45 protein-coding genes and 1 pseudogene (1 of these 46 cut by a window edge) are annotated in these 47,481 nt (G+C 35.8%); 38 read left to right on the top strand and 8 right to left on the bottom strand.

Annotation, left to right across the window (positions count from 1 at the left end):
• Positions 1 to 9 precede the first annotated feature (9 nt).
• The 7 genes from AC6HVZ_RS02820 (at position 10) to spo0A (ending at position 8,080) form a co-directional block, all read left to right on the top strand.
• On the top strand, positions 10 to 834 hold the full coding sequence (locus AC6HVZ_RS02820) for a polyprenyl synthetase family protein (RefSeq protein ID WP_497556616.1): 825 nt from the start codon (positions 10 to 12) through the stop codon (positions 832 to 834).
• Positions 835 to 1,535: 701 nt separating this feature from the next.
• Positions 1,536 to 2,111, top strand: a complete 576-nt coding sequence (locus AC6HVZ_RS02815; RefSeq protein ID WP_497556606.1) for a hypothetical protein — start codon at positions 1,536 to 1,538, stop codon at positions 2,109 to 2,111.
• 22 nt (positions 2,112 to 2,133) lie between these two features.
• Positions 2,134 to 2,958, top strand: a complete 825-nt coding sequence (locus tag AC6HVZ_RS02810) for a TlyA family RNA methyltransferase (RefSeq protein ID WP_497556605.1) — start codon at positions 2,134 to 2,136, stop codon at positions 2,956 to 2,958.
• 76 nt (positions 2,959 to 3,034) lie between these two features.
• Positions 3,035 to 3,484: a transcriptional regulator AhrC/ArgR gene (ahrC, locus tag AC6HVZ_RS02805; RefSeq protein WP_497556604.1), complete on the top strand. Its 450-nt coding sequence runs from the start codon at positions 3,035 to 3,037 to the stop codon at positions 3,482 to 3,484.
• A gap of 23 nt (positions 3,485 to 3,507) precedes the next feature.
• A complete protein-coding gene (gene recN / locus AC6HVZ_RS02800) occupies positions 3,508 to 5,214 on the top strand; it encodes a DNA repair protein RecN (RefSeq protein WP_497556603.1) in 1,707 nt (568 codons plus the stop codon).
• A 559-nt stretch (positions 5,215 to 5,773) separates the two neighbouring features.
• A complete protein-coding gene (gene spoIVB / locus AC6HVZ_RS02795) occupies positions 5,774 to 7,030 on the top strand; it encodes a SpoIVB peptidase (protein ID WP_497556615.1) in 1,257 nt (418 codons plus the stop codon).
• 273 nt (positions 7,031 to 7,303) lie between these two features.
• On the top strand, positions 7,304 to 8,080 hold the full coding sequence (gene spo0A, locus AC6HVZ_RS02790) for a sporulation transcription factor Spo0A (protein ID WP_497556602.1): 777 nt from the start codon (positions 7,304 to 7,306) through the stop codon (positions 8,078 to 8,080).
• Between the two features lie 63 nt (positions 8,081 to 8,143).
• Here spo0A and AC6HVZ_RS02785 read toward each other — a convergent pair whose 3' ends face one another.
• Together AC6HVZ_RS02785 and AC6HVZ_RS02780 are read right to left on the bottom strand one after the other, a co-directional pair.
• Positions 8,144 to 9,490: an aspartate kinase gene (locus AC6HVZ_RS02785; protein ID WP_497556601.1), complete on the bottom strand. Its 1,347-nt coding sequence runs from the start codon at positions 9,488 to 9,490 to the stop codon at positions 8,144 to 8,146.
• Between the two features lie 105 nt (positions 9,491 to 9,595).
• Complete coding sequence (locus AC6HVZ_RS02780; RefSeq protein WP_497556600.1) at positions 9,596 to 9,835, bottom strand: DUF2627 family protein; 240 nt, start codon at positions 9,833 to 9,835, stop codon at positions 9,596 to 9,598.
• 343 nt (positions 9,836 to 10,178) lie between these two features.
• Between AC6HVZ_RS02780 and AC6HVZ_RS02775 the strand changes: the two genes are divergently transcribed.
• The 10 genes from AC6HVZ_RS02775 (at position 10,179) to AC6HVZ_RS02730 (ending at position 21,852) form a co-directional block, all read left to right on the top strand.
• Positions 10,179 to 12,230 (top strand): sigma 54-interacting transcriptional regulator, encoded by a 2,052-nt coding sequence (locus AC6HVZ_RS02775; protein ID WP_497556599.1) that lies wholly within the window; start codon positions 10,179 to 10,181, stop codon positions 12,228 to 12,230.
• Between the two features lie 87 nt (positions 12,231 to 12,317).
• Positions 12,318 to 13,271: a phosphate butyryltransferase gene (gene yqiS, locus AC6HVZ_RS02770; protein WP_497556598.1), complete on the top strand. Its 954-nt coding sequence runs from the start codon at positions 12,318 to 12,320 to the stop codon at positions 13,269 to 13,271.
• A gap of 11 nt (positions 13,272 to 13,282) precedes the next feature.
• Positions 13,283 to 14,374 (top strand): branched-chain amino acid dehydrogenase, encoded by a 1,092-nt coding sequence (gene bcd, locus AC6HVZ_RS02765; RefSeq protein ID WP_497556597.1) that lies wholly within the window; start codon positions 13,283 to 13,285, stop codon positions 14,372 to 14,374.
• 31 nt (positions 14,375 to 14,405) lie between these two features.
• Positions 14,406 to 15,482, top strand: coding sequence for a butyrate kinase (gene buk / locus AC6HVZ_RS02760; protein ID WP_497556596.1), 1,077 nt, complete (start codon positions 14,406 to 14,408; stop codon positions 15,480 to 15,482).
• A gap of 26 nt (positions 15,483 to 15,508) precedes the next feature.
• Entirely contained in the window at positions 15,509 to 16,930 is a 1,422-nt protein-coding gene (gene lpdA / locus AC6HVZ_RS02755) for a dihydrolipoyl dehydrogenase (protein WP_497556595.1), read from the top strand.
• A 20-nt stretch (positions 16,931 to 16,950) separates the two neighbouring features.
• Entirely contained in the window at positions 16,951 to 17,943 is a 993-nt protein-coding gene (locus AC6HVZ_RS02750) for a thiamine pyrophosphate-dependent dehydrogenase E1 component subunit alpha (RefSeq protein WP_497556594.1), read from the top strand.
• Between the two features lie 15 nt (positions 17,944 to 17,958).
• Positions 17,959 to 18,942, top strand: coding sequence for an alpha-ketoacid dehydrogenase subunit beta (locus tag AC6HVZ_RS02745; protein ID WP_497556593.1), 984 nt, complete (start codon positions 17,959 to 17,961; stop codon positions 18,940 to 18,942).
• Between the two features lie 20 nt (positions 18,943 to 18,962).
• Positions 18,963 to 20,240, top strand: coding sequence for a dihydrolipoamide acetyltransferase family protein (locus AC6HVZ_RS02740; RefSeq protein ID WP_497556592.1), 1,278 nt, complete (start codon positions 18,963 to 18,965; stop codon positions 20,238 to 20,240).
• Between the two features lie 104 nt (positions 20,241 to 20,344).
• Positions 20,345 to 20,776 (top strand): BrxA/BrxB family bacilliredoxin, encoded by a 432-nt coding sequence (locus tag AC6HVZ_RS02735; RefSeq protein ID WP_497556591.1) that lies wholly within the window; start codon positions 20,345 to 20,347, stop codon positions 20,774 to 20,776.
• A 104-nt stretch (positions 20,777 to 20,880) separates the two neighbouring features.
• Positions 20,881 to 21,852: an aromatic acid exporter family protein gene (locus AC6HVZ_RS02730; RefSeq protein WP_497556590.1), complete on the top strand. Its 972-nt coding sequence runs from the start codon at positions 20,881 to 20,883 to the stop codon at positions 21,850 to 21,852.
• A 65-nt stretch (positions 21,853 to 21,917) separates the two neighbouring features.
• Here the strand turns inward: AC6HVZ_RS02730 and prli42 are convergent, their stop codons facing one another.
• Complete coding sequence (gene prli42 / locus AC6HVZ_RS02725) at positions 21,918 to 22,055, bottom strand: stressosome-associated protein Prli42 (protein ID WP_497556589.1); 138 nt, start codon at positions 22,053 to 22,055, stop codon at positions 21,918 to 21,920.
• 136 nt (positions 22,056 to 22,191) lie between these two features.
• Here prli42 and AC6HVZ_RS02720 point away from each other — a divergent pair, with 136 nt between their 5' ends.
• From AC6HVZ_RS02720 to AC6HVZ_RS02700, 5 genes are all read left to right on the top strand, one after another.
• Positions 22,192 to 23,838: an acyl-CoA mutase large subunit family protein gene (locus tag AC6HVZ_RS02720; protein ID WP_497556588.1), complete on the top strand. Its 1,647-nt coding sequence runs from the start codon at positions 22,192 to 22,194 to the stop codon at positions 23,836 to 23,838.
• 12 nt (positions 23,839 to 23,850) lie between these two features.
• The gene (gene mce, locus AC6HVZ_RS02715) at positions 23,851 to 24,675 is read left to right on the top strand and encodes a methylmalonyl-CoA epimerase (protein ID WP_497556587.1); all 825 of its coding nucleotides are present in this window, start codon (positions 23,851 to 23,853) and stop codon (positions 24,673 to 24,675) included.
• Positions 24,675 to 26,222, top strand: a complete 1,548-nt coding sequence (locus tag AC6HVZ_RS02710; RefSeq protein WP_497556586.1) for an acyl-CoA carboxylase subunit beta — start codon at positions 24,675 to 24,677, stop codon at positions 26,220 to 26,222. The genes mce and AC6HVZ_RS02710 overlap by 1 nt, the downstream gene beginning before the upstream one ends.
• Positions 26,223 to 26,263: 41 nt before the next feature.
• On the top strand, positions 26,264 to 27,388 hold the full coding sequence (locus AC6HVZ_RS02705) for a M20/M25/M40 family metallo-hydrolase (protein WP_497556614.1): 1,125 nt from the start codon (positions 26,264 to 26,266) through the stop codon (positions 27,386 to 27,388).
• A gap of 93 nt (positions 27,389 to 27,481) precedes the next feature.
• Positions 27,482 to 28,732 carry a DNA polymerase IV gene (locus AC6HVZ_RS02700; RefSeq protein WP_497556613.1) on the top strand — a complete coding sequence of 417 codons (1,251 nt, stop codon included), beginning with the start codon at positions 27,482 to 27,484 and terminating at the stop codon, positions 28,730 to 28,732.
• Positions 28,733 to 28,770: 38 nt separating this feature from the next.
• Here AC6HVZ_RS02700 and AC6HVZ_RS02695 read toward each other — a convergent pair whose 3' ends face one another.
• The 4 genes and pseudogenes from AC6HVZ_RS02695 to AC6HVZ_RS02680 form a co-directional block, all read right to left on the bottom strand.
• The gene (locus AC6HVZ_RS02695; protein WP_497556585.1) at positions 28,771 to 30,141 is read right to left on the bottom strand and encodes an aldehyde dehydrogenase; all 1,371 of its coding nucleotides are present in this window, start codon (positions 30,139 to 30,141) and stop codon (positions 28,771 to 28,773) included.
• A gap of 16 nt (positions 30,142 to 30,157) precedes the next feature.
• On the bottom strand, positions 30,158 to 31,081 hold the full coding sequence (gene rnz / locus AC6HVZ_RS02690; protein ID WP_497556584.1) for a ribonuclease Z: 924 nt from the start codon (positions 31,079 to 31,081) through the stop codon (positions 30,158 to 30,160).
• 173 nt (positions 31,082 to 31,254) lie between these two features.
• Positions 31,255 to 31,374, bottom strand: a pseudogene (locus AC6HVZ_RS02685) (NADPH dehydrogenase); the annotation flags it as partial.
• Positions 31,375 to 31,435: 61 nt separating this feature from the next.
• On the bottom strand, positions 31,436 to 32,170 hold the full coding sequence (locus AC6HVZ_RS02680; protein WP_497556583.1) for a glycerophosphodiester phosphodiesterase: 735 nt from the start codon (positions 32,168 to 32,170) through the stop codon (positions 31,436 to 31,438).
• Positions 32,171 to 32,238: 68 nt separating this feature from the next.
• Between AC6HVZ_RS02680 and AC6HVZ_RS02675 the strand changes: the two genes are divergently transcribed.
• The 4 genes from AC6HVZ_RS02675 to AC6HVZ_RS02660 all read left to right on the top strand — a co-directional run bounded on the left by AC6HVZ_RS02675 (position 32,239) and on the right by AC6HVZ_RS02660 (position 36,119).
• Positions 32,239 to 33,879, top strand: a complete 1,641-nt coding sequence (locus tag AC6HVZ_RS02675) for a M20/M25/M40 family metallo-hydrolase (protein ID WP_497556582.1) — start codon at positions 32,239 to 32,241, stop codon at positions 33,877 to 33,879.
• A 103-nt stretch (positions 33,880 to 33,982) separates the two neighbouring features.
• A complete protein-coding gene (locus tag AC6HVZ_RS02670; protein WP_497556581.1) occupies positions 33,983 to 34,945 on the top strand; it encodes an MBL fold metallo-hydrolase in 963 nt (320 codons plus the stop codon).
• On the top strand, positions 34,935 to 35,729 hold the full coding sequence (locus AC6HVZ_RS02665) for an SDR family NAD(P)-dependent oxidoreductase (protein ID WP_497556580.1): 795 nt from the start codon (positions 34,935 to 34,937) through the stop codon (positions 35,727 to 35,729). Before AC6HVZ_RS02670 ends, AC6HVZ_RS02665 begins: the two co-directional genes overlap by 11 nt.
• Positions 35,730 to 35,795: 66 nt before the next feature.
• Positions 35,796 to 36,119, top strand: coding sequence for an iron-sulfur cluster biosynthesis family protein (locus AC6HVZ_RS02660; protein WP_497556579.1), 324 nt, complete (start codon positions 35,796 to 35,798; stop codon positions 36,117 to 36,119).
• Between the two features lie 41 nt (positions 36,120 to 36,160).
• On the opposite strand, the gene AC6HVZ_RS02655 is transcribed toward AC6HVZ_RS02660, so the two are convergent.
• Positions 36,161 to 37,084, bottom strand: coding sequence for an aldo/keto reductase (locus AC6HVZ_RS02655; RefSeq protein ID WP_497556578.1), 924 nt, complete (start codon positions 37,082 to 37,084; stop codon positions 36,161 to 36,163).
• Positions 37,085 to 37,218: 134 nt separating this feature from the next.
• On the opposite strand from AC6HVZ_RS02655, the gene AC6HVZ_RS02650 reads away from it, so the two are divergent.
• The 12 genes from AC6HVZ_RS02650 to spoIIAB all read left to right on the top strand — a co-directional run.
• A complete protein-coding gene (locus AC6HVZ_RS02650; protein ID WP_497556577.1) occupies positions 37,219 to 37,761 on the top strand; it encodes an NUDIX hydrolase in 543 nt (180 codons plus the stop codon).
• Between the two features lie 4 nt (positions 37,762 to 37,765).
• Entirely contained in the window at positions 37,766 to 38,935 is a 1,170-nt protein-coding gene (locus AC6HVZ_RS02645; RefSeq protein WP_497556576.1) for an endonuclease Q family protein, read from the top strand.
• A 97-nt stretch (positions 38,936 to 39,032) separates the two neighbouring features.
• Entirely contained in the window at positions 39,033 to 39,671 is a 639-nt protein-coding gene (gene spoIIM / locus AC6HVZ_RS02640; protein WP_497556575.1) for a stage II sporulation protein M, read from the top strand.
• A 108-nt stretch (positions 39,672 to 39,779) separates the two neighbouring features.
• The gene (fur, locus tag AC6HVZ_RS02635; RefSeq protein WP_497556574.1) at positions 39,780 to 40,238 is read left to right on the top strand and encodes a ferric iron uptake transcriptional regulator; all 459 of its coding nucleotides are present in this window, start codon (positions 39,780 to 39,782) and stop codon (positions 40,236 to 40,238) included.
• A gap of 247 nt (positions 40,239 to 40,485) precedes the next feature.
• Entirely contained in the window at positions 40,486 to 40,692 is a 207-nt protein-coding gene (locus tag AC6HVZ_RS02630; protein WP_497556573.1) for a YqzK family protein, read from the top strand.
• Positions 40,693 to 40,697: 5 nt separating this feature from the next.
• Positions 40,698 to 41,591: a site-specific tyrosine recombinase XerD gene (gene xerD, locus AC6HVZ_RS02625; RefSeq protein ID WP_497556572.1), complete on the top strand. Its 894-nt coding sequence runs from the start codon at positions 40,698 to 40,700 to the stop codon at positions 41,589 to 41,591.
• A gap of 94 nt (positions 41,592 to 41,685) precedes the next feature.
• Positions 41,686 to 42,873, top strand: coding sequence for a phosphopentomutase (gene deoB / locus AC6HVZ_RS02620; protein ID WP_497556571.1), 1,188 nt, complete (start codon positions 41,686 to 41,688; stop codon positions 42,871 to 42,873).
• 6 nt (positions 42,874 to 42,879) lie between these two features.
• Positions 42,880 to 43,701: a purine-nucleoside phosphorylase gene (locus AC6HVZ_RS02615; protein WP_497556570.1), complete on the top strand. Its 822-nt coding sequence runs from the start codon at positions 42,880 to 42,882 to the stop codon at positions 43,699 to 43,701.
• A 22-nt stretch (positions 43,702 to 43,723) separates the two neighbouring features.
• Entirely contained in the window at positions 43,724 to 45,028 is a 1,305-nt protein-coding gene (locus AC6HVZ_RS02610) for a pyrimidine-nucleoside phosphorylase (protein ID WP_497556569.1), read from the top strand.
• A 552-nt stretch (positions 45,029 to 45,580) separates the two neighbouring features.
• On the top strand, positions 45,581 to 46,765 hold the full coding sequence (locus AC6HVZ_RS02605) for a D-alanyl-D-alanine carboxypeptidase family protein (protein WP_497556568.1): 1,185 nt from the start codon (positions 45,581 to 45,583) through the stop codon (positions 46,763 to 46,765).
• Between the two features lie 104 nt (positions 46,766 to 46,869).
• The gene (gene spoIIAA, locus AC6HVZ_RS02600; protein ID WP_497556567.1) at positions 46,870 to 47,223 is read left to right on the top strand and encodes an anti-sigma F factor antagonist; all 354 of its coding nucleotides are present in this window, start codon (positions 46,870 to 46,872) and stop codon (positions 47,221 to 47,223) included.
• Positions 47,220 to 47,481, top strand: partial view of an anti-sigma F factor gene (gene spoIIAB, locus AC6HVZ_RS02595; RefSeq protein WP_497556566.1) — the 5' portion only. 179 nt of this gene lie beyond the right edge of the window; the window shows 262 of its 441 coding nt (coding positions 1-262); its start codon is at positions 47,220 to 47,222; the stop codon falls past the right edge of the window. The genes spoIIAA and spoIIAB overlap by 4 nt, the downstream gene beginning before the upstream one ends.

Below are 47,481 nucleotides of genomic sequence, written 5' to 3'. Positions count from 1 at the left end.
GAAAATAAAATTTGCCTTGTCCTTAACACCTTGGGACACTTGCACTTTGAGACTTCGCAATTAGCTCCTATAGAAGCAGGTGGAAAGCGACTTCGACCAATTTTAATGTTCGCAAGCTGCCAAGCTTATGGAGGAGATCTTTCCAAAGTATTATCAACAGCAGTTGCACTGGAAATGATTCATACGTATTCTCTTATACATGATGATTTACCCGCAATGGACAACGATGATTTTCGCAGGGGAAAACCTACTAATCACAAAGTCTTTGATGAAGCAACAGCAATACTGGCTGGTGATGCTCTATTAACATATAGCTTTGAAATTATTGCAGATGATACGTACTTAGACGATAATCAAAAAGTGAAGCTAATGAAAATGCTATCAAATGTTAGTGGACCAAGTGGGATGGTTGGTGGACAAATTTTAGATATGCAAGCAGAATTAAAACCAGTTTCTCTAGATGAATTGGAAAATATTCATGCACTTAAAACGGGAGAACTATTAAGCTTTGCCATTTATGTAGGAGCATATTTAGGAAATGCATCAAAGGAAAGTCTGGAAGCATTAAGCGACTTTGCTTATTACTTGGGCTTGATTTTTCAAGTACAGGATGACATTTTGGATGTGACTGGAGATTCAGCAAAAACAGGGAAAATGATTGGCAGTGATGAGCATAATCATAAGAGCACATTTCCAAAGCTTTTAGGAATCGATGGAGCAATTGAGCAAAAGAAACAGTATGTTAACCTGGCAAAAAATGCGTTAAAACAAGCAGGTGCTGAGCATTCATATTTAATGATGCTGACAGATTATTTTAGTCAAAGAGACCATTAACAAGAAATAGAATATTTTTATATACTATGTTATAATTAGAATATAAAAGGGATGGTGCAGTATTCTAGTCAGTCCTCCGTTCCTGAAGGCGGGCCTAAAAATCTGCCAAAGGGCATATCGATGAAGTTCCTTGTGTAGGCTTGAGGCGCCCAGCCTTGGGTCTATGCTGGGAGTTAAGGATTTTGGGCGATCCACAAAGGCATGTGGGCGTTGACCCGATTTCCGCGGAGGCCCATCTCTGTAGAGGCGGCTAAGCCTAGTTGCCTTTATGGAATGGGGTATGAACCTGCACAAGTGGTAAGGGACACCTTAAATGCAGCGTAGCCTGCCTTGAGTGGTGTATGAGGGGATTAGAGTCTAAATAATAATATTAGGTGGCCACTAATTTATTATTTATTTTCACTTCTATGAAATCATCACTGCAAAAGAGGCTAGGGAACGGTTAAAGACTGTCAGAGGAAATCTCCTAGACTGTTCGAAGACTTTTAAAAGGGATTATAGTGTGGACTAAGTGGTAATCCAGTCTAGCTTTTGGTGACAAAGTTAAGGTGGATTTAAAGGGGAACCGCCTTTATGGCAACATAGGGTATCCATCTGGGAAAACCTACTGGACCTAAGCCGCAGTTTTTACCTTTTAAATGACCATTCCTTATTCCTTGTACATAAGATTTAATTCTAATATTATTATTTTGAGGTATCAGATGAAATCACAAATTAAACGTTCGATTAAATTTAGTTTAACAATTGCCGTTATCACTTTTGTGTTAGCGGCTATTTTTTCAGTTATTTCCTCTTCTATACTTAGTGGGGTTATATGGTTACTCGGCTTATTGATTGTCTTATTGATTGTGTTAGTTGGAGTGTTTTTTGATATGCTTGGAATAGCATCAACAGCAGCAAAAGAAGCCCCTTTCCATGCTATGGCTGCAGAAAAAGTTACTGGAGCTAGAGAAGCGGTTATTATTATTCGAAATGCGGATAAATTTGCAAGCTTTTGCAATGATGTGATTGGTGATATTTCCGGGATTGTCAGTGGTACTGCTTCAGCTATTGTTGTGTTGCAAATCGCCAACCTACTCGGGCAAGGTGAGGGCTCATCCATACAAATTACTTTATCTGTTTTATTGACAAGTATTGTAGCTGCAATTACAGTTGGTGGTAAGGCAATGGGGAAATACTTTGCTATAAATGCATCTACTAATATTATTTTTTTTGCAGGAAAAGTTATATCTATAATTGAAAATAATTTAAAAATAAACGTGCTTCCTAAGAAATAACTAATGAAAAGGAATTACAATAATGAGCAAAAAACGTTTAGATATCCTTCTAGTTGAAAGAAATTTAATTGAAACCAGAGAAAAAGCAAAACGGATGATTATGGCTGGTCTTGTGTTCTCTGAACAAATGCGGTTAGATAAACCTGGAATGAAGATGGATGAGGAAATTCCATTAACTGTAAAAGGAAAAGTCATTCCTTATGTAGGTCGTGGTGGGTTAAAACTTGAAAAGGCGCTGGATTATTTTTCGATCTCGGCAAATGATAAAATTATGGTTGATGTTGGATCCTCAACAGGAGGATTTACGGACTGCGCACTTAAAAATGGTGTAAAACTAAGTTATGCAATTGATGTTGGGTATAATCAGTTAGCTTGGAAACTGAGAAATGATGATCGTGTCATTGTTATGGAGCGAACTAATTTTCGCTATGTTACACCTGAAATGTTACAACATGGCACGCCCGATTTAGCATCAATTGACGTTTCTTTTATTTCTTTAAAATTAATCCTTCCCGTACTTAAACAGCTTATTGCTTCTGAAAGCGACGTTATCGCCTTAATAAAACCGCAATTTGAAGCAGGCAAAGAACAAGTTGGTAAAAAGGGAATTGTACGGGATAAAAAAGTACATCAAAGTGTTTTAGAGAAAATTATTACATTTGCTGAGAAGGAAGAATATAAGTTATTCAATCTTACACACTCTCCAATCACTGGTGGAGATGGAAATATAGAATTTTTGGCTCATTTCGGCTGGAAAAAGGAAAATAAAAGGAAAACGATCACATCGATCGAAATAGAACAAGCAGTCGAAAATGCACATCATGAATTAAAATCAAAAAATAGTTAATTTGGACTACAAAGGCTTGTAGTCCTTTCAAATATATATGACTTGTGTAATAATTTGTACTAAATGGGAGATGAACATGAGTAAAATAAAGCGCCATATTAAAATACGTGAATTAATTACCGAAAATGAAATAGAAACACAGGATGAGCTAGTAGCTCGTTTAAAAAGCCTGGGATATAACGTAACACAAGCAACTGTTTCCAGGGATATTAAAGATCTGCATCTCGTAAAGATTCCCTCAACCATTGGTAAATACAAGTACAGTTTACCTGCAGATCAGAGGTTCAATCCACAGGATAAGCTAAAAAGATTAATTATGGATGCTTTCGTAAAAATAGATCATGCAAGTCATTTTATTATCTTAAAAACACTGCCAGGTAATGCGCAAGCTGTCGGTGCTCTGATCGATAATCTGGTTTGGGAAGAAATTATGGGTACTATTTGCGGAGATGATACTTGTTTGATTATTTGTCGTACAGAAACAGACTCAAAAATAATTAAAGATCGATTGATAGAAATGCTATAGAGACTGGTGAGGTGAATGGGGACATGCTAACTGAATTGTCAATACGTGACTTTGCAATTATTGATAATATTTCTATAACATTCAATGAGGGACTTACAGTGTTAACTGGGGAAACAGGTGCGGGAAAATCGATTATCATTGATGCAATCCAGCTACTTGCAGGAGGTCGAGGCTCTGTAGAATATGTTAGATATGAAACGAAAAAAGCTGAAATTGAAGGATTATTTTCAATTGACAATAAGAATCATCCCATTTATGAAAAGGGCGAACAATTTGGGATTGAAATTCAAGATGATCAAGTGGTACTGCAACGTACCATTACTTCAAACGGAAAAAGTATATGCCGTGTAAACAGTAAATTAGTTACATTGGCAATTTTAAGGGAATTTGGAAAGACACTGATAGATATTCATAGTCAACATGAAACACAGTCTCTAATGGATCCGGAAAATCATATAGAATTATTGGATTTATATGATACTAAGCGGATTACCCAGGCTAAAGAAGAATATAAAATACTTTATGATAAACTTTCTACATTAAAAAAAAGTTATAAAAACTTAAGTGAAAATGAACAGGAAATGGCTCACCGACTTGATTTGCTTGAGTTTCAAATGAAGGAGCTTGAACAGGCGGATTTAAGTCCCGATGAAGACAAAGCACTTGAAGAGGAAAGAAATTCCTTGGTTAATTTTGAAAGAATTTATACAGCATTACTCGATGCCTATAATGCACTGTACGGTGAGCAAAAGGGGTTAGAATGGTTAAATAAAGCACAGGTGGCATTACAGGAAAATAGTACATATGATAATTTTATTGCCCAAAAAGCTGAGGAAATATCAAATAATTATTTTACCCTGGAAGAATTAACATATGATCTAAGCAATCATATTGAAACATTGCAATATAATCCAGAGCGTCTACATGAAATTGAAGCAAGACTAAGTGAAATCAACAGACTGAAAAAGAAATATGGATCAACCGTAAATGACATTCTCGAGTATATGGCAAAAATCGAAGAGGAAATGGAAGAAATAACGAATAAGGATTCGCATTTAAGTAAATTATCTGATCAAATAAATGAAATTGCAAAAGATGCTTATTTAGAAGCAATTCAACTTCACGATTTGCGTAAAAAAGCTTCAGAATTGTTAGTTAAGGATATTTATAGGGAATTAAAAGGATTATATCTGGAAAAAGCTTCATTTTCAGTTCATTTCAATACATCTGGTGATGAAAATGATAACGAAATGAATCTCCATAAAAACGGAATAGATCATATTTATTTTATGATATCAACAAATCCGGGAGAGCCATTAAAAGAATTGAGTAAAGTGGCATCTGGTGGTGAGCTTTCGCGAATAATGCTTGTCTTAAAAAAAATATTTGCAACCCATCAACCTGTTACGAGTGTAATATTTGACGAGGTGGATACAGGTGTAAGTGGTCGTGTAGCACAAGCAATTGCTGAAAAAATATATCAATTTTCAATAAATTCACAAGTGTTATGTATCACACATTTACCACAAGTGGCATCAATGGCAGATACGCATAAATTTATTGAGAAACAGGAAAAAAACAATCGTACTGCAACAATGGTTACTGAATTAAATGCAGATCAGCAGATTGAAGAACTTAGCAGAATGATTACAGGAACAAAATTAACTGAGACTGCTAAGGAACATGCAAAAGAAATACTTGACTTGGCATCTGCATATAAATCAAAATAAAAGCGGATAATTTTTCTCAAAAAGTCAGAAAATAAGTTGTCTGGCTTTTTTTATTGATTGGAAAGTTATTTTTTTGCAAAAGTCTGTATCAGTGAAGGATTTGTGCTTTTACTGATAAAGCTTGTATTCCAAGGGGTTCTAAGAAAGTAAAATATTCTTTGTAGAATTCCTTTACGGACAAATAAATCAATATCAGTACATAACTAATACTTCGAAGTATTAGCATCGCATTTAACAAGTGTTTTTTGCCTGAACTAAGGCTTTCTCCATGAAGCTTTGATGGCAAGCAGTTAATTCTAACCTTCAAAGTTAATCCCTTAATTAGTAAAATACGTCAGTTAATTATTATATATTACCTTTGTAACGCTTCTTATACACTATTTTTAAATTCCTAAAAGGAAATGTTACACATTTTTCTTATGTTTCACCAGTTTAAAACAGACTATGATAGGTCAAATTAAAAGTACAGAAAGAACAAAAATAAATAAGATAGAAATGGTATGGGTTAGGAACGAGGAGAGTGAAGTGATTGAAATTGAAACAGTCAAATAATAATCGAATGTGGATAGGTTTCCTGCTTCTTATCGCTTTGTTGTCAATTCCTTTTTTCACCCCATTACAACAATACCTTGCCATTCCAAATGAGATTGTTACCTTTAAAAATCAATCCCCAATTGAGGTTCCAGCTTTAGGGGATGGTATTCATATAAAAACATCGAATAAAAATGTTGAGGCAATTGACGCTTCAGCCTTTTATGCAAACGCTCCTGGTAATAGCAATCTGATTTATGAAATGGCAGGATTTCCAATTAAAAAAGTTAACTTATCAGTGCTGGATAATATTCAAGTAATTCCAGGTGGGCAATCTATTGGTGTTCAACTCCACACGCTGGGTGTACTTGTTGTTGGTCATCATATTGTGAATGGGACTGAAGGAGAAATGTCTCCAGGTGAGGAAGCAAAAATTCAGGTCGGCGATGTTATATTGGAAATAAATGAAGAACCGATAAAAGAAATGGAAGAAGTAAAACCATTTGTAAAAGAAGCTGGTAAAGATGGGAAATCGTTAAATATTACTTTAAAAAGAGATAATAAAACAATTAATACAACACTCAAGCCTGTACTGGATAAAAAAGAGAATGAATATAAAATTGGATTATATATTAGGGATTCAGCCGCAGGTATTGGAACGATGACATTTTATGAACCAAAGTCAAAAAAATACGGTGCTCTCGGACATGTTATTTCTGATATGGATACAAAAAAGCCAATCGAAATTCATAATGGAACAATTGTAAGGTCATCGGTAACATCGATTGAGAAAGGCAATAACGGTGTTCCGGGAGAAAAACAAGCCAAATTCTCAGTAAAGGATAATACAATAGGATCTATTACTAAAAACAGTCCATTTGGGATCTTTGGCAAATTAGATGATCCGATTGTAAATGATAAGCATGATAAACCTCTCCCTATTGCGCTATCACATGAAGTAAAAGAAGGACCTGCAAAAATCCTAACTGTCGTAAAAGAAGAAAAAGTAGAAGAATTTGATGTTGAAATAGTGAGTAGCGTTCCACAGAAGTTTCCTGCTACAAAAGGGATGGTTATACAAATAACCGATCCAGAACTTCTTAAGCAAACTGGTGGAATTGTTCAAGGTATGAGCGGAAGTCCAATTATTCAAGATGGGAAAATTGTCGGTGCTGTTACTCATGTATTCGTTAATGATCCGACCTCAGGATATGGTGTTCATATTGAATGGATGCTTCAGGATGCAGGTATAAATATTTACAGAGATGAGAAAAAAGCTAGTTAAGCAAATGACTTGTAATGGTATCCATTGCAAGTCATTTTTTAATTCAAAATTATTCGTATTATCAGGAGACCTCTGTTATAATAAGTATAATATTTTTCGACAATTATTGTAGAATAATATCGAAATATATCGTTATTTGAAGTAATTATTAGTAAATCAAAGTAAAATTAAAAAAAACCAAAGTTTTTTAAATAAAAAGAGGATATTTAATGATTTTGTAGAATATGTAAAAGAGATCAAAGTTTGAACTACATAAAAAGGAGGAGCAAATAGGTGGAAAAAATTTCAGTGTGTTTAGCGGATGATAATAAAGAATTAGTTCAGTTAATGGGGGAGTATTTTGAGGAACAGGCGGATATTGAAGTTATTGGGGCAGCCTACAATGGAAGAGATTGTGTTTCAATGGTGGAAGAACTGGAACCGGATGTGTTGGTGTTAGATATCATTATGCCACATGTTGATGGATTGGCTGTGTTAAATTCGCTAAAGGGTACTAATTTTCAAAAAAGGCCTAATATAATTATGTTAACGGCATTTGGACAAGAAGAAGTAATGAAAAAGGCAGTGGATTTAGGTGCATCCTATTTCATATTAAAACCATTTGACTTAGATAATTTAGCTGATCAAATTCGTCAGGTGAAAGGTAGTGGGAGTGTATTCTCATCGAGTAAAGCAACCAAGAAGGAGAGGAAAAAGCAGGATCTGGAGGCAAGTATTACTAATATAATTCACGAAATTGGAGTGCCTGCCCATATAAAAGGATATATGTATTTGCGTGAAGCAATTACAATGGTATACAACGATATTGAACTTCTAGGTTCGATAACAAAGGTGCTTTATCCCGAGATTGCGAAGAAGTTTAATACCACTGCATCAAGAGTGGAAAGGGCAATTCGACATGCAATTGAGGTTGCCTGGAGCAGAGGTAATATTGATTCTATATCTGCACTCTTCGGTTATACGATTAGTATTTCTAAAGCAAAACCTACAAATTCAGAATTTATTGCAATGGTCGCTGACCGATTAAGACTTGAGCATAAAGCAAGTTGATCCTAAAACCAAAAAATATTACTGTTTGTACACACAGTAATATTTTTTGGTTTTACAACTATTTTATTCGAAATAGGCTGAATATAATGATTGTATTGCTCTCTCTAAATCTTTTGCTTGAATTCCAAACATCATAGATACTTCGGAAGAACCTTGGTTAATCATTTCGATATTGACATTGGCATCGGCTATGGCAACTGTTGCCTTTTTAGCAAGTCCAATTGTTCTGACCAAACCTTCTCCTACAATCATAATCATGGCAAGATCACGTTGCAGTGATACTGTATCTGCATGAAGTTCATTTTTAATTCGTTCGATAATATTATATTCTTTATCCTTCGTTAGTCTTTTCTCACGAATAATGATCGAGATATCATCAATACCTGATGGAGCATGTTCAAATGAGACTCCTTCGTCCTCTAATATGTTAAATAATTTTCGACCAAATCCTATTTCCCGGTTCATAAGGTACTTACTGACATAGAGACTACAAAATCCTGTATCACTTGCAATCCCTACTACGCATTTTTCATCCGGTTTTTTTTCGGCAACAATTAGTGTACCAGGGCATTCCGGATTATTTGTATTTTTAATGCATACAGGTATTTGTTCTTTAAATGCTGGTATTAATGCTTCATCATGAAACACAGAAAAACCGGCATAGGATAATTCACGCATTTCTCTATATGTTAATGTTCTAATTTCTTTAGGATGCTCAACAATATTAGGATTTACGGAATAAACAGAATCTACATCTGTGAAGTTTTCATACAATTCAGCTTTAATACCAGCAGCTATTATGGAACCTGTAATATCTGAACCACCTCTTGAAAAAGTCATCAATAGTCCATCTTTTGTATATCCGAAAAAACCGGGAATAATTAATATTCCGTCTTTTTCGCGTAAAGAATATATTTTCGAAAAGCTTTCCGGAAGTATTTGTGCATTGCCTGGCTCATTACTGACTACCAACCCGGCATCTTTTGGATTTAGGTAATTTGCTGTCAATCCGATTGAATTTAAATACGCACTAAGAATTTTAGCGGTACTGTCTTCTCCAACAGCTTTGATAGCATCCATTTTCATCTCATTGGAGTAATTAGAATTTAACACTGTCTGAATCGTATGTTCAATGTCTGTAAGGATGGAAGAATCCAGTTTCAATCCTTCAATTATTTCATTAAAGCGTTGAATAACAATGGCAAAATGTTCTTCGAAGGCTTTATTGTTTAAAAAGTCGTTTCCTAACCGAATTAATAGATCGGTTACTTTAAAGTCATCTTTATTTCTTTTTCCTGGAGCTGACACAACAATAAATTTTCTCTTTGGGTCTTTTTTAATTATTTCCCCCACTTTTTTTAACTGTGTTGAATCGGCTACCGAACTTCCACCGAATTTTGCAACTTTCATTTAAAAAGCCTCCTTTTATGTATGAAATTTTTACTATAAATAATATCATACATTTCCTATCTATGGTTAAAATTAATAAAAAAAGATGGAAATTCAACCATCTTTTTATTTTTGGCGCTGATTTTGTTTTTTTACAAGTTGCCGTTTACGATCACGGTGCACGATAAATCCACCTATAAAACCAATTCCACCAATAAATAGCAGAAATCCAATAAAAAACTGGATGCCAGCATGAAGGAATATCGGATAAAAGTTGTCAAATAATATATCCCGCATAAGCTTAATTCCGTATGCAGAAATTAAACCAGGAATTAAAAGTATTAGTACCGCAATGATTCTAACCATATCATTTCCCCTTATGTATTAATACTACCTAAGTATATCAAAACTTCATAGAAATAGGAATATAAGTATGTTTATTATGTGCATTACTAGCGCATAGATTGTTATTTTATAAAAATGGTTGCCAACTTTGTGAACTTCCGCCTAATTTATGTGAACTTCTAATCATATAAGTGTGAACTTCTAATCAATTCATTGTGAACTTCTGCCTTTTGCCTGTGAACTTCTGCCAAACTACGGTTCCTGCAAGTAATTACTTTTTCCAGCCAGCTTTTCAATTTGCCAAATCCTGCATGGTAAAGTATGATAAAAGTGTGCAAAATAATGCAAGGTGGGATGGGATAGGATGAAACGAGTGCTTATTGTGGGTGTTGGTAAAGGGGGAAGTGTTCTTTTAGAGATTTTAAATGCTACAAAAAAAATGAAAATTGTAGCTGTAATTGATACAAATGAAGCTGCTGATGGATTAACATTAGCTAAACAATATAAAATCCCTGTAGATAATGATTGGAAGAATTGGGTCGATCAGGATATTGATATCATTATTGAAGCAACAGGAGATAAGCGTGTTTTAGATGAATTAATTGAACGAAGGACAAGGAAAACAGTTGTCATTCCAGGAACGGTTGCATACATAATTGCGGAGCTATTTGATGAAAAAGAAGCTTTGTTAAATCGTGTAAAGTTGCAAATGAATAATCAAGAGTTAATACTTAATAATATTCGTGACGGGATGATCGTCATTAATAATCAAGAAAAGATACAATTTGTAAATAAAAGCGCAGAAAAAATCCTCGGCTATTCAAAAAAAACTTTTGAAGGGAAGAATATTAGAGATGTTATAAAAAACACCAGATTACCCAATGTGTTGCACAGTCAGCGTAAAGAGGTAAATCAAAAGCTTTTTTTAGAAAATGGAAAAAAAGTTATCACCACCCGGATCCCCATCATTAATGCGGATGACCATTTAATTGGTGCTTTCGCTGTATTTAAGGATATTACCGAGGTCATGAAATTAGCTGAAGAAAATACGGATTTAAATGAAATTAAGACAATGCTTGAAGCTACAATTAAATCTTCAGACGAGGCAATAAGTGTTGTGGATGAAAATGGTATTGGATTAATAATAAATCCTGCATACACTCGGATTACTGGTTTGAAAGAAACGGATATTTTAGGCAAACCTGCTACCACAGATATTTCTGAAGGTGAAAGCATGCACATGAAAGTGTTACAAACCCGCAGAGCTGTCCGTGGAGCCAGAATGAAAGTCGGTCCAAGCAAGAAGGATGTACTTGTTAATGTAGCACCAATTATTGTTGACGGTAAGCTTAAAGGAAGTGTAGGAATACTTCATGATGTATCAGAGATAAAGCTATTGACGACGGAATTAAAAAGAGCAAGACAAATTATACGTAATCTTGAAGCAAAATATACATTTGATGATATTATAGGAACTTCGGAGGAGATGAAGGTCGCATTAGCGCAAGCGAAGGTCGGTGCTAAAACACCAGCAACCGTATTATTACGTGGCGATTCCGGCACCGGCAAAGAACTATTTGCACATGCGATTCATAATGAGAGTGATCGAAAAAACAATAAATTTATTCGCGTTAATTGTGCTGCAATTGCGGAGTCTATTTTAGAAAGTGAATTGTTTGGGTATGAAGAGGGGGCTTTTTCAGGGGCTAAGCATGGCGGAAAAAAAGGTCTATTTGAAGAAGCGAATCTGGGTAGCATATTTCTTGATGAAATCGGCGAGTTATCATTAAATATGCAAGCAAAACTACTTCGAGTGTTGCAGGAAAATGAAATTGTACGAGTTGGCGGTACAGATCCGATTATAATTGATGTTCGAATCATTACTGCAACGAATGTCAATTTAGAGAAAGCGATAATGAACAAAGCCTTTCGGGAAGATTTATATTATCGCTTAAACCGTCTGCCGATATTTATCCCATCCCTAAATGAGCGGTTGACTGATTTACCAGATTTAATTCAATATATTATTCAAAAAACGAATCAAGACTATGGAAGAAATGTCCAAGCTATTTCTAATCAAGCACTTTCTTTATTAAAGAAATATCACTGGCCGGGTAATATTCGCGAATTGGAAAATGTGATCGGACGAGCAATGATTTATATGGATATAAATGAAGAAATCATAAATGAAAACCATATTCCTAATTTGAACATTGTATCACCAAGCCCCCCTGCAGAAAATAATATCGATTACATGTCTAAGGGAAGTCTTCAACAAGTGATGGAACAATATGAAAAAGAATATATCTCAAATGTATACAAAAAAAATAATTTCAATAAAACCAAAACAGCTAAAGACCTAAAAGTGTCTATTCGAAATTTATATTATAAAATGGAAAAATATAAATTTGAATAAACTAACATGCAATATTTTGCATGTTTGCAATATTTAGCAGGAAGTTAATTCATTAAAATGAAGCGCTTACAGGATTACAAGATTGGCATGATTTTTGCAAAATATAGTATAGAGGTGAGGAGTGACCAACGTGTGAATACTTTAGACTCGTTAAAAAATCAGGTGAAGAATGAAGAGAAACAAATCATAGCGGTTGCTAATGCTGCAGATAAGGAATTGCTTTTAGCAATAAAAACCGCGGTAGAGGATAACTTATGTTCCTTCATTTTATTTGGAGATGAAGCTGCAATTAATGAAATAGCACGTACAATTAAATTAGATCTTTCTAAAAAAACAGTTACATTACATCATGTGTCTGGAATAGAAGATACAACCGTTGCGGCGGTAAGAGCTGTTTATTATAAAGAAGCTTCTATTCTAATGAAAGGAGATGTTTCCACTAAGATTTTATTAAAGGCAGTTTTGAATAATGAATATGGTCTGCGTACAGGAAAAATACTTTCCCATGTGGCTCTTTTTGAAATTCCTAATCAAGATCGCTTAATTTTCTTAACTGATGCGGCAATGAACATTGCTCCAAACGTAGAAGAGAAGGCTGAGATTATTAAGAACTCCGTGCAGGTAGCACATGGAATCGGTATAAAGCTTCCTAAAGTGGCGGCAATTGGACCTGTAGAGGTAATAAATTGTGCGATGCAATCCACACTTGATGCTGCCGTGTTAACACAGATGCAAAAAAGGGGGCAAATCGAAGGATGTTTAGTTGATGGTCCACTTGCATTTGATAATGCTGTTTCAAGTGACGCTGCAAAGCATAAAGGAGTAGAGTCCGAAGTTGCAGGTGCGGCAGATATTATTATGGTGCCAACCATCGAAGTTGGGAATGCTTTATACAAATCTTTTACCTATTTTTCAAATGCTAAAGTAGCAGCTATTATTAGTGGTGCAAAAGCTCCAATTATCTTAACATCTCGTGCTGATACAGCGGATAATAAATTAAATTCTCTTGCATTGGCACTCGTAACATCTAAAACATTCTAGGAGGAATAAAAATGGAAATTTTTACTTATATGGAAAAATTTGATTATGAACAGTTGGTGTTTTGCCAAGATAAAAATTCGGGATTGAAAGCAATTATCGCAATACATGACACAACACTTGGACCTGCTTTAGGCGGTACGAGAATGTGGACTTATAATTCTGAGGCTGAAGCTATTGAAGATGCACTGAGACTAGCTAAAGGCATGACATATAAAAATGCTGCGGCTGGTTTAAATCTAGGTGGTGGTAAGACAGTGATTATTGGTGATCCTAAAAAGGATAAAAACCCTGAAATGTTCCGAGCTTTTGGACGATATATCCAAGGTTTGAATGGACGTTATATTACTGCTGAGGATGTAGGTACCACTGAACATGACATGGATTTAATTCATTTGGAAACGGACTACGTAACAGGTATTTCAGATGCCACGTCTTCAGGTAATCCATCACCAGTAACTGCCTATGGTGTCTATAAAGGGATAAAAGCATCGGCTAAGGAAGCTTTTGGTGATGATTCTTTAGAAGGAAAAACGGTAGCTATACAAGGTGTGGGAAATGTAGCATTTTCTTTATGCAAACATTTGAATAAAGAGGGTGCGAATCTCATTGTAACTGATATAAATAAAGCTGCTGTTGACCGGGCGGTAGAGGCTTTTGGGGCCAAGGCAGTCGATCCGGACGCTATTTACGATGTAGATTGCGATATTTACGCACCATGTGCACTTGGTGCCACAATAAATGACGAAACAATTCCCAAGTTAAAAGCAAAAGTTATTGCTGGGTCTGCAAATAATCAATTAAAATCAACTGATCATGGCGATATTATTCATGAAAAAGGCATTGTATATGCGCCGGACTATGTAATTAATTCTGGTGGAGTTATAAACGTAGCCGATGAATTAAATGGATATAACCAAGATAGGGCTATGAAGAAGGTCGAAACTATTTACGACAGTTTAAGTAGAGTATTTGAAATATCAAGACGTGATAATATCCCAACATATGTTGCGGCAGATCAAATGGCTGAAGAAAGAATTGAATCAGTTAAAAATTCAAGAAATCAATTCTTATTAAATGGTCATCATATATTAAGCAGAAGGTAACAATGAAGACTTATAGTCGGAGGATAAAATATTGCAATCACTTTATCGAATACTAGTTATTAACCCAGGATCTACATCAACCAAAATAGGTGTTTTTGATGAGGAAAATTGTATTTTTGAAAAGACGATTCGTCACAGCCTGGAAGAAATAAATCATATTCAGCGAGTTATTGACCAATATGATTTCCGTAAAAATATAATTCTTGAAACGTTACATTACGAGGGAATAAATATATCTAAATTAAGTGCTGTCTGTGGAAGAGGCGGGCTGCTAAAACCAATTGAAGGAGGAACGTATGAAGTCAACGAAGCCATGTTAAATGATTTAAAACTCGGTTTAAATGGTGAACATGCATCTAATTTAGGTGGAATTCTAGCTCATGAAATTGCATCTGGTCTTAATATTCCTGCATATATTGTCGACCCTGTTGTAGTGGATGAGCTTGAAGAAATAGCGAGATACTCAGGAGTGCCGGATATTCCGAGAAAAAGTATTTTTCATGCATTGAATCAAAAAGCAGTTGCAAGAAAAGCTGCGAATGATTTAAATAAAAAATATGAAAATATAAACCTTATTGTTACACATATGGGTGGCGGCATAACTGTTGGAGCACATAAAAATGGAAAAGTAATCGATGTTAACAATGGACTTCATGGCGATGGTCCTTTTTCGCCGGAACGTGCAGGGACTGTTCCGGCTGGTGATTTAATTTCTTTATGTTTTTCAGGACAATATTATCGTGATGAAATAATGAAAAAGATAGTTGGACGAGGTGGTCTGATGGCATACCTTGGAACAAATGATGCACTGGAAGTAGAAAAAAGGATTAGGGCAGGAGATACAGTTGCAAAACAATTATATGAAGCAATGGCATATCAAATAGCAAAAGAGATTGGTTCGATGAGTGCTGTTCTATATGGAAAAGTTGATGCTATTTTACTTACAGGCGGGCTGGCTCATGGCAAAGAATTTGCAAGTATGATTACAGAACATGTTAATTGGATAGCAGATGTCATTATTTACCCTGGTGAGAATGAATTACAAGCATTAAACGAAGGTGTATTAAGGGTGCTCTATAAAGAAGAACATCCAAAAATATACAAATAATTAACCGATAAAGGAGTATACAACATATGGCGAAAGATTATGATCTGGTTATACTTGGCGGGGGTACCGGAGGATATGTAGCTGCTATAAGGGCATCTCAACTCGGTATGCAGGTTGCTATCGTAGAAAAAGGGGAACTGGGAGGTACTTGTCTTCACCGCGGTTGTATTCCTTCAAAGGCATTGCTTCGCAGTGCTGAAGTTTTAAGACAAATTAGAGAAGCAGATACGTATGGTATTGAAACAAATGAAGTTAGTTTGAATTTTTCGAAGGTACAAGCAAGAAAACAATCAATTGTAAATACACTACATCAGGGTGTACAAGGTTTAATGAAAAAGGGGAAAATTGATGTATTTGAAGGATTTGGAAGAATTTTAGGGCCAAGTATCTTTTCTCCAATACCTGGTACGATTTCGATTGAATATACAAACGGTGATGAAAACACAATGATTGTTCCTAAAAATGTATTAATCGCTACTGGGTCTAAACCGAAGTCACTTCCCGATCTGGAAATTGATGGGATCAATGTGATGAGCTCGGATGAAGCGCTGCAAATGGAAGAGTTACCTGACTCTATCATCATTGTAGGCGGTGGTGTAATTGGTATTGAATGGGCATCCTTGTTAGCGGACTTTGGTGTGGAAGTTACAGTTATTGAATATCAAGATCAAATTCTACCAGTAGCAGATGAGGCAATTGCCAATGAAGTTGAAAAGCTGTTGAAAAAGAAAGGCATTTCTTTTGTTAAGAATGCAAAAGTTTTAGCAGACACACTAACAATCAATAATAATGTAACAATTAACGCTGAAATAAATGGGGAAAACGAAACATTTAAAGCTGACAAAATGTTAGTGTCAGTTGGGCGTGAAGCATGCTCCACCAATATCGGATTGGAAAACACTGAGATTGTTAAGGAAAAAGGCTTTATCCAAACAAATAAGTATTACCAAACAAAGGAATCACATATATATGCAATTGGTGATGTAATTGGTGGGATGCAGTTAGCTCATGTGGCATCACATGAAGGAATTGTCGCAGTAGAGCATATGGCAGATAAAAACCCATTGCCAATCGATTACGAAAATATTCCAAGTTGTATTTATTCGAATCCTGAAGTAGCAAGTGTAGGGCTAACCGAAAAGCAAGCTAAAGAAAAAGGATACGAAATAAAAACTGGAAAATTCCCGTTTAAAGCTATTGGAAAAGCATTAGTATATGGAGAATCAGACGGTTTTGTGAAAATTATAACTAACAAAAACAATGAAGATCTATTGGGGGTTCATATGGTTGGTCCGCATGTAACAGATATGATCTCCGAAGCAGGTCTTGCAAAAGTTCTTGATGCAACACCATGGGAAATTTCCCATACGATTCATCCACACCCATCACTTTCAGAAATCATGGGTGAGGCAGCATTAGCAGTAGAGGGGAAACAAATACATAGTTAATTAAAAAGGAGGGACTAATTATGTCAAATAATCGTCATACAGTATTAGGCTTATCCGATGATCAAGTATTAGATATGTTTAATACCATGCTTTTGGCCAGAAAACTTGATGAAAGAATGTGGCTATTAAACCGGGCTGGTAAAATACCATTCGTTATTTCCTGTCAAGGTCAGGAAGCAGCTCAAGTAGGAGCATCGTTTGCATTGAATCGGAAAACGGACTATGCTGCTCCATATTACCGTGATATGGGTGTGGTATTAGCTTTTGGTATGACTGCTAAAGAATTGATGCTTTCAGGTTTCGCCAAAGCGGAAGACCCTAATTCTGGCGGACGTCAGATGCCGGGGCATTTTGGGCAAAAGAAAAACAGAATACTGACAGGGTCATCTCCTGTCACAACCCAGCTTCCGCATGCTGTTGGAGTTGCATTAGCAGCTAAAATGGAAAAGCAGAATTTTGTTTCATTTGTAACATTAGGGGAAGGGTCTTCCAATCAAGGAGATTTTCATGAAGGCTTAAACTTTGCCGGTGTTCATAAATTACCCGTTATAACGATGGTCGAAAACAATAAATATGCGATTTCTGTCCCAATTGACAAACAAATTGCCAGTAAAAATGTTGCGGATCGTGCATTAGGCTATGGCATGCCCGGATTTACAGTAGATGGCAATGACCCATTGGCAGTTTATGAAGCAGTAAAAGCCGCCAGAGAGCGTGCTGTCAATGGAGAAGGACCAACATTAATCGAAGCTGTAACCTACCGGCTGACTGCACATTCAAGTGATGATGATGATCGTTTATATCGTGAGAGCGAAGAAGTAGAAGCAGCAAGGAAAAATGATTCAATTATCACTTTTGCTGCATACCTGAAAGAAGTTGGAATACTTACTGATGAGGTTGAAAAAGACATAACTAATAACATTAGTGATATGGTAAACAAGGCGACAGATTATGCCGAAAATGCACCTTATGCAGAACCGGAAAGTGCATTGAAATATGTATATGAAGAGTAAGGAGGGAAGAGTTCGATGCCAGTAATATCATATATTCAAGCAGTTACAACTGCTTTAAGAGAAGAAATGCAGCGTGATGATAAAGTATTTATATTAGGTGAAGATGTAGGAAAAAAAGGTGGGGTTTTCCGTGCAACCGATGGTTTATTCGATGAATTTGGTGAATATCGAGTTTTGGATACTCCACTTGCCGAATCTGCAATCGCCGGGGTTGGTATTGGAGCTGCGATGTACGGGATGCGACCTGTAGCTGAAATGCAATTTGCTGATTTTATCATGCCTGCAGTCAATCAAATCATTTCAGAAGCAGCAAAAATACGCTATCGTTCGAATAATGATTGGAATGCTCCTATTACAATTCGTGCGCCATATGGTGGAGGAGTTCATGGAGCTCTATATCATTCACAATCAGTTGAGGCGGTTTTTGCTAACCAGCCGGGTCTGAAAATTGTTATGCCTTCAACACCATATGATGTAAAAGGACTGTTAAAGGCAGCTATTCGTGATAATGATCCAGTACTTTTCTTTGAACATAAACGGGCATATCGTCTACTTAAAGGTGAAGTTCCGGAAGATGATTACGTACTTCCAATTGGAAAAGCTGACATAAAACGTGAAGGGTCTGATATTACAATCATTACGTACGGTTTATGCGTTCATTTTGCCCTTCAAGCTGCAGAAAAACTGGCAGAGGAAGGAATAGATACGCATATTCTTGATCTCAGAACCATTTATCCACTGGATAAAGAAGCAATTGTTGAAGCAGCGAAAAAGACAGGGAAAGTATTATTAATTACTGAAGATAATAAAGAAGGTAGCATAATTGGAGAGGTAGCAGCAATTATTGCGGAAAATTGCTTGTTTGATTTAGATGCACCTATTCAGCGTTTAGCTGGTCCTGATGTACCGGCAATGCCATATGCACCAACAATGGAAAAATATTTCATGATAAACCCGGATAAAGTAGAAAAAGCAATGCGGGAATTAGCAGAATATTAATGATAAAGGAGGGACATGTAATGGCATCTGAGAAAATTAATATGCCCCAATTAGGTGAAAGTGTTACAGAAGGAACAATCAGTACATGGCTTGTAAGTGTTGGAGATAAAATTAATAAATATGATCCAATTGCTGAAGTAATGACAGACAAAGTAAATGCAGAAGTTCCATCATCATTTACCGGAACTATTAAAGAGCTTGTCGCTAGTGAAGGAGAAACACTGGCAGTAGGAGATTTAATGTGTTACATCGAGACGGAAGGAAAAGCAGATGAAGCTACTCCTAGTGTAAATGAAAGTACTAATGATACGAAAGAAACCGTAAATGAGGAAACGGTACCCGAAGATCAAACCATGAAGAAAAGATATTCGCCAGCAGTCCTTAGATTGGCACAGGAAAATGATATTGATTTAACAAAGGTTACTGGAACTGGTCGTGGTGGCAGAATTACAAGAAAAGATATTGAAAAAATTAGAGAAACCGGAAATATGTCGAAAGCTAGCGAATCACAACAGACCGAAATAAGTACTGCAAAGGTTGTTGATACGTCTTCTTCTGTACCTACACAGGCAACTCCTAAACAACCTGAATCAATAGCAGGGGATATTGAGATCCCAGTAACAGGTGTCCGTAAAATAATTGCTCAGAACATGGTGCGTTCCAAACAGGAAATTCCACATGCTTGGATGACTGTGGAAGCGGATGTAACAGAGCTTGTCAATTATAGAAATCAAGTTAAAAATGAATTTCAGCAAAAAGAAGGATTTAGTCTAACTTTCTTTGCTTTCTTCGTTAAAGCTGTAGCCCAAGGTTTAAAGGAGTTTCCACAGCTTAATAGTACTTGGGCGGAAGATAAAATTATTCAACGTAAAGACATCAATTTATCTATTGCTGTTGCCAAAGACCAGGAGCTTTTCGTACCAGTAATTAAACATGCTGATGAAAAAAGTATAAAAGGCATTGCAAAAGATATCTATGAACTTGCCATGAAAGCACGCTCTGGTAAATTAACTACAGAAGATATGCAAGGAGGTACATTTACGGTTAACAATACAGGTTCATTTGGATCAATACACTCTATGGGGGTCATAAACCATCCCCAAGCAGCTATTCTACAAATTGAATCGATTGTCAAACGCCCTGTTGTAATTAATGATATGTTCGCAGCAAGAGATATGGTAAATCTATCTTTATCATTGGATCATCGAATTTTGGATGGGCTCGTTTGTGGTCAATTCCTTGCACGTGTGAAAGAAATATTGGAAAATATTAATAAAAGTAATTCGAATGTATACTAATTGTCTCCTGCCTGATTAAACAGTTTAGTTTGAAAAATAGAGGTAATATTGATAAGCTTATAATAAGTTTTAACTATACTTAATTAAAGGGGATGCTTTCTCAGATGGATTTTAACCTTTTTATGAACGATGTGGTAGATGCTGCACGTAAGGATATAACAGAGGCAGGTTATGATGAGCTTAAAAGCCCAGAAGATGTAGATAAGGCACTAACACAAGCAGGGACAACCTTAGTTATGATTAATTCAACTTGTGGGTGTGCTGGAGGTGTAGCTCGCCCTGCAGCTGCGAATTCAATTCATTATGATAAACGACCAGATCATTTAGTAACAGTTTTTGCCGGTCAGGATAAGGAAGCGACAGAAAAAGCACGGGAATATTTTAAAGGGTTTCCACCTTCATCGCCATCTTTTGCATTATTAAAAGATGGAGAGATCGTTACGATGCTCCAGCGTCATGATATAGAAGGTTATAGCGCTGTTGATGTAATAGGTAAACTCCAAAACCTTTTTGAAGAACATTGTGAAGAAGTGTAAAAACTTTGTAATTCGGTGGTGAGGCTGTCTCTATTTAACATAGGTCAGCCTCATTTTCTTAAAGGTACCTCTAAGAAAAGACTGCCCGTAAAGGAGAAATTAATGTGAAAATTGGCTATCGAACAATTAAGACTGCAATAGGCACACCTGTTGCAATTTCGATTGCGCAATTGTTGGGAGTAACAAACTTTGTATCTGCAGGAATTTTAACTATATTATGTATACAGCCTTCCAGAAAGCGCTCGTTTTTAAGTGCGTGGCATCGTTTTCTTGCATGTATAATTGCTAGTATTTACTCCATGGCTTTTTTTGAATTAATTGGCTATAGTCCCATTGTAGTTGGTCTCATGTTGGCAGTGTTTATACCAACAACTGTATTTTTAAAGATTACACCAGGCATAACGACAAGTTCTGTCATTATGTTAAATTTATATAGTTCATCTTATATTAACTTTTCTTTTCTGATGGATCAGTTTTTATTGATCATTGTTGGGATAGGCACGGGTTTATTATTAAATTTATATATGCCAAGCCTTGATAATCAATTAAAAGCACATCAGAAAAAGCTTGAAGATAATTTTCAGGTTATTTTACATGAAATTGCTCTTTACATAAGGGATAAAAACAAAACTTGGGATGGTAAAGAAATTACAGAGAGTGAAGAAATACTGGAGGAAGCTTCTGATTTAGTGGAACGAGACCTAGAGAATCACTTATTACGCAGTAATCACACGTATCGTGATTATTTTAAAATGCGGACAAGACAATTTGAATTTCTCCAGAGAATGCTGCCACTAGTCACAAGGCTGCCGAATAAAGATTTTATTTCTGAAAAAATTGCCCAGTTTTTTGAAGAATTATCAGAATCAGTTCATCCGGAAAATACTGCAATTTTATTTTTGGAAGAATTAGAGGAATTACGAAAAGAATTTAATACAGAAGAATTGCCAACGACTCGCGAGGAATTTGAAACAAGGGCAAATCTGTACAGATTGTTACATGAAATTGAGAATTACCTGCTTATTAAAAGGAAGTATAAGAAAAGCGATATCAAAATGAAAGAAAGTATTCGATAAATTAAAGACTGGAACATAAGTGGAAAAGTCCCAGTCTTGATATACTCTAATCCTTTTACGATACTTTATATAAACATTGCTAAACCAGCAGTAAGTGAAGATAGTAACATTGCAATAATCATTATATAGATAACTAGTCTAGTTCTTCGTTCGCGTTTTGATCTTTTTTTAGGTGCAGGTTTATTCATTTGTTTTGCAGCCATTTTAAATCCTCCTTAAAATCCACTATACTATAATGTATTTTATCGTTAAAATGAATATTGGACAAGTATAAAAATGTAATTGAAAATAAGTGTAGATAAAAGTAATATTTTAATTGCAAATGGAGGGAATACATAAATGAGTAATAGTAATGATAGGTATAAACAAAAATGGGAGAAATCAGTTGATCAAGCTATAAAGCGCTTTCCTGAAAGAAAGAAACCTTTTACTACCTCTTCTGATATAGAAATAGACCGTTTATATATAGAAAATAATCATTCAGAAGCGAATGAATTAGGTTACCCAGGTCAATATCCATATACAAGGGGAATACAGCCGACAATGTACCGCAGTCGATTTTGGACAATGAGGCAATATGCCGGATTTGGATCTGCATTGGAAACAAATAAACGTTTTCGTTATCTATTAGAACAAGGGCAAACAGGCCTTTCAGTTGCTTTTGACTTGCCAACCCAAATTGGCTACGACTCTGACGATGTTATGGCAGAAGGTGAAGTTGGTAAAGTCGGTGTAGCAATTGATACACTGCATGACATGGAGCAATTACTTAAGGAAATTCCACTCGATAAAGTAAGTACATCGATGACGATTAATGCACCTGCAGCAGTTTTACTCTGTATGTATATTGCTGTTGGGGAAAAACAGGGCGTATCATCAGAGAAGCTGACAGGGACAATTCAAAATGATATCTTAAAGGAATATATTGCCAGGGGAACCTATATCTATCCACCAAAACCATCGATGCGTTTAATTACGAATATTTTTGAATACTGTCAGAAAAACCTGCCGAAATTTAATACAATCAGTATTTCAGGCTACCACATAAGGGAAGCTGGCTCTAATGCAGTACAGGAAGCTGCTTTTACAATTGCAAATGGAATGGCATATGTGGATGCAGCTATCGAATCAGGCTTGGATGTTGACTCATTTGCACCTCGACTCGCCTTTTTCTTTAATGCACATAATAACTTCTTTGAGGAAGTAGCAAAATTCCGTGCAGCCAGAAGAATATGGGCAAAAATAATGAAAGATCATTATCAGGCAAAAGACCCTAAAAGCTGGAAATTACGATTCCATACGCAAACAGGTGGATCAACATTAACGGCCCAACAGCCTGATAATAATATCGTACGTGTTACACTACAGGCACTTGCTGCTGTAATGGGGGGAACACAAAGCCTGCATACAAATTCCCGTGATGAAGCATTATCATTGCCTACAGAAGACTCAGCAAGAATTGCCTTACGAACACAACAAATTATTGCAAATGAAAGTGGCGTAGCAGACACAATCGATCCATTAGGCGGTTCCTTTTATGTGGAAGAATTAACAGATAAAATAGAAATAGAAGTAAATGATTATTTGGAGCGTATCAAAGAAATTGGTGGTGCAGTTCAAGCTGTAGAAGAAGGGTTCATGCAACGTGAAATTCAGCAAAATGCCTATGAAATTCAAAAGAGAATCGAAAAAGAGGAAGAAATAATTGTAGGATTAAATAAATTTAAACTGGAAGAGGAAGTTAATCCTGATTTATTAAAAGTAAATGAAGCATTGGAAAAAGCACAGATTGATACAATTGTGTCCATTCGCAGGAATAGGGATCAGAAGGCTGTTGATCATGCACTGGCTGCATTAAAAGAGCATGCTAAAGATAAAAACAGTAATTTAATGCCGTATATATTAGATGCAGTAAAGGTATATGCGACAATCGGTGAAATTTGTAATGTAATGCGAGATGAGTTTGGCGAGTATGCGGGTATATAAGGGGGAAACAAAATGAAGAAAATTCGTGTATTAGTAGCAAAACCGGGACTGGATGGACATGATCGTGGTGCATTAATTATTTCCCAGGCACTTAGAGATCATGGAATGGAAGTGATTTATACTGGTCTCAGGCAATCACCAGTGCAAATAGCACAAGCAGCAATTCAGGAAGATGTAGATGTAATTGGTTTATCATCTTTATCCGGAGCACATAAAACATTATTCCCAAAGGTAATTGAAGAATTAAAAAAGCGAAATGCAGAGGACATTCTTGTAGTTGGCGGGGGCGTAATTCCGAGTGAGGATATTCCTTTTTTAATCGAAAAAGGAGTGAGGAAAATCTTTACCAGCGGTGCATCTACAGAAGCTCTGGCAAATTATATCCAGCAATTAATTCAGCCGGAAAAAGCATTAGAAACGCCACCTAAAAAGATTGCCCATATTGGAATTGCGGTAAAGAGCCTTGATCAGGCACTAACATTTTATACCGATTCACTAGGTTTGGAACTGGAAGGTGTAGAACAAGTAGAGTCAGAGGGTGTAAAGGTTGCTTTTATAAAAATTGGGGAGACCAGAATTGAATTACTGGAAGCTTTAAATGAATCATCTTCTATTCAGACATTTATTGACAAGAAGGGGGAAGGGATTCATCATATAGCGCTGGAGGTTGATGATCTCAACACTCGTCTTAAAAAATTAAAATCAGAGGGAATTCAGTTGGTTAATAATGAGGCAAAACAAGGTGCCGACAATAGCCAAATTGCTTTTATTCATCCAAAAACAACAAATGGCGTATTAGTTGAATTATGTCAGCATGATGAGGGAAGTGAATCCTAATGGATATTTTTGACAAAATTAATGAACTTTATGATAAGCGCAGACAAACAGAACTTGGTGGAGGGGATGAACGAATCGAAAAACAGCATGACAAGGGAAAAATGACGGCAAGAGAAAGAATCGATTATCTGCTTGATAAGGATACGTTTGTAGAATTAAATCCATTCATCGAACATCGCTCAGCTGATTTTGGTATGAATAATAATAATGCCAAAGGTGAAGGTGTAGTTACAGGTTTTGGTAAAGTATTTGGTAAGCCAATTTATTTATTTGCCCAGGATTTCACAGTTTATGGTGGTGCACTTGGCGAGATGCATGGGAAGAAAATTGCAGCAGTTATGGATTTGGCAGCAAAAAACGGTGTCCCCTTTATTGGATTAAATGATTCCGGTGGAGCACGGATTCAGGAAGGTGTATCCTCCCTTGATGGGTATGGGCAGGTTTTTTATCGTAACTCCATATATTCAGGTGTAATCCCACAAATTTCTGTTATTATGGGTCCAAGTGCAGGTGGTGCCGTTTATTCACCGGCTATCACTGACTTTGTATTCATGGTTGAAAAAACATCTCAAATGTTTATAACTGGTCCGAAAGTAATTGAAACAGTTACTGGAGAAAAAATCTCACCCGAAAATCTTGGTGGTGCACATATTCATAGTTCGAAAAGCGGGAATGCACATTTTAAAGCAAAAAGCGAAGCCGATGTACTGGATGCAGTACGTACATTACTCAGCTATTTACCTGCAAATAATCAGGAAAAAGCTGAGGTAAAAGCGTATCATGGAGAAGCGAATTCGCAATATGATCTGACAGATATCGTCCCAATTGATGCAAAGAGTCCGTATGATGTAAAAAAAGTAATTGCTCAAGTTGTTGATGAAGATAGCTTCTTTGAAATACATGAAAATTTTGCGAAAAACATCGTAGTCGGCTTTGCACGTATAAAAGGGGAAACAGTAGGGTTAGTATGTAACCAGCCAAAATATTTGGCTGGAGGACTTGATATTGATTCGAGTGATAAAGCTGCCCGATTTATTCGCTTTTGTGATTCATTTAATATCCCGATAATTACCTTTGAGGATGTGACAGGATTTTTTCCGGGGGTTAAACAGGAGCATGGTGGAATAATTCGTCATGGTGCAAAAATTTTATTTGCTTACTCGGAAGCGACTGTACCTAAAATTACGGTTATCACACGTAAAGCCTATGGCGGAGCATATGTTGCTTTGAACAGTAAATCCATCGGAGCAGATCTTGTGTATGCATGGCCAAATGCTGAAATTGCGGTAATGGGACCTGAGGGCGCAGCAAATATTATTTTTGCAAAAGAAATAGCTGAAAGTGAAAACCCAGAAAAAACCCGTCAGGAAAAAATTAATACATATCGTGAGAAATTTGCAAATCCTTATGTAGCAGCAGGACTCGGAATGGTTGATGATGTAATAGATCCAAGGGAAACTCGTAAAAAGCTTATTCAGGCTTTAGAAATGCTTTATAATAAACAGGAAGAACGACCGAAGAAGAAGCATGGTAATATACCATTATAGACTTGTCACATTTATAGAAAATAAACAGGAGGATATGAGTGATGCTAAACGTAAATCAAGATCGGTTGATAAATGAATTTTTAGAGCTAATAAGGATTGACTCAGAGACAAAGTATGAGGCTGAAATAGCCAAGGTTTTAAAGAAGAAATTTTCAGATCTCGGTCTCGATGTCTTTGAGGATGACAGTAAGGAAAAAACGGGTCATGGCGCCGGAAATTTAATTTGTACATTAAAAGGAAATAAAGATAATGTAGATCCGATCTATTTTACGTCTCATATGGACACGGTAGTTCCTGGAAAGGGAATTAAACCATCCATTGAAGATGGCTATATTATTTCAGATGGTACAACAATTTTGGGTGCAGATGATAAAGCAGGTCTTGCTGCCATGCTTGAGTCCATCCGTGTATTACAGGAGAATCAAATAAAGCATGGAAATATTCAATTTATTATTACAGTTGGAGAAGAATCTGGTTTAGTTGGTGCGAAACAACTCGATGGTTCTTTAATACATGCAAAATACGGATATGCGCTTGACAGTAATGGAGAAGTAGGAGACATCATTGTAGCAGCTCCTACTCAAGCTAAAATTTATGCTGTGATAAAAGGGAAAACTGCTCATGCTGGTGTAGCTCCGGAAAAAGGTGTTTCTGCAATCACACTTGCTGCAAAGGCAATTTCAAAAATGCCACTGGGTCGAATAGATGAAGAAACAACAGCAAATATTGGACGATTTGAGGGCGGCAAACAGACGAATATCGTTGTAGACCATGTAGAAATATTAGCAGAAGCAAGATCATTAATTGCCGAAAAAATGGAAGCACAGGTTGCTAAAATGAAAGAGGCATTTGAAAGTACTGCTCAAGAATTAGGCGGCTTTGCAGATGTATCGATCAACGTAATGTATCCCGGATTTAAGCAGCAGGCTGGTGATGAGGTTGTGGAAGTAGCACGAAATGCTGCAAAGATAATTGGTCGTGAAAGTAACCTGCTTAAAAGTGGTGGTGGAAGTGATGCTAACGTAATTGCAGGACTGGGAATCCCAACAGTAAATTTAGCTGTTGGCTATGAGGAACTTCATACAACAAATGAACGTATCCCTGTAAATGAGCTTGTTAAGGTCACAGAATTAGTCATAGCAATTATAAAAGAAACTGCAAAATAACGAAAGGATATCAAATGAGAACAGTTTTCTTAAGGGGGCTTACTCAATATGCTATACTAAGTATAGCGGATTTAAAAGGATGGATTCTGTATGATACAGCCGAAACCCAAAATGGGAAAAGTTATATTTCATATTGATATGAATTGCTTTTATGCCTCAGTGGAAATGGCCGCTAATCCTAAACTTAAGGGAAAGCCACTAGCAATTGCAGGAAATCCGGAAGAGCGAAAAGGAATCATTGTAACTAGTAGTTATGAAGCGAGAGCAAAAGGTGTCAAAACGACGATGAATGTTTGGCAGGCAAAGAAGCTTTGCCCTGAATTAATTATTTTGCGTCCCAACTTTGATCGTTATCGTATAGCTTCTAAAGAAATATTTAAAATACTTTCTGAAATAACGCCATATGTTCAACCTGTTTCAATTGATGAAGGATACATGGATGTTACTGAAATTAGCCATGTTGGAAGTCCGCTGGAAACAGCAAAAAGTTTACAGCAACAAATTTTAAAGGAACTTGATTTGCCATGCAGTATAGGAATAGCTCCTAATAAATTTTTGGCAAAAATGGCCTCTGACATGAAGAAACCTTTAGGCATTACTGTACTCAGAAAAAGAGAGATTGCCAAAACTCTATGGCCATTGCCGATTGAGGAAATGTATGGTGTCGGAGAAAAATCAGCTGCCAAATTAAAAAAGATTGAAGTAAAAACAATCGGTGATCTCGCAGCAAAGGATGTCTATCAATTAAAACAATTATTAGGAATTAATGGAGAACGTTTAAAGAATAGAGCTAATGGGGTTGACACTAGACCAGTTGATCCGGATGCTGTGTATGATTTCAAAAGTATAGGAAGCTCGCAAACCTTGCCGCATGATACAACAGATGAAGCAGAAATACGTAAACTAATGGGTCAGCTCGCAGACAATGTTGCACGCCGACTGAAGCGTAAAAATGCAGCAGGTCGACATGTACAGATTATGATTCGTTTTCACGATCGTAAAACCATTACAAGAAGTAAGAAGCTTCAATCCTATATTGCTACAAAAGAGGAAATTCTCCATGTAGCCAATGAATTATTACAAAGGCATTGGAATTTAGAATCGATACGGTTACTTGGTATTACAGTTCAGGATGTAGACGAAAAACAAAACATTGGCAGGCAGCTCGATTTGTTTACATATGAAAGTGAGGTGAGTAAGGAGAAGCTATACACCGTAATGGATACCTTGTCAGCGAAATATGGTAGGAATGTATTTAAACAATGGAAAGATAACACTAGTAAAGATGAGGAGCTACCTAGAACAAGCTTTCAGAAAGATTTTCTGGATGATTATAAACATTAAAGACTTACACTTCATTAAGGGCAGTGTAAGTCTTTTGTTTATTTCATTATTCTTTTAACGACAGATTGAGTTAATTTACCACCAGGGTAACGAAAGGGCATATCAAATTTAGTGGTTTGTTTCAAGATGCTCTTAGCGTGTGAGAATGTGTCAAAACTGTGTTTACCATGGTATGAACCCATACCACTTGCACCAACGCCACCAAAAGGTAAATGTGGATTAGCTAGATGGTAGAAGGTGTCATTAATACTTCCGCCTCCAAATGATAAGAATTGCATAATTTGCTGCTGTGTTTTATCATTTTCTCCAAAATAATAGAGTGCCAGCGGTTTTTCTCTGCTCTTTATTTTTACGACGGCGTCTTCAATATGGCTGAAGGTTAATACTGGTAGAATAGGTCCAAATATCTCCTCCTGCATAATCGGATCACTCCATGAAATCTTATCTAAAATCGTTGGCTCAATTGCTAAAAATTCAGGGTCTACAGTGCCACCATGTAATACAGTTCCCGTTAATAAAAATTGCTCAAGACGATGAAAGTGTTTTTGATTTATGATATGTGTGTACTCATCATTTTTTAGAGGGAATTTCCCATAGAACGATTTTATATATTTTTTCATCGCCTTTAATAGTTTAAATTTAACCTTTTCATGTACATATAAATAATCAGGAGCTACACAGGTTTGCCCTGCATTTGTAAACTTTCCCCAAACAATTCGTTTTGCTGCCAGATTAATATTAGCATCTTCATCGACAATAACTGGGCTTTTTCCGCCTAATTCTAATGTGACGGGTGTAAGATTTACACTGGCTTCTTTCATTATAATTTTACCAACCTCAGTACTGCCTGTAAAAAATATATAATCAAATTGTTGTTTTACTAATTCTTCGCTTACTTCTTTATCTCCTTGAATAACAGTAAAGTAGGAAGGATCAAATGTATTTCTAATCATCTCTGCCAAGATTAAGGAGGTAGCTTTTGCATATTCCGATGGCTTTAAAATGACGCAATTTCCAGCAGCTATTGCACCAATTGCGGGAGCCAGTGCCAATTGTAATGGATAATTCCAAGTAGAAATTAGTAAGCTGACACCATATGGTTCTTTCATAATATAGTTTCTTGTCCCTTTATGTGTAATCGGTGCAAGCACTTTGCTAGGTTCCATCCAAGCAGCAAGATTTTTAATGGCAAATTCTAATTCACTATAAAGAAAGCCCAATTCTGTTGTAAGTGTTTCGTGCTTAGACTTATTTAAATCTATCTTTAAAGCCTGGTAGATTTCAGTTTCATAATCCTTTAGCATTTTTTTGATTTTTCTTAGCTGTTCTTTACGAGTTTCATAATCCAATGTATTTCCATTCATAAAAAAAGTGCGTTGATCTGCGATTATTTCAGCAGGTTGTTTCATTGAAATCTCTCCTCTATTATTTTGTATTAATAGCAATTTTTAAAAAGTCATATGCCAGCTCTGTTTCAGGAAAAATTTCACGTGCTTCATTTAATAATAATTGATTATCATTCTTCTGATAACGGGAAGATATATGTGTTAATATTAATCTTCCTACATTATTTTCCTTAGCCATGGTCGCCGCTTGTGTAGTAGTGGAATGAAAATATTGTTTTGCTAAAGCCTCTTTTTCATGGTTGAAAGTTGCTTCATGAACAAGTACATCCGAATTCGCAACAAGGGTGTTATGTAAATGAGAGGCACGGGTATCACCAAGAATACTTATGATACGTCCTTTTTTGTCTTTACCAATAAAATCTTCACGATGAATGACTTGACCATCTGCTGTATTGATTACTGAATTTTCCTTGATTTGTTGATATATGGGTCCAGGCATAATTCCGATATTCATTAATTTATCCACTAAAAGTTCACCAGGTTTGTCTTTTTCAACAATCCGAAACCCAAAGCTTGGTATAACGTGATCAAGTTTACCGGCATAAACAATGAATTTTTCATTCTCCATAATTTTCCCTTCGCTTATTTCAATTATCGTTAATGGGTAGGTTAGGTGTGTACCACTAACTTTAAGACTAGTTTCTATATACTCCTTAATTCCATCAGGTCCATAAATGGTTAACAATTCATCCCCAGCCTGAAAGGATCTGCTGCTTAAGAGACCAGGCAATCCATATATATGATCGCCATGTAGATGTGTAATAAATATTTTTTTTATTTTTCTTGGTTTTATGGACGTATATAATATTTGCTGTTGTGTTGATTCACCGCAGTCAAATAACCATATACTATTTAGTTCTTGTAATACAGTCAAGGCGATCGCTGATACATTTCTTTCTTTTGAGGGGACACCTGAACCAGTACCAAGAAAAATTAATTCCATAATATAGCACTCCTGTCATCATTATTATATAGGTTACTTCAAAATTTGTGAGCTTTGACTAACTAAACAATCAGATCCGTCACGTCCAGTTCCAGTGCTAAAGCCCTGCGAGACATTTGTTCCTTGCGAATTCTAAACCAATATTTACTCGCAACGCTCACTTTACGTTTTTGTTATTTCCAGCCACGTTTATATTGAGCGGGTGTATCTATAGTATATCCTATTTCGTCAGCTGCCGTTTTTGCCCAGTAAGGATTTCTTAATAAAGCACTACCAATGAATCTAAGATCCGCTCATGTATTTGGTGAGAATAATTTTGCCACCTGAGACCCTCCTTCGGTTATTTCTGTAAATTTATCGATTGAATATTTTACGATAGTACAGTGCTTTTTCTGGGATATCTGTGAAAATACCATCACAATCATATTTAAAGCATTTCAACATATATATAGATTTATTTACTGTGTAAACACGAATAGCCATATTAGTCTGTTGACCTTGACTTATAAGCAGTTCATTTAATAGCCGATACTTAATATGAATGGCATTTGCACCGAGTTCATGTGCAAATGAGACCAGATTTTTATTTCGTTTTGAGGTTAAAAATGCGACTTCAATCATTTTATTATAGCTTTTCAGTCGTTTCACACTGTTTGGATTGAACGTTGATAATGTGGTACGATTTAATAGTTGATAGTGTTCAATTAATTCATAAACAATTGACTCCAGGTTCTTATAATCTATTTTATTATTTTTAAGCTCAATGTTTAAATATAACGCCTTATCTTGAGCCCATTTTAAAAATTTATCTAAAGAGATTATTTTTGTACCGGAGAACTTATCGGAAAACCAGGATCCCGCATCGAACCCTTGAAGTTGTTCAAACGTATAGTCTTTTATGTATCCGGTACCATTTGTCGTTCGTTTTATATGCTCATCATGAATTAATACTGGAATATTATCTTTTGTTAGTTGTACATCCGTTTCAATACCATCTGCTTTCTGGTGATAAGCAAGTTCAAATGCTGGTAATGTATTTTCAGGTGCGTGTTTACTAGCTCCACGATGAGCGATTATTTTTGTTTTCAATCCATTCACCTCTTATATGATTGTGTTTTATTTTTTGGTAAAAGTCAATTTGGACAGGAGGAATAACAATGAAAAGCTGGCAAACGAAAGAGCAATTAACAGATTTATTGTACTCACTTGTTAATCATCAAAGCATTACAGGTTCTAATGCTGAAATTGAGCTTGCTGAGTATCTGTATCATTTATTAGCACAAAAGGAATATTTTCAAACCAATCATTCTTATTTAAATTTACATTCGCTCGATGATGGAAGACGTCTTTTAACCGCATTGGTCAAGGGAAAAGGTACCCGTAATGAAACAGTAATTTTATTAAGCCATTTTGATGTCGTTGGTACGGAGGACTATGGTTCTATTCAGAATCTTGCTTTTCATCCGAAAGAATTAACAAAGGAAATGCATCGTATCAAAGATGAATTGCCAAAAGCAGTTCGGGATGATTTAGAGAGCGGTGATTGGCTGTTTGGACGTGGGACAATGGATATGAAAGCTGGCCTTGCAATTCATTTATCCATGCTTGAAAAAGCAATCGAAGGGGAGTTTGATGGAAACATTTTATTGTTATCAGTACCGGATGAAGAGGTAAATTCAAAAGGGATGTTAACAGCTTTGCCTGTATTAAATAACTTAAAAATAGAAGAAAACCTAATTTATATCGCTTGTACGAATGGAGAGCCGATGTTTAGTAAATATCCTGGTGACAATAATTATTATGTATATACCGGGTCAATCGGCAAAGTATTACCCGGTTTTTATTGTTATGGCAAAGAATCACATGTAGGTGAACCTTTCGCTGGATTAAATCCAAATTTAATGGTTAGCTTTCTATCTCGTCAGCTTGAATTAAATGAGTCATTTATTGAAAAAATTGATGATGAGGTAACACCACCACCTGTGAGTCTTATGCAACGTGATCTGAAAGAAAAATATTCTGTACAAACACCAAGTGCAGCTATTGCTATGTATAATGTTTTGTATTTAAAACAATCTTTTCAGGAGATTAATCAAAAATTACTTGCAGGTGCACAAATTGCAGCGCAAGAAATTGATGCATATATTCAAGAGAAAGCTGCTTCGTATGCTGACGTTTCCAATGACTTCTCGATGATTAATTCAAAGGTAAATATTTTCATGTATGAAGAACTATATGCAGAAGCAGTTAAACGACATGGTGAGGAGGAAATTATTCGTCGGCAAAATTTATTAGTAAGTCAACGTGATCAAGGGGATCGGGACTTTTCTTCCCTACTAGTGCAGGATTTAGCATCAATTTGTAAAGAATTATCACCAATGATCATATTATTTTATAGCCCACCGTTTTATCCGGCTGTTTCCTCACATGCTGATCTAACTATTAAAAAGGTAATGGATAATGTAAAAGAATATACAAGAAGAAATTTTGACATTCATTTAACGGTTTCGGAGTTTTTTACAGGGTTATCTGATTTAAGCTATGTTGGTCCCGTATCTTCAACTAGCAAATTAAAGCAATTAACAATAAATATGCCACTGCAAAATAACGGATTTGTATTTCCGGATGATATTATGGATCAATTAACCATGCCTGTCTTGAATATTGGTCCACTTGGAAAAGACCCGCATCAATGGACAGAAAGATTAGAGTTAACCTATAGCTTTGATTATTTACCTGCAATTATTACAGAAGCTATCCATCAGTTATTGGGAAGAAAAAAAGAGAGAGAATCGTAGTTTTCCCCCATTATAATAGCCTTCTTTAGGTGACTTTTAGAAATAAAAGGTGTAAGATTATACAAGAACTGAATGATTATTCATTTTTTGGGGGATTTAATTTATGAAAGTATTAGATACGACAGTCAGTCAAATGACATTACCAACACCGTTTGCAGTAGGGGATACGCATGTATATTTAATTAAAGGTGATATGCTTTCATTAGTTGATGCAGGCGTGAAAACAAAGGATGCATGGGAAGCATTACAAGTGCAATTAAAGGAACTGGGTTACTATCCCAATGATATTGAACAAATCATTCTAACCCATCATCATCCAGATCATACAGGACTGATAGAGCAATTTCCTCGGGCACATAGCTTAGTTGCACATAAAAATGTTGATTTGTGGTTAACAAGAAATGAAGCTTTCTTTTTGCACTATGAGAACTTTTTTAAGGAATACTTTATAGCTTGCGGAATACCAGAACGGTTTCATACGGTATTGGAAAAATTACGAGCACCCTTGCGTTTTTCAGGTGAGGGTAAATTAACAGCAATGATTGATGAAGGTGATTTATTACCGGGACACGAGGATTGGCAAGTAATTGAAACGAAAGGTCATGCACAAAGTCATGTATCCTTCCTGCGTCAAACCGATGGCGCTTTTATAGGTGGAGATCATTTATTGCAACATATCTCGCCAAATCCAATAATTGAAGCTCCACGTGATGCTACTACATCACGTGCTAAACCGATGCTGCAATATCGAGCAAATTTAAAGAAATGTTTAACCTTAGGGATTACTTCAGTCTTCCCAGGACATGGTGAAGTTTTTTTCGATGTAGAAGAATTAATTCCGTATCGATTAAAGAAACAGGAACAACGTGCAAATAAAGTTTACCAATTATTAAAAGAACAAGCACAAACACCATATCAGCTTTGTAAGCAAATCTTTCCTAAACAATATGAAAAACAAATCGATTTAACCATGTCTGAAACTATTGGTCAACTGGATTATCTCGAAGATGAAGAACTAATCGTAAAAACAGTTGAGAATGGTGTTTTAATGTATCATGCACGCTAGATTAAAGAATAAAATTATCGTTGTTACTGGTGCCTCAAGCGGTATTGGAGAAAGAGTAGCTTGGCATATTGCCAAAGGTGGCGGTGTGCCTATTATGCTTGCTCGCTCTATGGACAAATTAGTAGAACAGCAGGAGCTAATGAACAAAGAACTGGATGCAAAGAGTTATGCATATCAAATTGATCTGCAAAATACAACAGAGCTGGATCGTGTAATAAAAAAAATAGTACGGAAGCATGAAAAGATTGATGGTTTGATAAATAATGCCGGAGCTGGAAAATTCGCTTACGTAAAAGATATGGATTTGATAGACGTAGAACGAATGTTTCAGTTAAATGTACTTGCTTTAATTCGAACTACGAAGCTGATGCTGCTTCATTTTTTAGATCAACAGGAAGGTCATATTATAAATATTGCTTCACAATCTGGTAAAATATCAACCCCAAAATCTGCTGCTTATGCATCAACAAAACATGCGGTGATTGGCTTTTCTAATGCATTAAGACTTGAGATGAAAACAGAAAAAATACATGTTACTACAGTTAATTTAGGTCCAGTTCGAACTAACTTCTTTAAGGAAGCAGATCCTAGTGGGAATTATCAAAAAAATGTTGAACGATATATGTTGGATCCGGACAAGGTTGCGGCTAAAATAGTTCAACATTTATTTACGAATAAACGGGAAATTAATCTCCCATACTGGATGGAATTAGGGAGCAAGCTCTATCATCTTTTTCCACGATTAATGGAGGACATGTTAATGAAACAGTTTAATAAAAAATAACAAAAGGAAAAATATTTTTAGAATTTATCCATTTCCTGTTATGCTAATGGTAGAGGAGGGTTGCTAATGCAATTAACAATTACCCCTAAAGCTAAAGAACTATTGGATGGACTAAATACAGATAATAATCGTTACTTAGTATTATGGTACGATATAGAAGGTTGCGGATGTGGTGTGAATGGCATACCAACGATCCGATTTACTAACCAGAAAGAATCATTGGATATAGAACTCGAAAATGATGGATATCCCATTCTGATTCATGAACAGCAGGCTATATTTTTTGCTGAAGCTATGAAGCTGGATGTTGTAGGTGAAATGTTCCGACTTTCCAGTCCAGAGGGGATTTTAAATCCATTTATTCCAGCACAAAGTGTATGTGAAGTATAAATAGTAAAGGAAGGGATGACAGCCACTGTCATCCCTTCTCTTTAAATACGGTAATTTTTATATGTTATTGAGCTGGATGCTTCTTGAAGCTTTAAATACATTTCATCTGTTAACCCTTTTGCAGGGTCAAAGCTGGTATTTTCCTTTAGTTGATCAATCGAGCTTGCTCCAAATACAGCACTTGCAACTGCGGGATGCTTGAGTACATATTTTAATGCAATTTCATTTAATGCTTGTCCATCTCCGATATTTTCTGAGAGACTCTGATATACTTTCTTAAGTTCTTCATAGGAATAATCCAAAAATCCATTCTTTCCTTTTGCTTCTATCTGTCTTTCAGCGTTATTGCTTAACATTCCTTTTGCCAAGGGACCACGGGCAAGCACACTTATATTGTTAGCATGCAGTAAGTCCAGAATATCTTCCTCTGGTCTTCGGTCAAGTATATTATACTGCATCATGACAGCATCAATTGTGGAATGTTTGACATACTCACGGATTACATTCGGACGAATTGAGGATATACCATAAGCACGGATAAGCCCCTCTGTTTTTAATTCCTCAAATGCTTCGATTGACTCACTGATTGGATCATCGATTGTTCCGCCATGCAGCATATAAAAATCGATATAATCGGTACCTAATCGTAGGCAGCTATCTTTCGCACCTTCTTTTATATGTTTTTTAGAAGGATCCCAGAACCATTCTTTCCTACTTTTATTAAAATGATTTCCCACCTTAGTGGTTAAAATAATCTTGTCGCGTTTATTTTTCAATACGTTACCAATAATTTTCTCATTTTCGCCAAAATCATATAAATCTGCAGTATCGAGATGATTGATCCCGCTGTCTAAGGCGTAATCAATAATTTTCGATGCCTTTCGCACATCAGTACCGAGCGACATACAGCCGAGTGTAAGCAGAGAAGTATAAATATCAGATTTACCTAACTGTCGTTTTTCCATTTAGGTAGCCTCCCTTTCTTTTCCATATTACTATTGTAGGGATAACCAATCAAAGATTACAACTATTTCACAGTGATTGCATGAATATTTATGGTAAAATGGAGGGAGTATTATAAGGCTAAGGGTGATTATTGATGAAAAAATTTGAGGAAAAAACGATTAAAAGTGAAAATATCTATAATGGAAAAGTGATTCAATTACGGGTTGATGAGGTGGCTTTACCAAATGGCAAAACATCTACACGTGAATTAATCAAGCATCCTGGTGCAGTAGCTATAATTCCAATTACGAAAGATAATAAAATTGTATTTGTAGAACAATTTCGAAAACCCCTTGAAAAATCATTAATTGAAATACCAGCAGGAAAATTAGAAAAAGGGGAAGAACCAGAGGTGACTGCAATTCGCGAGTTAGAGGAAGAAACAGGGTATACGACGAGTGCGCTATCTTTTGTCAGTTCTTTTTACACCTCTCCTGGTTTTGCTGATGAACTGATGTATATTTATATAACAGATCAGTTGGAAAAGATGGAAAATCCAGTAGCTGGTGATGATGATGAATTTGTTGAAATCATGGAATTGACATTGGATGAAGCCAAGCAGTATGTGGAACAAAAGCGCATCCATGATGCAAAAACAAATTATGCGATTCTTTATTTACATGCATTGGGGATGTGATAAAATGTTAAATTCTTATTTTGCGGATATACATATTCATATTGGTAGGGATATATATGATAAACCCGTTAAAATAACAGGGGCAAAAACGTTGACACTAACGAATATTTTAAAGGAATCAAGTCGAAATAAAGGAATAGACCTAATTGGGGTTATCGATAGCCATGCACCAGCTGTTCAACAGGAGATTGAACAGCTCATAAAGGCAAATAAAGCTTATGAGCTATCTGAAGGTGGAATTCGCTTTGAGGAAGTTACGTTATTATTAGGTTCGGAAATAGAAGTTTATGATAATTATTGTCAGGGTCCAATTCATGTTTTATGTTATTTTCCAACCTTGGAAAAAATAAAACGATTTTCCGAATGGTTAACTACAAAAATGAAAAATATTACACTTAGTTCTCAAAGGTATTATGGAACAGCTAAAGAATTACAATATAAAGTAAAAGAGTTGGAAGGTATTTTCATTCCTGCCCATGTATTTACCCCATTTAAAAGCTTATACGGAAAGGGAGTAATTAAATCTTTAGAAGAAGTCCTTGATTCGGATTTAATAGATGCAATTGAACTTGGACTAAGTTCAGATACAAAGATGGCTGACCAAATAAAAGAATTACATAACTATACATTTGTTTCGAATTCGGATGCGCATTCCTTGGCTAAAATTGCACGGGAATATCAGGAAATAATTATGGAAACTCCTTCATTTAAGGAATTTTACTGGGCCTTACATCAAGTGAACGGTAGAGGTATTAAACGAAACTTTGGGATGAATCCACAGCTAGGCAAATATCATACCACAGTTTGTAATAATTGTATGACTGTCCTTGACCCAAGTGTAACGAAGTGTCCTGCATGTGATTCTATTAAAATTATTAAAGGGGTATCTGATCGAATCCAGGAATTGAAAGACGTAGTGGTGGTAAAGAGGGAAAGACCACCTTACTTATATCAGGTTCCTTTAGAATACCTACCCACATTAGGAAAGAAAACCTTTCAGAAATTACTTGATCATTTTGGAACAGAAATGAATGTAATCCATCATGCAACATTGGAGCAATTAAAAGAGGTACTTCCTGTGAAACTAGCAACTTATATAATGGAAATGCGAGAAGGACAATTAAAAATAAAAGCTGGTGGGGGAGGCAAATATGGAAGCATAACTCCTTCCTGAATTATTATTAAAAAACAAATGATAGTGAATTTGGTATTTTTACTCGGAATTCTTCATAGTTTTTAACATTGAAAGATATTTTGAATGGAGGATTCCGATGTACAAGAATAAAACGTTAATAATGAATCACATAAAAGACCATGCAACGATTTATCTTTTTATGGTAATTTTATTTTTAACAGGGATTATATTTGGAGCAATTATCGTTAATAGTATGAATTCCGTACAAAAATGGGAATTGTTTTTTTATCTGGAAAGATTCTTTGGTCAGATTTCAGATGGTCAGCACTATGAAAATATAGAGATATTGAAAAATAGTTTTTTTTACCATGCTAAATATTTATTATTATTATTTATTTTAGGAATATCTGTTATTGGTTTGCCAATAGTTTGGATATTATTATTTATTAAGGGGTTAGTAGTAGGCTTTTCAGTTGGCTTTATGGTTAGTCAACTTGGTTTAGACGGTCTCTTACTCGCTGCTTTGTCAATTGCTCCACAGAATATTTTAATTATTCCAGTATATATAATTGCCGGAAGTTTGTCGATGATATTCTCACTAACTTTATTGAGTAAAGTGTTCAGCCGCAAAATTTCTCAGCCGGTTTTTGAACCTTTTGGAAAATATATAACCATATTTGCTTTATTATTGGTGACTTCTTTTGCTGCGGCATTGCTGGAAACATTTGTTGCCAACGAGGCAATGGAGTCATTAATTAAATCATTTTACCAATAATGAAACTTATATTATAATTATTCTAGATATAATTTAATACTATAATACTTTGACACACTTTTCATTGGTGCATATAATAAAGATGGGATATGAGGGAGGGGACTTGCCATGGAACATCGAATTGATCGGATAAAAAAACAGCTCCATGCACAAAGCTATAAGCTTACTCCACAAAGAGAAGCTACTGTTAGAGTACTTCTGGAGCGGGAAGAGGATCATTTAAGTGCGGAAAATGTCTTCTTGCTTGTAAAAGAAAAGGCGCCTGAAATTGGATTGGCTACTGTATATCGTACATTGGAATTATTGTCAGAATTAAAAATTGTCGATAAGATAAATTTCGGTGATGGTGTGTCTCGTTATGATCTTCGTAAAGAGGGTGCTGAGCATTTTCATCATCACCTCGTTTGTATTGAATGTGGTTCTGTTGAAGAAATTGTGGATGATTTATTAGAAGATGTTGAAAAAATTGTCCAAGATGACTGGGGATTTAAAGTAAAAGATCATCGTCTGACATTTCACGGAATATGTAAGCAATGTCAGAAGGCAGCGGTGAAAACATCAACATAATATTTCCTGATTTGCCTTTTTTCCATGGGAAGAAAGGCTTTTAGTTTTCTCATAATTTCATATGCAGGTTACAGGAATTTTTTTAATTTACAAATCAACAGAAAAAAGGTACATTTGTGGTGTAATGCTTTTTAATTGGATAAAAAGGCGTTTAAATCCTGCTTCTTAATATTGTATGTATAATGTTATTCTTTTTTGGCATATCTTCTAATAGGATTAGTTTTTCCAAGAAGAGAGGTTATGCTGTATGAAGCGAATAATATGGGATACAATAAAGGTTTTTATTATATTCGTGGCATGTACATTTTTATTTTATTTTGGTTTGCGCACGATGCACTCTGAATATGAGCAATACCATCGCTACGATCCACCAGAAGGACCAGCAGTAAAAGTATTTAATACAGAGCAAAGTTTTTTTGAACGATTGAATTTATTTTTTCGTTTAGGGGAGTAACGGGGATGCTTACATATGCAATGGATGATTTTTTTCATTATTTACAAATTGAGAGAGGTTTATCAGATAATACATTAAAATCATACAAGCGTGACTTAACAGGATATATTAATTATATTGAAAAAGTAATTCAAAAAACGGATTGGAACAATATTATTAGAAATGATATTATTGGCTTTTTGTACATGTTAAAGGATAATGGTAAATCTCCAGCTACGATTTCACGTCACATCTCATCCATCCGTGCATTCCATCAATTCTTAATACGTGATCAAATTGTAAGCAAGGACGTAAGCCTACATATTGAAACACCAAAGAAAGAAAGAAAGCTTCCGGATGTACTATCTATACAGGAAGTAGAAACATTACTAAGTATTAATGGAAATACAACTTTAAGAATCCGAAATAAAGCGATGCTTGAGTTGCTTTATGCAACTGGGTTACGTGTCAGTGAAATGATTTCATTGAAAGTGAGTGATCTTCATTTAACGATGGGGTTTGTTCAATGTCTTGGAAAAGGATCAAAAGAGAGAATTGTTCCACTCGGAAATGTTGCAATCCAAGCAGTAGATGAATATTTGAAGAATGCTAGAGGAAAATTAGTAAAACCGAATAACGAAACAAATAAATTGTTTGTTAATCAGCACGGAAGAGCCTTATCAAGACAGGGATTCTGGAAAATTCTAAAAGCTGCTGCGAAAGAGTCGGGAATAAAAAAGACAGTTACTCCACACACATTACGCCATTCCTTCGCTACACATTTGTTGGAAAATGGGGCGGATTTACGTGTGTTGCAGGAGATGCTAGGTCATGTAGATATATCTACCACACAAGTTTATACACATGTAACAAAAACTAGATTAAAAGATATTTATAAATCATATCATCCTAGAGCTTAATTATTTACTTTTAGTTGTCTGACATCCTACAACATAAAAGTAAAAACATATAAATGAGGAAGATTGGGAATATAATTACGAGGAGGTAGTAAACATGAAAAATTTTAAACGTATATTTTTAATCGTAATGGATTCAGTTGGTATCGGCGAAGCACCAGATGCTGATAAATTCAATGATAAGGGTGCTGATACACTGGGACATATTGCTGAGCATATGCATGGGCTTCATATGCCTAACATGGCAATGCTTGGATTAAGTAATATTAGAGAAATTAAAGGGATTCAAAAAGCAACAACTCCAAAAGCACATTACACTAAAATGCAGGAAGCTTCTAACGGTAAAGATACGATGACCGGACACTGGGAAATTATGGGACTACATATCCAACAGCCCTTCAGAACTTTTCCTGATGGTTTTCCAGCAGAATTAATAAATGAATTGGAGTTAAGATCAGGTCGGAAAATCATTGGAAATAAACCAGCATCAGGTACAGAGATACTGAAAGAACTTGGTAAGGAGCATATGGAAACAGGGGCATTAATCGTATATACATCAGCAGATTCAGTGTTGCAAATCGCAGCACATGAAGAGATTATTCCAATAGAAGAACAGTATCGTATTTGTGAAATTGCTCGAGAATTAACTTTGGATGAAAAATATATGGTCGGTCGCATAATTGCTCGTCCATTTATCGGAACACCGGGTTCATTTCAAAGGACTTCCAACCGGCATGACTATGCGCTTAAACCATTTGGTCGGACAGTAATGAATGAACTAAAGGATGCAAACTATGATGTTATTGCGCTTGGCAAAATTTCTGATATTTATGATGGGGAAGGAGTCACAGAGGCTATCCGTACCATTGATAATGAGGATGGTATGACAAAATTGGTTGAATCAATGGATAAAGACTTTAATGGGGTAAGCTTCCTAAATTTAGTTGACTTTGATGCAAAATACGGTCATCGCCGAGATCCTGAAGGGTATGGGAAAGCTCTGGAGGCGTTTGATGCAAGACTTCCTGAAGTAATTAACAAGCTAAAAGAAGATGACCTTTTGATTCTTACAGCAGATCATGGGAATGACCCTGTTCATCATGGAACTGATCACACACGCGAGCTTGTTCCATTACTAGTCTTTCACTTGGGTATAACAACTGGTAATCAACTTCCACTAAGAGAATCATTTGCCGATATTGGAGCAACTATTTCTGAGAACTTCAATGTAAGAATGCCGGAATTCGGAAAAAGCTTTTTTGTAGATATAAATTGGAAGGGATGAAGTGAAGTGGATCAATCAACAATAAATGAGACAAGTTCATATATTCAAGATAAATTATCAATTAACCCGTCAATTGGACTTATTCTTGGATCTGGTTTAGGAGTATTAGCTGAAGAAATTAAGAATTCTGTAGCAATACCTTATAAAGATATTCCACATTTTCCTGAATCAACTGTAGCAGGTCATAAAGGGCAAATAGTTGCAGGTACATTAGAAGGGAAACAGGTTATTGCGATGCAGGGACGTTTTCATTATTATGAAGGTTATTCGATGCAAGAGGTAACTTTTCCTGTACGTGTTATGAAACAGTTGGGGATAGAAGGAATAATTGTTACAAATGCTGCAGGCGGGATCAATACAAGCTTCAGCCCTGGTGATTTAATGGTAATTACTGATCATATAAACAATATGAGCGACAATCCATTACTTGGAAAAAATAATGACAAATTAGGTGTACGGTTTCCAGATATGTCCCAATGTTATGATAAACAATACATTCAACATGCAGATGATTGTGCAAGAGAGCTGGGACTAACCATTAAAAAGGGAGTTTATGTAGGAAACACCGGTCCAACCTATGAAACACCAGCAGAAATTAAAATGTTAAGAATCCTAGGTGGGGATGCTGTAGGTATGTCTACAGTGCCCGAGGTAACTGTTGCTGCGCATGCAGGTGTTCGCATCTTAGGAATTTCATGTATTTCAAATATGGCAGCTGGTATATTGGATCAACCGTTAACACATACAGAGGTCATAGAAACAACTGAAAAGGTGAAAGAAGATTTTTTACGATTTGTAAAGAAGATTATTCATTCATTACCACAATAATTATAAAAAAGGTGATCAAAAAATGCGAATGTATGACATTATCGAAAAAAAACGGGATGGACAAGAATTATCAAAGGAAGAAATTAATTTTTTTATCGCTGAATATACAAATGGAGAAATACCGGATTATCAAGTAAGTGCATTATTAATGGCGATCTATTTTCAGGATATGACAGAAGAAGAACGGGCAAATTTAACCGCAGCAATGGTAAATTCTGGTGATCAAATTGACCTTTCTCCTATTACAGGAATAAAAGTAGATAAACACTCCACTGGCGGAGTTGGTGATACAACGACATTAGTATTAGCTCCTTTAGTTGCATCTATTGGGGTACCTGTTGCAAAAATGAGTGGAAGAGGACTCGGACATACCGGTGGTACGATTGATAAATTAGAAGCTGTTTCCGGTTTTCATGTTGAAATATCAAATGAAGAATTTATTAAGCTTGTAAATAAAAATAAAGTTGCTGTGGTCGGCCAATCAGGTAATTTAACCCCCGCAGATAAAAAACTGTATAGTTTAAGAGATGTCACAGCAACAGTAAATTCTATTCCCTTGATTGCAAGTTCCATTATGAGTAAAAAAATAGCTTCAGGTGCTGATGCGATCGTACTTGATGTTAAAACTGGTGCTGGTGCTTTTATGAAGGACCTAGAGGATGCAAAAGATCTTGCTAATGCAATGGTATCTATTGGAAAACGAGTAGGTAGAAATACGATGGCGGTTATTTCCGATATGAGTCAGCCACTTGGCAATGCGATTGGCAATGCTTTAGAAATCAAGGAGGCAATTGATACACTTAAAGGCAATGGTCCGGATGATCTAACAGAGCTTTCTCTTACTTTAGGCAGTCAAATGGTTGTATTGGCTAATAAAGCAAATAGTATTGAAGAAGCAAGAGAAAAATTAAAAGAAAATATTTCAAATGGCAAGGCTTTTGAACATTTCAGGATCTTCCTTGAATCTCAGGGTGGGGATGCTCGTATTGCGGACAATCCTGAATTACTTCCTCAAGCTGCCTATACAATAGAACTACCAGCAAAAGTATCTGGTACAGTCGAAAAGATAGTTGCTAACGATATAGGTACTGCTGCAATGCTGCTAGGTGCGGGCAGAGCAACAAAAGAATCTGAAATTGATCTTGCTGTAGGTATTGTACTACATAAAAAGGTTGGAGATACCGTTAAAGAAGGCGAGTCGTTGTTGACAATCCACGCAAATCAGAATTCAGTTGAAGATGTAAAAGAAAAATTGTATGCAAGTATAGATATATCAAAAAATGAGGTAAGTGCACCAACTTTGATATATGGTACAGTTACGAAATAACTATTATAACACACTTTAGCCGGTGTGTTTTTTTATTTCATACACCAGGAAACTATAAAATTTGTAGCCTGTGTATAACTTAATATCAGAATCAGCCTCGTCCAGCTCCAGCGCCCATCACCTATTGCCCTTCCGGAAATTTCCTTTCGATAAAGAAGACTTGCCGATTGGGAACCAGAGACATAGTCGCACTTATACCCTTGTGGTGAAAGTCAACATCGAAACTCTATACTCATCGTGTTTCCTTTTAGATGAACTTGATTTTTGCTTAAAAAGCTGAATCTCATACGGTTCAGTTCAGGACATACGGTGATAAACGGGTGCCCCCGCGTTTTTGTCCTGGTTCTTTTGGGTAATTTTATTGCTATATAACTGTTCACCACTTCTTACGTCGCTTTTTATACCAAAAATAACTAATGGTTTCGATGGGGCGAGCAGTGTGCAGTCCAATCTTACAAAAAACAGTAATTTTAATAATTAAAGCATTTCTTCCGTATAAAAAATACCAAATCTGGTAACCCTAGAATTATATTGATTGTTGGAGGTAAAACTATGAAAAAGTATGTTTTAATGATTAGCATCATAATTTCTATGCTTTTTATTTCTGTTATACCAGTATTTGGTGAAGAAAAAAGCACGGATAATTCAGAAGGAACTTTAAACCTTGCACCAAATGCCAAATCAGCTATTTTAATTGAACGTGATACAGGAAAATTACTGTTTGATAAAAATGCGAATGAAAAACTACCACCTGCCAGCATGACGAAGGTTATGACACTTCTGCTCATCATGGAGGCATTGGATCAAGGGAATTTAAAATATGATGAAATAATACGTATAAGTGAACGTGCTGCTTCCATGGGGGGTTCACAGGTATTTCTGGAGGCCGGTGAAGAAATGTCCGTGAAAGATTTATTAAAGGGAGTTGCAATTGCTTCAGGAAATGATGCAAGTGTAGCATTGGCAGAACGAATAGCAGGAAGTGAAGATGCTTTTGTAAATAAAATGAACGAAAAAGCAAAAGCGTTAAATTTAAAAAACACGAAATTCCAAAATACAACAGGTTTACCCGCTGAGGATCATTACAGTACTGCCTATGATATGGCAATAATCGCAAAAGAATTATTAAAATACGAAACAATAACTGAATATACATCCATTTATGAAGATTATCTGAGAAAAGGGAAAAAGAATGAATTTTGGTTAGTAAATACAAATAAATTGGTTAAATTTTATCCTGGGGTGGATGGTTTAAAAACGGGTTTTACAAATGAAGCTAAATATTGTTTAACTGCTACTGCAAAAAAGAACGATATGCGTGTAATTGCAGTTGTGATGGGAGCAGAAACGCCGAAGGAACGAAATGCCACTGTGTCACAAATGCTAGATTACGCATTTAACCAGTTTGATACAAAGAAACTATTTGAAAAAGATCAAATAATAACTAATTTACAACTACTAAAAGCTGAAATAAAAAATATCGATATTGTAGCATCGCAATCAATTAGTGTAATTCATGGAAAAGGGGAGGCTACTGAAAATATAAATACAGAGGTTCACCTGAATAAAGATATTGATCTTCCATTAAAAAGAGGGGAACAGGTTGGAAAATTAATTGTAAAAAATGGGGAAGACATTTTATCTGAGACCCCTTTAACAGTTGAACAGGATATTGAAAAAGCTACTTATTTTACATTATTTAAAAGATCCTTGCAGAAATTAGCGAAATCCAGATAATTTTTTCTAATTTAGATGGATTTCTTCTTCTTTTGTCATATAGCAGGAATTAACCCCCTTCGTAGAGAAAGAGAACTTACAGAGTAAAATGAGGAGGTAAGGAAATGGGACTAAATTCAATGTTTGATATTAAAGAAGATGTATTGATTGTAAGGTTGTCAGGAGAACTGGATCATCATGAGGCAGAGACACTTCGAAGTGAATGGAAGGAACTTATCTATACAAATTCAGTAAAGCATGTGATTTTAAACCTGGAATTTGTTACTTTCATGGATAGCTCAGGTCTAGGAGTAATACTAGGCAGATACAAAGAAGTGTTGCAACTTGGTGGAGAGATGGTTGTATGTTCTATCTCCCCACCAATTAAACGTTTATTTGAGATGTCAGGGTTGTTTAAAATTGTACGCTTGGAGGAGAACGAGGAATTTGCGTTAGAATCATTGGGGGTGGCTTCATGAGGAACGAAATGTTTGTAGAATTTTCAAGTGTCAGTGAAAATGAAGCTTTTGCAAGAGTAACCGTTGGAGCATTTATTACACAGTTAGATCCAACGATGGATGAATTAACTGAAATTAAAACGGTAGTTTCGGAAGCAGTAACAAATTGCATTATCCATGGATACAATAACGAGGCTCATCATAAAATCTCCATATACTGTGTAATACATGATGGGGAAATTGAATTAACCATTAAAGATAATGGGATTGGTATTAGTG

The sequence above is a fragment of the Oceanobacillus sp. NCCP-135 genome (assembly GCF_059698015.1).
The sequence above is the reverse complement of the archived record's forward strand: the minus strand, read 5'-3'. Positions and strand labels throughout refer to the sequence as shown.

Coding starts and splice junctions, on each gene's coding strand:
- AC6HVZ_RS02735 (WP_497556591.1), top strand. CDS start 20,345: ATGGATTTTAACCTTTTTATGAACGATGTGGTAGATGCTGCACGTAAG.
- AC6HVZ_RS02785 (WP_497556601.1), bottom strand. CDS start 9,490: ATGAAAGTTGCAAAATTCGGTGGAAGTTCGGTAGCCGATTCAACACAG.
- fur (WP_497556574.1), top strand. CDS start 39,780: ATGGAACATCGAATTGATCGGATAAAAAAACAGCTCCATGCACAAAGC.
- AC6HVZ_RS02720 (WP_497556588.1), top strand. CDS start 22,192: ATGAGTAATAGTAATGATAGGTATAAACAAAAATGGGAGAAATCAGTT.
- AC6HVZ_RS02650 (WP_497556577.1), top strand. CDS start 37,219: ATGAAAAAATTTGAGGAAAAAACGATTAAAAGTGAAAATATCTATAAT.
- xerD (WP_497556572.1), top strand. CDS start 40,698: ATGCTTACATATGCAATGGATGATTTTTTTCATTATTTACAAATTGAG.
- deoB (WP_497556571.1), top strand. CDS start 41,686: ATGAAAAATTTTAAACGTATATTTTTAATCGTAATGGATTCAGTTGGT.
- AC6HVZ_RS02745 (WP_497556593.1), top strand. CDS start 17,959: ATGCCAGTAATATCATATATTCAAGCAGTTACAACTGCTTTAAGAGAA.
- AC6HVZ_RS02610 (WP_497556569.1), top strand. CDS start 43,724: ATGCGAATGTATGACATTATCGAAAAAAAACGGGATGGACAAGAATTA.
- bcd (WP_497556597.1), top strand. CDS start 13,283: ATGGAAATTTTTACTTATATGGAAAAATTTGATTATGAACAGTTGGTG.
- AC6HVZ_RS02695 (WP_497556585.1), bottom strand. CDS start 30,141: ATGAAACAACCTGCTGAAATAATCGCAGATCAACGCACTTTTTTTATG.
- AC6HVZ_RS02665 (WP_497556580.1), top strand. CDS start 34,935: ATGCACGCTAGATTAAAGAATAAAATTATCGTTGTTACTGGTGCCTCA.
- AC6HVZ_RS02750 (WP_497556594.1), top strand. CDS start 16,951: ATGTCAAATAATCGTCATACAGTATTAGGCTTATCCGATGATCAAGTA.
- AC6HVZ_RS02630 (WP_497556573.1), top strand. CDS start 40,486: ATGAAGCGAATAATATGGGATACAATAAAGGTTTTTATTATATTCGTG.
- prli42 (WP_497556589.1), bottom strand. CDS start 22,055: ATGGCTGCAAAACAAATGAATAAACCTGCACCTAAAAAAAGATCAAAA.
- ahrC (WP_497556604.1), top strand. CDS start 3,035: ATGAGTAAAATAAAGCGCCATATTAAAATACGTGAATTAATTACCGAA.
- recN (WP_497556603.1), top strand. CDS start 3,508: ATGCTAACTGAATTGTCAATACGTGACTTTGCAATTATTGATAATATT.
- AC6HVZ_RS02655 (WP_497556578.1), bottom strand. CDS start 37,084: ATGGAAAAACGACAGTTAGGTAAATCTGATATTTATACTTCTCTGCTT.
- AC6HVZ_RS02675 (WP_497556582.1), top strand. CDS start 32,239: ATGAAAAGCTGGCAAACGAAAGAGCAATTAACAGATTTATTGTACTCA.
- AC6HVZ_RS02705 (WP_497556614.1), top strand. CDS start 26,264: ATGCTAAACGTAAATCAAGATCGGTTGATAAATGAATTTTTAGAGCTA.
- AC6HVZ_RS02810 (WP_497556605.1), top strand. CDS start 2,134: ATGAGCAAAAAACGTTTAGATATCCTTCTAGTTGAAAGAAATTTAATT.
- spoIIM (WP_497556575.1), top strand. CDS start 39,033: ATGTACAAGAATAAAACGTTAATAATGAATCACATAAAAGACCATGCA.
- yqiS (WP_497556598.1), top strand. CDS start 12,318: ATGATTTTTGCAAAATATAGTATAGAGGTGAGGAGTGACCAACGTGTG.
- AC6HVZ_RS02670 (WP_497556581.1), top strand. CDS start 33,983: ATGAAAGTATTAGATACGACAGTCAGTCAAATGACATTACCAACACCG.
- AC6HVZ_RS02710 (WP_497556586.1), top strand. CDS start 24,675: ATGGATATTTTTGACAAAATTAATGAACTTTATGATAAGCGCAGACAA.
- AC6HVZ_RS02780 (WP_497556600.1), bottom strand. CDS start 9,835: ATGGTTAGAATCATTGCGGTACTAATACTTTTAATTCCTGGTTTAATT.
- AC6HVZ_RS02605 (WP_497556568.1), top strand. CDS start 45,581: ATGAAAAAGTATGTTTTAATGATTAGCATCATAATTTCTATGCTTTTT.
- rnz (WP_497556584.1), bottom strand. CDS start 31,081: ATGGAATTAATTTTTCTTGGTACTGGTTCAGGTGTCCCCTCAAAAGAA.
- spoIVB (WP_497556615.1), top strand. CDS start 5,774: ATGTGGATAGGTTTCCTGCTTCTTATCGCTTTGTTGTCAATTCCTTTT.
- spoIIAA (WP_497556567.1), top strand. CDS start 46,870: ATGGGACTAAATTCAATGTTTGATATTAAAGAAGATGTATTGATTGTA.
- mce (WP_497556587.1), top strand. CDS start 23,851: ATGAAGAAAATTCGTGTATTAGTAGCAAAACCGGGACTGGATGGACAT.
- AC6HVZ_RS02775 (WP_497556599.1), top strand. CDS start 10,179: ATGAAACGAGTGCTTATTGTGGGTGTTGGTAAAGGGGGAAGTGTTCTT.
- AC6HVZ_RS02740 (WP_497556592.1), top strand. CDS start 18,963: ATGGCATCTGAGAAAATTAATATGCCCCAATTAGGTGAAAGTGTTACA.
- lpdA (WP_497556595.1), top strand. CDS start 15,509: ATGGCGAAAGATTATGATCTGGTTATACTTGGCGGGGGTACCGGAGGA.
- AC6HVZ_RS02660 (WP_497556579.1), top strand. CDS start 35,796: ATGCAATTAACAATTACCCCTAAAGCTAAAGAACTATTGGATGGACTA.
- AC6HVZ_RS02815 (WP_497556606.1), top strand. CDS start 1,536: ATGAAATCACAAATTAAACGTTCGATTAAATTTAGTTTAACAATTGCC.
- AC6HVZ_RS02645 (WP_497556576.1), top strand. CDS start 37,766: ATGTTAAATTCTTATTTTGCGGATATACATATTCATATTGGTAGGGAT.